At 73.6% G+C, this 57,148-nt stretch carries 50 protein-coding genes and 3 tRNA genes (2 of these 53 running past the window's edge); 43 read left to right on the top strand and 10 right to left on the bottom strand.

Translation table 11 applies throughout. The features are described 5' to 3' along the window. The 5 genes from CHF16_RS05970 to CHF16_RS05950 form a co-directional block, all read left to right on the top strand. On the top strand, positions 1-412 hold the 3' portion of the coding sequence (locus CHF16_RS05970; protein ID WP_179271404.1) for a serine/threonine-protein kinase. It extends 419 nt beyond the left edge of the window; the window shows 412 of its 831 coding nt (coding positions 420-831); its start codon lies beyond the left edge, outside the window; it ends in the stop codon at positions 410-412. A 73-nt stretch (positions 413-485) separates the two neighbouring features. Next, positions 486-2,444, top strand: coding sequence for a serine/threonine-protein kinase (locus CHF16_RS41805; protein WP_281259324.1), 1,959 nt, complete (start codon positions 486-488; stop codon positions 2,442-2,444). 61 nt (positions 2,445-2,505) lie between these two features. Beyond that, entirely contained in the window at positions 2,506-3,855 is a 1,350-nt protein-coding gene (locus tag CHF16_RS05960) for a protein kinase family protein (RefSeq protein ID WP_089324868.1), read from the top strand. 275 nt (positions 3,856-4,130) lie between these two features. Continuing rightward, the gene (locus CHF16_RS05955; RefSeq protein ID WP_089324867.1) at positions 4,131-4,910 is read left to right on the top strand and encodes an electron transfer flavoprotein subunit beta/FixA family protein; all 780 of its coding nucleotides are present in this window, start codon (positions 4,131-4,133) and stop codon (positions 4,908-4,910) included. A gap of 19 nt (positions 4,911-4,929) precedes the next feature. Continuing rightward, positions 4,930-5,880, top strand: a complete 951-nt coding sequence (locus CHF16_RS05950; RefSeq protein WP_089324866.1) for an electron transfer flavoprotein subunit alpha/FixB family protein — start codon at positions 4,930-4,932, stop codon at positions 5,878-5,880. 97 nt (positions 5,881-5,977) lie between these two features. Here the strand turns inward: CHF16_RS05950 and CHF16_RS40790 are convergent, their stop codons facing one another. The 3 genes from CHF16_RS40790 to CHF16_RS05930 all read right to left on the bottom strand — a co-directional run bounded on the left by CHF16_RS40790 (position 5,978) and on the right by CHF16_RS05930 (position 9,903). Further along, positions 5,978-7,801 carry a serine/threonine-protein kinase gene (locus tag CHF16_RS40790; protein WP_218826532.1) on the bottom strand — a complete coding sequence of 608 codons (1,824 nt, stop codon included), beginning with the start codon at positions 7,799-7,801 and terminating at the stop codon, positions 5,978-5,980. A 104-nt stretch (positions 7,802-7,905) separates the two neighbouring features. After that, the gene (locus tag CHF16_RS05935; protein ID WP_089324865.1) at positions 7,906-9,135 is read right to left on the bottom strand and encodes an MFS transporter; all 1,230 of its coding nucleotides are present in this window, start codon (positions 9,133-9,135) and stop codon (positions 7,906-7,908) included. Positions 9,136-9,369: 234 nt separating this feature from the next. Then, positions 9,370-9,903 (bottom strand): TetR/AcrR family transcriptional regulator, encoded by a 534-nt coding sequence (locus CHF16_RS05930; RefSeq protein ID WP_089324864.1) that lies wholly within the window; start codon positions 9,901-9,903, stop codon positions 9,370-9,372. A gap of 156 nt (positions 9,904-10,059) precedes the next feature. On the opposite strand from CHF16_RS05930, the gene CHF16_RS05925 reads away from it, so the two are divergent. Together CHF16_RS05925 and CHF16_RS05920 are read left to right on the top strand one after the other, a co-directional pair. Beyond that, positions 10,060-11,235: a cysteine desulfurase family protein gene (locus CHF16_RS05925; RefSeq protein WP_089324915.1), complete on the top strand. Its 1,176-nt coding sequence runs from the start codon at positions 10,060-10,062 to the stop codon at positions 11,233-11,235. Between the two features lie 54 nt (positions 11,236-11,289). After that, the gene (locus CHF16_RS05920; protein WP_245868239.1) at positions 11,290-12,126 is read left to right on the top strand and encodes a DUF1206 domain-containing protein; all 837 of its coding nucleotides are present in this window, start codon (positions 11,290-11,292) and stop codon (positions 12,124-12,126) included. Here CHF16_RS05920 and CHF16_RS05915 read toward each other — a convergent pair. Next, on the bottom strand, positions 12,114-13,196 hold the full coding sequence (locus tag CHF16_RS05915) for a DUF695 domain-containing protein (RefSeq protein ID WP_089324862.1): 1,083 nt from the start codon (positions 13,194-13,196) through the stop codon (positions 12,114-12,116). The two genes, CHF16_RS05920 and CHF16_RS05915, sit on opposite strands and share 13 nt — an antisense overlap. Positions 13,197-13,263: 67 nt before the next feature. On the opposite strand from CHF16_RS05915, the gene mnmA reads away from it, so the two are divergent. The 6 genes from mnmA to CHF16_RS05885 all read left to right on the top strand — a co-directional run bounded on the left by mnmA (position 13,264) and on the right by CHF16_RS05885 (position 21,607). Beyond that, positions 13,264-14,340: a tRNA 2-thiouridine(34) synthase MnmA gene (gene mnmA, locus CHF16_RS05910; RefSeq protein ID WP_089324861.1), complete on the top strand. Its 1,077-nt coding sequence runs from the start codon at positions 13,264-13,266 to the stop codon at positions 14,338-14,340. A 95-nt stretch (positions 14,341-14,435) separates the two neighbouring features. Then, positions 14,436-15,254, top strand: a complete 819-nt coding sequence (locus tag CHF16_RS05905; RefSeq protein WP_089324860.1) for an LLM class F420-dependent oxidoreductase — start codon at positions 14,436-14,438, stop codon at positions 15,252-15,254. A gap of 43 nt (positions 15,255-15,297) precedes the next feature. After that, positions 15,298-16,305, top strand: coding sequence for a methionine synthase (locus tag CHF16_RS05900; protein ID WP_089324859.1), 1,008 nt, complete (start codon positions 15,298-15,300; stop codon positions 16,303-16,305). Positions 16,306-16,409: 104 nt separating this feature from the next. Then, positions 16,410-18,578, top strand: coding sequence for an NAD-dependent DNA ligase LigA (gene ligA / locus CHF16_RS05895; RefSeq protein ID WP_089324858.1), 2,169 nt, complete (start codon positions 16,410-16,412; stop codon positions 18,576-18,578). 259 nt (positions 18,579-18,837) lie between these two features. Continuing rightward, positions 18,838-20,985: a putative bifunctional diguanylate cyclase/phosphodiesterase gene (locus tag CHF16_RS05890; RefSeq protein ID WP_089324857.1), complete on the top strand. Its 2,148-nt coding sequence runs from the start codon at positions 18,838-18,840 to the stop codon at positions 20,983-20,985. Positions 20,986-21,322: 337 nt separating this feature from the next. Further along, positions 21,323-21,607: a hypothetical protein gene (locus CHF16_RS05885; protein WP_143227889.1), complete on the top strand. Its 285-nt coding sequence runs from the start codon at positions 21,323-21,325 to the stop codon at positions 21,605-21,607. On the opposite strand, the gene CHF16_RS05880 is transcribed toward CHF16_RS05885, so the two are convergent. After that, the gene (locus CHF16_RS05880) at positions 21,608-21,859 is read right to left on the bottom strand and encodes a DUF6458 family protein (RefSeq protein ID WP_089324855.1); all 252 of its coding nucleotides are present in this window, start codon (positions 21,857-21,859) and stop codon (positions 21,608-21,610) included. A gap of 198 nt (positions 21,860-22,057) precedes the next feature. Here CHF16_RS05880 and gatC point away from each other — a divergent pair, with 198 nt between their 5' ends. Genes gatC through gatB form a run of 3 tightly spaced genes read left to right on the top strand, consistent with a single transcriptional unit; the run spans position 22,058 to position 25,360 of the window. After that, entirely contained in the window at positions 22,058-22,357 is a 300-nt protein-coding gene (gatC, locus tag CHF16_RS05875; RefSeq protein ID WP_089324854.1) for an Asp-tRNA(Asn)/Glu-tRNA(Gln) amidotransferase subunit GatC, read from the top strand. Positions 22,358-22,361: 4 nt separating this feature from the next. Continuing rightward, positions 22,362-23,861: an Asp-tRNA(Asn)/Glu-tRNA(Gln) amidotransferase subunit GatA gene (gene gatA, locus CHF16_RS05870; protein WP_089324853.1), complete on the top strand. Its 1,500-nt coding sequence runs from the start codon at positions 22,362-22,364 to the stop codon at positions 23,859-23,861. 14 nt (positions 23,862-23,875) lie between these two features. Next, complete coding sequence (gene gatB / locus CHF16_RS05865) at positions 23,876-25,360, top strand: Asp-tRNA(Asn)/Glu-tRNA(Gln) amidotransferase subunit GatB (protein WP_089324914.1); 1,485 nt, start codon at positions 23,876-23,878, stop codon at positions 25,358-25,360. 65 nt (positions 25,361-25,425) lie between these two features. Here gatB and CHF16_RS05860 read toward each other — a convergent pair whose 3' ends face one another. Beyond that, positions 25,426-26,526 (bottom strand): PQQ-dependent sugar dehydrogenase, encoded by a 1,101-nt coding sequence (locus tag CHF16_RS05860; RefSeq protein WP_089324852.1) that lies wholly within the window; start codon positions 26,524-26,526, stop codon positions 25,426-25,428. A 442-nt stretch (positions 26,527-26,968) separates the two neighbouring features. Between CHF16_RS05860 and CHF16_RS05855 the strand changes: the two genes are divergently transcribed. From CHF16_RS05855 to ilvC, 4 genes are all read left to right on the top strand, one after another. After that, positions 26,969-29,800, top strand: a complete 2,832-nt coding sequence (locus CHF16_RS05855) for a putative bifunctional diguanylate cyclase/phosphodiesterase (protein ID WP_089324851.1) — start codon at positions 26,969-26,971, stop codon at positions 29,798-29,800. A 151-nt stretch (positions 29,801-29,951) separates the two neighbouring features. Continuing rightward, positions 29,952-31,838: an acetolactate synthase large subunit gene (locus CHF16_RS05850; protein ID WP_281259323.1), complete on the top strand. Its 1,887-nt coding sequence runs from the start codon at positions 29,952-29,954 to the stop codon at positions 31,836-31,838. 5 nt (positions 31,839-31,843) lie between these two features. Next, positions 31,844-32,368, top strand: a complete 525-nt coding sequence (gene ilvN / locus CHF16_RS05845; RefSeq protein WP_089324849.1) for an acetolactate synthase small subunit — start codon at positions 31,844-31,846, stop codon at positions 32,366-32,368. Between the two features lie 74 nt (positions 32,369-32,442). Continuing rightward, positions 32,443-33,426 (top strand): ketol-acid reductoisomerase, encoded by a 984-nt coding sequence (gene ilvC / locus CHF16_RS05840; RefSeq protein WP_089324848.1) that lies wholly within the window; start codon positions 32,443-32,445, stop codon positions 33,424-33,426. Between the two features lie 99 nt (positions 33,427-33,525). Here the strand turns inward: ilvC and CHF16_RS05835 are convergent, their stop codons facing one another. Next, positions 33,526-34,317 carry a hypothetical protein gene (locus CHF16_RS05835; RefSeq protein WP_089324847.1) on the bottom strand — a complete coding sequence of 264 codons (792 nt, stop codon included), beginning with the start codon at positions 34,315-34,317 and terminating at the stop codon, positions 33,526-33,528. A 139-nt stretch (positions 34,318-34,456) separates the two neighbouring features. Between CHF16_RS05835 and CHF16_RS05830 the strand changes: the two genes are divergently transcribed. The 11 genes from CHF16_RS05830 (at position 34,457) to CHF16_RS05780 (ending at position 47,758) form a co-directional block, all read left to right on the top strand. Beyond that, entirely contained in the window at positions 34,457-35,065 is a 609-nt protein-coding gene (locus CHF16_RS05830) for a PadR family transcriptional regulator (protein WP_089324846.1), read from the top strand. Then, complete coding sequence (locus CHF16_RS05825; RefSeq protein ID WP_089324845.1) at positions 35,062-35,778, top strand: ABC transporter ATP-binding protein; 717 nt, start codon at positions 35,062-35,064, stop codon at positions 35,776-35,778. The genes CHF16_RS05830 and CHF16_RS05825 overlap by 4 nt, the downstream gene beginning before the upstream one ends. Next, on the top strand, positions 35,775-37,748 hold the full coding sequence (locus CHF16_RS05820; RefSeq protein ID WP_089324844.1) for an FtsX-like permease family protein: 1,974 nt from the start codon (positions 35,775-35,777) through the stop codon (positions 37,746-37,748). Before CHF16_RS05825 ends, CHF16_RS05820 begins: the two co-directional genes overlap by 4 nt. Positions 37,749-37,853: 105 nt before the next feature. After that, positions 37,854-39,392: a DUF2079 domain-containing protein gene (locus tag CHF16_RS05815; RefSeq protein ID WP_089324843.1), complete on the top strand. Its 1,539-nt coding sequence runs from the start codon at positions 37,854-37,856 to the stop codon at positions 39,390-39,392. Positions 39,393-39,723: 331 nt separating this feature from the next. Continuing rightward, the gene (locus tag CHF16_RS05810; RefSeq protein WP_245868238.1) at positions 39,724-40,362 is read left to right on the top strand and encodes a thymidylate synthase family protein; all 639 of its coding nucleotides are present in this window, start codon (positions 39,724-39,726) and stop codon (positions 40,360-40,362) included. 179 nt (positions 40,363-40,541) lie between these two features. Next, a complete protein-coding gene (gene serA / locus CHF16_RS05805) occupies positions 40,542-42,131 on the top strand; it encodes a phosphoglycerate dehydrogenase (RefSeq protein ID WP_089324842.1) in 1,590 nt (529 codons plus the stop codon). Positions 42,132-42,567: 436 nt separating this feature from the next. Continuing rightward, a complete protein-coding gene (locus CHF16_RS05800) occupies positions 42,568-43,233 on the top strand; it encodes a (2Fe-2S)-binding protein (protein WP_089324841.1) in 666 nt (221 codons plus the stop codon). A gap of 43 nt (positions 43,234-43,276) precedes the next feature. After that, the gene (locus CHF16_RS05795; protein ID WP_089324840.1) at positions 43,277-44,326 is read left to right on the top strand and encodes a 3-isopropylmalate dehydrogenase; all 1,050 of its coding nucleotides are present in this window, start codon (positions 43,277-43,279) and stop codon (positions 44,324-44,326) included. Between the two features lie 164 nt (positions 44,327-44,490). Continuing rightward, positions 44,491-45,594, top strand: a complete 1,104-nt coding sequence (locus tag CHF16_RS05790; protein ID WP_089324839.1) for a branched-chain amino acid aminotransferase — start codon at positions 44,491-44,493, stop codon at positions 45,592-45,594. Between the two features lie 243 nt (positions 45,595-45,837). Then, positions 45,838-47,415, top strand: a complete 1,578-nt coding sequence (cimA, locus tag CHF16_RS05785; RefSeq protein WP_089324838.1) for a citramalate synthase — start codon at positions 45,838-45,840, stop codon at positions 47,413-47,415. A gap of 61 nt (positions 47,416-47,476) precedes the next feature. Continuing rightward, positions 47,477-47,758 carry a GNAT family N-acetyltransferase gene (locus CHF16_RS05780; protein ID WP_089324837.1) on the top strand — a complete coding sequence of 94 codons (282 nt, stop codon included), beginning with the start codon at positions 47,477-47,479 and terminating at the stop codon, positions 47,756-47,758. Between the two features lie 10 nt (positions 47,759-47,768). On the opposite strand, the gene CHF16_RS05775 is transcribed toward CHF16_RS05780, so the two are convergent. Further along, positions 47,769-49,085: a cyclic nucleotide-binding domain-containing protein gene (locus CHF16_RS05775; RefSeq protein WP_143227888.1), complete on the bottom strand. Its 1,317-nt coding sequence runs from the start codon at positions 49,083-49,085 to the stop codon at positions 47,769-47,771. A 347-nt stretch (positions 49,086-49,432) separates the two neighbouring features. Here CHF16_RS05775 and CHF16_RS05770 point away from each other — a divergent pair, with 347 nt between their 5' ends. Next, positions 49,433-49,744, top strand: a complete 312-nt coding sequence (locus CHF16_RS05770; protein WP_143227887.1) for a hypothetical protein — start codon at positions 49,433-49,435, stop codon at positions 49,742-49,744. Positions 49,745-49,840: 96 nt separating this feature from the next. Here the strand turns inward: CHF16_RS05770 and CHF16_RS05765 are convergent, their stop codons facing one another. Then, positions 49,841-50,497 (bottom strand): GNAT family N-acetyltransferase, encoded by a 657-nt coding sequence (locus tag CHF16_RS05765; protein WP_089324834.1) that lies wholly within the window; start codon positions 50,495-50,497, stop codon positions 49,841-49,843. 133 nt (positions 50,498-50,630) lie between these two features. After that, positions 50,631-51,515 carry a GntR family transcriptional regulator gene (locus tag CHF16_RS05760; protein ID WP_089324833.1) on the bottom strand — a complete coding sequence of 295 codons (885 nt, stop codon included), beginning with the start codon at positions 51,513-51,515 and terminating at the stop codon, positions 50,631-50,633. 241 nt (positions 51,516-51,756) lie between these two features. Between CHF16_RS05760 and CHF16_RS05755 the strand changes: the two genes are divergently transcribed. The 11 genes from CHF16_RS05755 to CHF16_RS05705 all read left to right on the top strand — a co-directional run. Beyond that, positions 51,757-51,945, top strand: coding sequence for a hypothetical protein (locus CHF16_RS05755; RefSeq protein WP_089324832.1), 189 nt, complete (start codon positions 51,757-51,759; stop codon positions 51,943-51,945). A gap of 45 nt (positions 51,946-51,990) precedes the next feature. Next, the gene (locus CHF16_RS05750; RefSeq protein WP_143227886.1) at positions 51,991-52,383 is read left to right on the top strand and encodes a hypothetical protein; all 393 of its coding nucleotides are present in this window, start codon (positions 51,991-51,993) and stop codon (positions 52,381-52,383) included. A gap of 148 nt (positions 52,384-52,531) precedes the next feature. Beyond that, positions 52,532-52,936 (top strand): DUF6292 family protein, encoded by a 405-nt coding sequence (locus tag CHF16_RS05745; RefSeq protein WP_089324830.1) that lies wholly within the window; start codon positions 52,532-52,534, stop codon positions 52,934-52,936. A 185-nt stretch (positions 52,937-53,121) separates the two neighbouring features. After that, positions 53,122-53,493 (top strand): tetratricopeptide repeat protein, encoded by a 372-nt coding sequence (locus tag CHF16_RS05740; protein ID WP_143227885.1) that lies wholly within the window; start codon positions 53,122-53,124, stop codon positions 53,491-53,493. Between the two features lie 105 nt (positions 53,494-53,598). Next, on the top strand, positions 53,599-54,864 hold the full coding sequence (locus tag CHF16_RS05735) for a cellulose binding domain-containing protein (RefSeq protein WP_089324828.1): 1,266 nt from the start codon (positions 53,599-53,601) through the stop codon (positions 54,862-54,864). Between the two features lie 22 nt (positions 54,865-54,886). Beyond that, complete coding sequence (locus CHF16_RS05730) at positions 54,887-55,654, top strand: fumarylacetoacetate hydrolase family protein (protein ID WP_089324827.1); 768 nt, start codon at positions 54,887-54,889, stop codon at positions 55,652-55,654. A gap of 3 nt (positions 55,655-55,657) precedes the next feature. Next, positions 55,658-56,296, top strand: a complete 639-nt coding sequence (locus tag CHF16_RS05725; protein WP_089324826.1) for a DUF2461 domain-containing protein — start codon at positions 55,658-55,660, stop codon at positions 56,294-56,296. Positions 56,297-56,396: 100 nt separating this feature from the next. After that, positions 56,397-56,468, top strand: a tRNA-Gln gene (locus CHF16_RS05720). Positions 56,469-56,495: 27 nt separating this feature from the next. Beyond that, positions 56,496-56,568, top strand: a tRNA-Glu gene (locus CHF16_RS05715). 367 nt (positions 56,569-56,935) lie between these two features. After that, positions 56,936-57,008 (top strand) — tRNA-Glu (locus tag CHF16_RS05710). A gap of 85 nt (positions 57,009-57,093) precedes the next feature. Continuing rightward, positions 57,094-57,148 carry the 5' end (the start) of an NAD(P)-dependent alcohol dehydrogenase gene (locus tag CHF16_RS05705; RefSeq protein WP_245868237.1) on the top strand. The gene runs 980 nt beyond the window's last position, so the window shows 55 of its 1,035 coding nt (coding positions 1-55); it begins with the start codon at positions 57,094-57,096; the stop codon falls past the right edge of the window.

The following is a 57,148-nucleotide window of genomic DNA, read 5'->3' as shown; positions in this document are numbered from 1 at the left end:
GATCGCGCACGAGGCCGGGGCCGACCAGCTCACCCGGCGCGGGATGGTCGTGGGGACGCCCGCCTACCTGGCCCCGGAGCTGATCGAGGGGGAGCGCGCCACCACCGCGTCGGACGTCTTCTCCTGGGCGGCGACCGTCGCGTACGCGGCGACCGGCCGCCCGCCGTTCGGGCGCGGCTCGCTGCACGGGGTGTGCTTCCGCATCCTGCGCGGCCAGGCCGACCTCGACGGCGTCCCCGCCCCGCTGGCCGGGCTGCTGCGGGAGGCGCTGCGGCGCGACCCGGCCCGGCGCCCGTCCGCACGCCGGCTCGCCGGCGTGCTCGCCGGAGGGCCCGCGGGGGGCGGCCCCCGGCGCGGCGGGCCGGTCACCGCCCGCGACGGGGTGACCGCCCGCGACGGGGTCGCCGCGTGACGCGCCCGAGCCGAGTGACGTCCGGGGGAAGGATCCGCCCTCCCGCGGCGGCGAGGGTAGGGTTTCGGAAACGATGAGAGGAGCCGTCACGTCCGGGGACCGAATCGGCCACTACAGCGTCCTGCAGACCCTTGGGGAGGGGGGCATGGGCGTCGTCTACCTCGGCGCCGACCCCGAGGGGCGCAACGTGGCCATCAAGGTGCTGCGGCCCGCGGTCGCGGGCGACGCCACGGCGCGCCGCCGGCTGGCCCGCGAGGTCGACTCGATGCGCCGGGTGCACAGCCCGCACGTCGCGGAGATCCTCGACGCCGACGTGACCGCCGACCAGCCCTACATCGTGACCCAGTACGTCCCCGGCCGGACGCTCGAAGAGGTCGTCGAGGACGCCGGGCCGATCTACGGGCCGGGGCTGCAGCGGCTCGGCGTCGGGCTGGCGGCCGCGCTCTCGGCGATCCACGGCGCCGGGATCGTGCACCGCGACCTGAAGCCCGGCAACGTGATGCTCGTGGACGGCGAGCCCATCGTCATCGACTTCGGCATCGCGCAGGCCGCCGACGCGACCCGGCTCACCGCGACCGGCATGGTCATCGGCACCCCCGGCTACCTCGCCCCGGAGATCATCGAGGGCGAGGACGCGGGCCCGCCGTCGGACGTGCACGCCTGGGCCGGGACCGTCGCCTACGCCGCCACCGGCCGGCCCCCGTTCGGCTCCGGCACCTTCGAGTCGATCTTCTACAAGATCATGCAGGGCACGCCCGACCTGGACGGCGTGCCGGACGCGCTGCTGCCGGTGCTGCGGGCCGCGATGGCGCGGCACCCGGCCGAGCGCCCCACCGCGGTGAAGCTGGTGCAGCTCACCCGGCGGATCCACCTCGAAGCCACCATCACCGACCAGACCCGCGTCGACCGGCACTACCCGGCTCCGGTCCCGCCGCCGGACGGCACGTCCGTGGACGAGCCGGCGCCCGACCACTCCCGGATGTTCTCGATGCCGGTGACGGGGTCGCCGCCGGAGACCTCCCAGGACGTCCCGGCGCCGCCGCCGCCCGCGACGGCCCCCGGCGGGACCGCGCTGCCCGCGCCCGCTCCGGCGCCCGTCCCGGCGCAGCCCCGCGACTTCGTCGGCCAGCTGCCGCCCGCCGCACCGCCGCCGCCCCCGCCCGGCCCGCCGCCCCCGCAGTTCAAGGCGGGCGAGCAGTTCGGCGGGCGCGGCTACGCGCCGCCCGACCCGTACGGGCAGAGCGGCGCGTACCCGCCCTACGCGCCGCCGCCCGGCCAGCCTCCGCCCGGCCAGCCTCCGCCGGGCGCGCTGCAGCGCGGCGGGCCCTACGACGCGCAGACGCAGGACGCGCAGCGCCGCGTCGCCGACCAGGCCCGTGCCGACCGCGCCGACCACGCCGACCGCGCCGACCGCGACCGCCGCAAGCCCTACGGCTGGTACCGGGTGCTCAGCTTCATCGTCCTGGTGGCGCTGCTCGCGTTCGCCAACATCGCGCCGCTGCTCGCCCTCGCCGTCACCATCGGCGGCGTGTTCGTGCTGCGGGCGGCCGACAAGGCCGCCAAGGGCATGGAGGGCCGGCAGACCAGGCGCGGGCCGCGCTCGGGCGACGCCGTCGCCGCCGCGTTCCGGACGCCGCTGCACCTGCCGGGCGCGCTGATGTCCACGGTGCTGTGGACGTCGCTCAGCCTGGCGGCCGGGCTGATCATGCTCGGCGTGCTGATCTTCGCGCAGTCGGACATGACGGCGTCGAAGGCCATCGCGTACTCGTCCATGGCGGTGATCGGGCTGCTCTGCCTCGCGCCGGGCAGCGGCGCGCCCCGGCGGCAGCTCGCCCGGATCTGGGGGGCGCTGCTGCCGCGCGCCGAGGCCGCCCTCGCGGGCGTCCTCGTCCTCGGGATCTTCGCCGGGGTGCTGGCCGGGCTGTCGCAGCGGCAGCCGCCCGACACCACGCCGCTGGACGGCATGAGCCAGAGCCTGGAGGGCCTGCGGGCCGACGTGCGCGAACTCGTGTCCAGCATTCCCGGCATGTGACCGGCGGTTCGTCCCGACGGCATCCTGCGGAGCTTGACGCGTCGGTAGGGTGGCGACCCTTATGAGCGGTGAGACAAGGCGACTGGAATACATCGGCCCGTACCGGCTGCTGTCCGGGCCGGACGGCGCCGCCATGCCGGACGGTGCCGGGCCGAACGCCCTGGGCGCGGTGCACCGCGCCGCCGGGCCGGACGGCCGCGATGTCGCGATCCGGCTGCTCCCGCCCGGCACCGCCGTCGACGTCCAGCGGATGCGCGAGGTGCTCAGCCCCTACGTGGTGGACGTCCTGGACGGCGAGAGCGCCGGGCCGCGGCCGTACGTCGTGTCCCGGTTCGTCCCCGGGCGGCCGCTGGCGGAGAGGGTCGCGGAGCGCGGTCCCATGTCCGGGGACGCGCTGTGCCGCCTGGCCACCGGGCTGGCCAAGGCCCTCGCCGCCGTCCACGGGACGGGCCTCGCGCACGGCGCGCTCGACCCGGGAACGGTGCTCGTCGTGGACGACGCGCCGGTCGTCGTCGACTTCGCGCTGACCGCCGCCGCCGACCCGGCGGGCGACATCCGCGCGTGGGCCGCGACGGTGGCGTTCGCCGCGACCGGCCGCCGCGACGCCCCGCCCGGTGCGCTGCCGGCCGCGCTGCGCCCGCTGGTCGAGGCCGCCGCGCATCCCGATCCGGCGGCGCGCCCGGCGGCGCGGGACCTGGCGGAGGCGACCTCCCGGCTCGACCTGCCCGCCGTCCCTGCCGCCCGCCCGGCGCCCGACGAGGCACCCGTCCCGGCCGCGCCGCCGCGGGGCCGGGAGGCGGGAGCCGTGCCGGAGGAGGCGCGGCGCGGCACCTCCGGCTCGGGCGTCGCGGCGCCCGAACTGAAGGTGCCGCTGGGCTGGGCGCGGCTGCTCACCGCCATGGCCGTGGTGATCGCGGTCGCCGTCGTGGTCGTCGTCCCGGTCGCGGGGCTCGCGGCGTCGCTCGCCGCGGTGACGCTGCTGCGGCTCGCGGGCGCACCGGCGGGGACGCGGGCCAGGGGCTGGGCGGCGGCGTTCGGGCGGACGCTGCTGACCGTCCCGTACGCGGCGGCGGCCGCGGTCGCCGTTCCGGTCGCGCTGGTCGCGGCGGCGGCGGTCGGCGGGGAGATCGATTCGCTCACGGCCGCCGCGTTCGGCGCCGGCGCGGGGGCGGCGGTGCTGTGGACGGCGCCCGGCGTGCGCGGTCCGCGGCGGCAGTTGGAGCGGCTGTTCCTGCCCGTCGCGCGGCGGCCCCGGACCATCGCGGGCGCGGTGCTGGGCCTCGGCGTCCTTGCCCTGGTCGCGGGGGTCGCGGCGCTGACGCTGACGCCGAGCTTCGCCCCGCTCTACGGGGTGCAGCAGACCCTGGAGAGCTCGCTTGACCGCCTCCAGCACGCCGTCAACCGGTTCTGAGACGTGAAGTGCGTCACGTCCCGTTCGGAATGGGATTCGCCCCCTGAAACCCCCGTTCGCGTGGGTAAGGTCTCACGAACTGGGATTTGCCAGCAGGCTACTCGCTAGTAACATGGCGGGTGCACGGCCGAATCAGGGACCCGGCTCCGAAGCAGGTTCGGGTATTTGGCAGGCTGTGACTTCGAAAGCGCACGTCCGCGTCGACCCGCCATGGGCGGCGCCCCTCTGCCGCTCACCCAGCGGCCAACTGAGTGCAGGGAGGTCGGCCACCGGCCATGAACATCGTCGTCCTGGTGAAGCAGGTTCCCGATACGGAGAGCCCGCGCAAGCTGAAGTCCGATGACAGCACGCTCGACCGCGCGGCGGCGGACGGGGTCATCAACGAACTCGATGAGTACGCGATCGAAGAGGCGCTGCGCATCAAGGAGGCCCACGGCGGCGAGGTGACCGTCCTGACCATGGGTCCCGACAAGGCCACCGACTCGATCCGCAAGTCCCTGGCCATGGGCGCCGACAAGGCCGTGCACCTCGTGGACGACGGCCTCGCCGGCTCCGACGCGCTGCAGACCTCGTACGCCCTCCAGCAGGCCCTCGGCCGCACCGGGTTCGACCTGGTGATCCTCGGCTCGGAGTCCACCGACGCGCGCACCGGCGTCCTCGCCGCGATGCTCGCCGAGCGGCTCGGCGTCGCGCAGGTCTCGCTGGCCAACAAGGTCGAGATCGACGGGTCGTCCATCAAGGCGCAGCGGCAGACCGACTACGGCTTCGACCGCATCGAGGCGGCCCTGCCCGCGGTCGTCAGCGTCGTCGAGAAGATCAACGAGCCGCGCTACCCCTCGTTCAAGGGGATCATGGCGGCCAAGAAGAAGCCGGTCGAGACGCTCGGCCTGGGCGACGCCGGCATCGACGCGGCCCAGGTGGGCCTGGCGAACGCCGCCACCGAGGTCGTCGACTTCGCCGAGGCGCCGCCGCGCGCCAAGGGCGAGATCGTCACCGACGAGGGCGACGGCGGCGTGAAGATCGCCGAGTTCCTCGCGTCGAAGAAGTTCGTCTGACCGGGGAAGGGGATTACCAATGGCTGAGATTCTCGTCCTCGTCGACCATGTCGACGGTGAGGTCAAGAAGGTCGCGCTCGAACTGCTGACGCTGGCCAACCGGCTCGGCGAGGCCGCCGCGGTGTGGGTCGGCCCGGGCTATGAGAACGCCAAGGACAAGCTCGGCGAGTACGGCGCCGGCAAGGTCTACGTGGCCGCCGACGAGGAGCTGACCTCCTACGTCGTCGCCCCGAAGGCCGCGCTGCTGGCCCAGCTCGTCGCCGACAAGTCGCCGGCGGCCGTGCTGGTCGCCGCGACCGGCGAGGGCAAGGAGGTCGCGGGCCGCCTCGCGGTCAAGACCGGCTCCGGCGTGCTCACCGACGTGGTGGACGTCACCGACGGCTTCGTCGCCGAGCACTCCATCTTCGGCGGCGGCATCATCGCCCACGCCCGGGTGAAGACCGGCACGCCGATCATCGCCGTGCGGCCGAACTCCGTCGCCCCCGAGGCGTCCCCGGCCACCCCGGCCGAGGAGCAGGTGTCGGTGGCCCTGTCGGACGCCGACAAGGGCGCCAGGATCGTGGAGAAGGTCGTCCAGGAGAAGGGCGAGCGCCCGGACCTGACCGAGGCCGCGATCGTGGTCTCCGGCGGCCGCGGCGTCGGCGGCGCCGAGAACTTCAAGATCATCGAGGGGCTGGCCGACTCGCTCGGCGGCGCCGTCGGCGCGTCCCGCGCCGCGACGGACGCCGGCTGGTACCCGCACTCGTTCCAGGTCGGCCAGACCGGCAAGACCGTGTCGCCGCAGCTCTACATCGCGGTCGGCATCTCCGGCGCCATCCAGCACCGGGCCGGCATGCAGACCTCGAAGACCATCGTCGCCATCAACAAGGACCCCGAGGCGCCGATCTTCGAGCTCGTCGACTACGGCGTGGTGGGCGACCTGTTCCAGGTCGCCCCGCAGCTCACCGAGGAGATCACCAAGCGCAAGTGATCCGCCCGCGGACGGCCCCGGCGGCACCCGCCGCCGGGGCCGTCCGCGCATCCGGGAGCGGGTGTCCGGGGGCGCGCGTGTCCGGGGGCGCGCGTCGTCAGGAGCGGGCCGGCGACGGGTACGGGACGGCCTTCAGCAGCGAGGGCTTGAGCATGTCGCTCACCTCCGCGTAGGGGACGACCCCGTCCTGAAGCCCGCACGCGGACGGATAGCCCAGCAGCGCGCCGTAGAACGCCACCTTGATGCCCTTCGGAGTGAGGGCCATGGTGACATCGCCCGACTTGACGTAGGCGGACGGGTTGTCCTCGCCGTTCGAGATGTCGCCGGCGCAGTAGGAGCCGCCGCGCAGGTGCGGCTCGATCTTCGTGTCGAGCGGCTTCAGGCCCTGCGCGGACGGATCGCGCCACAGGCCGAGCGGCCCGTAGGCGGTGCCGGTCCGCAGGTCCACGGTGGCCGCCTGCGGCTGGTCCCAGCCCGATCCGCGGTCGCCGTTCAGCCCCACGCCGTACCAGACCGACAGCAGCCGGTCGTTGCGCATGAGCACCTGCGGCGTCACGACGTCGGTGTAGGCGCCGCGGCCGGTCTCCTGCAGGCCCGACCGGATCTTGGCCCAGCGCTGCTCCAGCGGCGCCCGCAGCGCCTGGTTGATCTTCCGGGTCAGGGCGGCGTCCCCGCCGGAGACCCGCACGAGCCGCCCCCGCGCCTGGAACGTCGCCCCGCTGCCGAGCGGCCGCGACGGCTCGGTGAAGGCCGCCAGCTGGACGGCGACCGGCTTCGGGTCGTCGTCCGCGACGGCGACGTAGACGGCCGCGCCGCCGCCCACCGCCACGGCGGCGGCCCCGCCCGCGACGGCCACCGCGCCCTTGGCGCCGAGCGCGCCGATCACCCCCTGGCCGGCGCCGCCGGCCCCGGCGCCCGCCGCGCCGCCCGCTCCGGCACCCGCCGCGCCTCCGGCTCCGGCCCCGGCGGCGCCTCCCGCCCCTACCGCGCCCGCGCCGCCCGCTGCTCCCGCGGCACCCGCCGCTCCCGCCGCGCCGCCCGATCCGAGGCCGAGCGCGGTGAGCGGGAAGAGCATCGACAGCGCGGCGGCGGTGCCCGCGAGCGTCCGGACGCCGTGCCCCTCCCAGTCCCGCCCGTAGGCGCTCGACGCGACCGCCTCCAGCTCGGCGACGAACGCCGCCGCGCCCATCGGGCGGTCCCACGGGTTCTTGGCGAGGCCCCGCTCGATGAGCGGGCGGAGGGGCTCGGGGACGTCCTCCACGGGGATCGGGGCGTTGAGGTGGCGGCCCATCAGGCCCACCTGGTCCTCGGCGGTGTAGGGCCGGCGCCCCGTCACGCACTCGAAGAAGACGCACGCCGCCGCGTACACGTCGGTCGCGGGGGAGGCGGGCTCGTCCCGCCACTGCTCGGGCGCCATGTAGACGGGCGTGCCGGACCGGCCGGCCGCGCCCGCGTCCACCGCGATGCCGAAGTCGATCAGCTTGCTCAGCCCGTCGCCGCGCACGATCACGTTGGCGGGCTTGTAGTCGCGGTGGACGATCCCGAGGTCGTGCGCGGCGGCGAGCCCCAGCAGCGAGCCCTTCAGCACCGCGAGGGCCGCCTCCGGCCGCAGCGGCCCCTGCTCGGCGAGCACCGCCTTGAGGGACGCCCCGTCCACCGCCTCCATCACGATGGCCGCGCCGTCCGGCCGCTCGACCAGGCCGAACAGCTGCGCGACGAACGGGTTGCGGAGCCGGCTCAGCAGCTCGGCCTCGCCGCGGAACCGCTCCCGGAACCCGGCGTCCCCGGCGAGGGACTCCCCGAGGTACTTGATCGCCGCGGGGCGTCCCGTCGCGTCGTGCCGCGCCAGCACCACCCGCCCCTGGGCGCCCTCCCCGAGGACGCGCAGCTCGCTGTACCCCGGAACCCGCCACCCCGTCATGCACTGCCCCCATCACCCGTAACGATCTCGATTGGGTTATATCGGATCGCGACGCCCGGCCACGAGGGCTTCTCCGGGAGGGGGCCGCCCGAGCCCGGCGCGGGTCAGGCCGCGATGGGCTCGGGTCGGGTGTCCCCGGGGTCGGCGGCACCGGTGAGGGGAGCCGGCTCGGGCGCCGCGGCGGCCGTCACGTCGATGCCGCCGCGGAGCGGGACGAACCGGGCGCCGGCGGCGATGAGGAGGGCGAGGACGACGACCGTGCCGACGCCGACCCGCAGCGAGGTGGCGTCGGAGAGGAAGCCGACCACGACCGGGCCGAGCAGCAGCCCGCCGTACCCCATCGCGCCGACCTGGGCGACGGCCGCGGCGGGGCGGTCCGGCGCCGCGGTCCCCGCCAGCGAGATCGTCGTGGGGACGACCGTGCAGACGACCAGCCCGGTGACGAAGAACCCGGCGATCGCGACGGCCGGGGTCGGCGCCAGCACGACGACGGTCATGCCGGCGGCGGTGCCGAGACCCGCGCCGATCAGCAGCCGGCGGGTGCCGGCGCGCATCCGGACGCGGTCGCCGACGAGCCGGCCGAGCAGCATCGCCAGCTCGAACACCGGGTACCCGGCGGCGGCGACGGCCTCCGTGGCGCCCAGCTCCTCGTGCAGCAGCAGGCCGCTCCAGTCGGCGATCGACCCCTCGGTCATGAACGCGATGAATCCGAGGACGCCGATCAGGTACACCGCGGCGGGCAGGCGGCGCGCCTTGCGCCCGGCCCCCGCCGCGGCGGGGGCCACCGGGTCGGGCAGGTAGGTGCGGCCGAGCGCGAGGCCCGCGGGCAGCGCCACCAGCGCGGCGGTCAGCACGGTCGTGGTGAAGCCGAGCCCGGCGGCGGCCGTGGCGACGCCGAGCAGCCCGCCGCTCATCGCGCCGACGCACCACCCGGCGTGCATGCCGCTCATGATGGACCGGCGGTACTCCCGCTCGACGACGCTGCCCTGCGCGTTCATCGCGATGTCGGTGATCCCGAACGTCATGCCGAACAGCGCGACCGCGGCGAGCAGCACCCCGTAGGCGGGCGCGAGCGCGACCGCCACGTAGGACAGCGCGGTCAGCGGCAGGGCCACGCGGAGCACCGTCCGGCTGCCCGCGCGCGCCATGACACCGCGGAGCGCCTGCATGGCGACGATGGCGCCGAGCCCCCAGACGAGGACGACTATGCCGATCTCGCCCTCGGTCGTCCCGAACTTGGCGGCCAGCGCGGGCATGCGCGCCACCCACACTCCGGTCAGCAGGCCGGCCAGCGCGAAGGTCAGGAACGATCCAATGCGGGCACGGAACAGCATGGTTCACCTCTTTCTCGGCTCGGCGGGGCGGGCGCCCCGGTGTCGGTGCCGCCGGCCCGGCGGCGTGGCGGACTCGGTGCCCGGACATGGAGCGTCCGGGCACCACGCAGGCGCGCCCCGCACCGGCGTGTGCCGTGCGGGGTCGCCGTGTGGCATGTGCGCGTCGCGGCAGGGGGCCGCTCGGCGGTTCGCGGGGTGGGGGCCGCGGGGGAGGTCAGGGGGCGGGTGCCCCCTTCATCGCTCCAGCAGGTCCAGCAGGCGCCGTTTCAGCGCTTCGAGCTGCGCGGCGTCGTACAGCTCGGGATCATGGCTCACCACTTCCCAGAGGCCCTCCGCCGCGAGCCGGACGATCGTCGCGGCGCCCGGGTCCGGATCCTCGGCGGGGTCGCGGCCGTGCCAGCGGCGCATCGCCTCGTTCAGCGGCTCGGCCTGCTCCGGGTCCGCCGCGGCGGCCGTGATGGCCGACCAGCGCCGGTAGGTGCGGGCCTCCCCGGTGACGATCTCGAACGTGGCCTCCACGTAGGCGCGGGTGTAGGCGCTCGGCGCGCCGGCCCCGTAGGAGGCGACGTAACTTGCGATCAGCTCGTCGAACTCCTCGATGACCCGCGCCACCATCGCCCGGACCAGCGCCTCCTTGGTGGGGAAGTGGTAGAGCAGCCCTCCCTTGCTGACGCCGGCGCGGTCGGCGACCGCGGTGAGCGTCAGCGCCTGGGTGCCCTGCTCGGAGAGCACGGCCTCGGCGGCGTCCAGAAGGGCTTCTTTCGTCATGGCGCTCCTACTGTACCGGCTGGACGGTACAGAGGGTGAACCGGCCCGCCCCCGCGGTTGTTCCCGCCCCCGCGCGCCCTCCCGCCCGCGACGCCCGCGCGCAAGGCACGGTCCCCGACGGGGAACAGGAGCGGCGCGGATAATGTTGACCGCGTGGTGACCTACCTCGACCATGCGGCGACGACCCCGATGCTGCCCGAGGCCGTCGAGGCGATGACGGCGGAGCTGCGCGAGCTGGGGAACCCGTCCTCCCTGCACGCGGTGGGACGGCGCGCCCGCCGCGTCGTCGAGGAGTCCCGCGAGATCATCGCCGAGGCGTTCGACGCCCGGCCGAGCGAGGTCGTGTTCACCTCGGGCGGCACCGAGGCCGACAACCTCGCGGTCAAGGGGCTGTTCTGGGCGCGCCGCGCCGCCGACCCCGCCCGCACCCGCGTGCTGGCGGGCGCCGTGGAGCACCACGCCGTCATGGACGCGGTGCAGTGGCTCGCCGACCACGAGGGCGCCAAGGTCGAGTGGCTCCCGGTGGACGGCCTCGGCCGCGTCCGCCCCGAGACGCTCCGCGAGGTGCTCGGGTCCGGCGACGACGTGGCGCTCACCACCGTGATGTGGGCCAACAACGAGGTCGGGACCGTCCAGCCGGTCGCCGAGCTCGCCGCCGCCGCCCGCGAGCGCGGCGTGCCCCTGCACACCGACGCCGTCCAGGCCGCCGGGCAGCTGCCGGTCGGCTTCGCGGCGAGCGGCGCGCAGGCCCTGACCATTACCGGACACAAGCTCGGCGGGCCGATCGGCGTCGGCGCGCTGCTGCTCGCCAAGCCCAAGGAGCCCGTCTTCCTGGATCCGGTGCCCCTGCTACACGGCGGCGGCCAGGAGCGCGACGTCCGGTCCGGGACGCTCGACACCCCCGCCATCGCCGGGTTCGCCGCCGCAGTCCAGGCCACCGTCGCGCGCCGGGAGGCCGAGGCGCGCCGCCTCACCGCGCTGCGCGACCGGCTGATCGCGGCCGTCCGCGCCGCCGTGCCGGACGCGGTCCTGAACGGCGATCCGGTGGACCGCCTCCCCGGCAACGCCCACTTCTCCTTCCCCGGCTGCGAGGGCGACGCCCTGCTCATGCTGCTGGACGCGCGCGGCATCGCCTGCTCCACCGGGTCCGCGTGCTCGGCCGGGGTCTCCCAGCCGAGCCACGTCCTGCTCGCGATGGACGCGAGCACCGAGCGCGCGCGCGGCTCGCTGCGCTTCACTCTGGGCCACACCTCGACCGAGGCCGACGTCAAGGCCCTCGCCGACGCCATCGGCCCGGTCGTGGAACGCGCGCGCCGCGCGGGCCTCAGCTGACCGCAGGGTGATCTGTCTGGTTTGACCGTCTTTTTAGCGGGGACTGCGTTGCCCGTGACGACGGACGTGAGTGACGGCATCAAGCAGGCGGCGGGACACCCCTGGTTCCACCATCTGTCCAGGGTGGGACTGGCCGCCCGCGGACTCCTCTACCTCCTCATCGGCTGGCTCGCCCTCCAGGTGGCGTTCGGCGGCGGCGGGAAGGAGGCCGACCGCAAGGGCGCGCTGGAGGCGGTCGCCGACAAACCGGGCGGCCCGGTCGTCCTCGGGCTGATGGCGGTCGGTTTCGCCGCGCTCGTCCTCTGGCAGGCCGCCGAGGTGCTGTTCGGGCGCCCCGTGGAGGACGGCGACAAGCCCACCAAGCGCCTGGGGTCGGCGGGGCGCGCCGTCATGTACACGCTCGGCTGCGGGGGGACCCTCGCGTTCCTGTTCGGCCACCACGGCACCTCGAGCGACCGGCAGTCGCAGACCATCACGGCGCGGGTCATGGGCGAGCCCGGCGGCCGCTGGCTCGTCCTGGCGGTCGCCGCCGGGTTCGTGGTCTGGGGCGTGGTCGCGGTCGTCGGCGCCGTCCGCCGCGGCTTCCTGGACGAGCTGGAGACCGGCCGGATGAGCCGCCTCGCGCGGCGGCTCGTCCAGCCGCTCGGGATCGTCGGGAACGCGGCCCGCGGACTGGTCGCCCTCGCCGCCGGCGCGTTCCTCGGCTACGCGGCCGCCACGTTCCAGCCGGACAAGGCCCGCGGCCTCGACGGCACGCTCCGCGAGTTCGCCGACACCCCCGCCGGCGCCTGGGGCCTCGCGGCCGTCGCCGCCGGGGTGCTCACCTTCGGCCTCTACTCCTTCTGCGAGGCCCGCTGGCGCAAGGTCGACGCCACCCGTCAGGGCTGGTAGGGCGCGAGGGCCTTCCAGCCGGGGTCGGCGGTGGAGGCGACCTTGGCCTTGCCCTCCGGCCAGCCCGCGGCGAGCTGGTCGAGCTCGGAGATGACGCTCGAGTCGGGGTCGGCGTACAGGTGGAAGACCCGCAGGCCGTCACCGGTCTCCCGGACGGCGAGGACCGCGCGGTCGCCGAGCTTGGCCAGCTTCTTCTCGAAGGAGCGCAGCGCGCCCGACGACGGCTCGACCGGCAGCCGGTCGGGGTTGCTGTTGGCGTACGGGACGGTGATCGCCACGTGCAGGTCGCAGAGCGGGTAGTCCTGCCGGTGCAGCGGGAACCGGGCGCCGAGCCGGGCGGGGTGCCCGCGCGGGGTGCGGCCCTCGCCGGTCAGCCAGGCGGGCTCGGCGAACGGCTCGGAGACCTGCTCGACGACGGCGGGCAGCATCGCCGGCACCAGCGCGTCGATCGGCGCCTCCGTCGCGATCGCGACCTCGCCGATCCAGCGGGCCACGTCGTCCTCGCCGAGCGCCCAGTACAGGACGTTCATCGCCACCTGGAGCTGCTGCTCCTCGGCGACGAACAGGAAGTCGGGATGGTAGGCGGTGATGTGCACGCGGGCGCGGTCGGTGTCGGCGCGCATGCCCAGCCGGACGTACTCCAGGTCGAACTCGTGGTCGCCGAGGACGAGGTCCTGCGACAGCATCTCCGGGTCGGCCTGCCGCGCCGGGTGGAAGCTCCAGCCGGCGGCCGCGGCGCCGGAGGGCGCCGACCGGGCCCAGCGCTCGGTGATGCCGCGCAGCTCCGGGTCGCCGCCGCCGGTCACGGTCAGCGACGGGTTCCGGTCGTCGGCGCCGCCGATCTCCCACTGCAGCCCGGTATGGATCTTGTGGACGCGGCGGGACAGCTCCTCGATCGTGTCGGCCGACAGCCCCTCGCCGGGCACGGCGGCCTCGGCCGCGTCGGGTTCGGGCCCGGCGGCCAGCGACGCCTCGATGGTCGGGCGGGCCTGCGCCCACCACTCCCAGAACTCGCTGATCGCGGGCGGTACGACGGTGGACGCCTCGCGCGGACGGCGGAAGATTCCCATAGCGGCCCCAATCGTACGCGGAAATGCGGACGGCGGACCGGGCCACGCCGCGTACCCTCGAAGGACTATGACTCTGCGCGTTCTCGCCGCCATGTCGGGCGGCGTCGACTCCGCCGTGGCCGCCGCCCGCGCCGCCGAGGCCGGGCACGACGTCACCGGCGTCCACATGGCCCTGTCCAGCAACCCGCAGTCCTACCGGACGGGCGCGCGCGGCTGCTGCACCCTGGAGGACTCCCGCGACGCCCGCCGCGCCGCCGACGCCATCGGCATCCCCTTCTACGTCTGGGACCTCGCCGAGCGGTTCCACCGGGACGTCGTCGAGGACTTCGTCAGCGAGTACGCCGCCGGCCGCACCCCGAACCCGTGCCTGCGCTGCAACGAGAAGATCAAGTTCGCCGCGCTGCTGGACCGCGCCATGGCCCTCGGGTTCGACGCCGTCTGCACCGGCCACTACGCCCGCCTGGAGGACGGCGTCCTGCGCCGCGGCGTCGACCCGGCCAAGGACCAGTCGTACGTGCTGGCCGTCTGCACGCCCGAGCAGCTCGCGCACGCGATGTTCCCGCTCGGCGACACCGCCAAGGCCGACATCCGGCGCGAGGCGGAGCGGCGCGGCCTCCAGGTCGCCGACAAGCCCGACAGCCACGACATCTGCTTCATCGCCGACGGCGACACCCGCGGCTTCCTCGCCGAGCGGCTCGGCGCCCCCCGGGGCCCGATCGTCGACACCGACGGCAACGAGGTCGGCGAGCACGACGGCGCGTACGCCTACACGATCGGGCAGCGCAAGGGCCTGCGCCTCGGCACCCCGGCGCCGGACGGCCGGCCCCGCTACGTCCTCGACATCTCGCCGGTCACGAACACGGTGACCGTCGGGACGCGCGAGGAGCTGGACGTCCACGAGATCACCGGCGAGCGCCCCGTGTGGCTGGGCGACGCCCCGGACGGCCCCTTCGGCTGCCAGGTCCAGCTCCGCGCCCACGGCGAGGTCTACGACTGCACCGCCGAGCAGTGCGGCGACGAGCTGCGCATCACCCTCGCCGCACCGGCGCGCGGCGTGGCGCCCGGCCAGGCCGCCGTCCTCTACACCGGCGACCGGGTCCTCGCGTCCGCCACGATCGCCGAGACCGGCCGCGTCCCCGCCTGATCTCGCGCCCGGCCCGGCCGTTTCGCGGCGCCCGGTGTTCCCGTGCAGGTGGCGGACCCTTTATCGTCACCTGGACCAATCATGGGAGGCGTGCCGTGAAGTTCGGTGTTTCGACGTTCGTGACCGATGACGGGATCGGGCCGGCGGCGCTCGGGCGGGCGCTGGAGGAGCGCGGGCTCGGGTCGCTGTACCTGGCCGAGCACACGCACATCCCGGTGAAGCGGGAGTCGCCGTGGCCGGGCGGGGCGGAGCTGCCCCGGCACTACTACCGGACGCTCGACCCGTTCGTGGCGCTGACCGCCGCGGCGGCGGCGACCGAGCGGCTGCGCGTCGGGACGGGCATCGCGCTGGTCGTCCAGCGCGACCCGATCGTGCTGGCCAAGGAGGTCGCGTCCCTCGACCTGGTCTCCGGCGGGCGGGCGGTGCTCGGCGTCGGCGCGGGCTGGAACCGGGAGGAGATGCGCAACCACGGCACCGACCCGCGGACGCGGATGCGGCTGCTCCGCGAGCGCGTCCTCGCGGTCAAGGAGTTGTGGACGAAGGACCAGGCCGAGTTCCACGGCGAGTTCGTCGACTTCGACCCGGTGTTCTCCTACCCCAAGCCCGTCCAGGACCCGCACCCGCCCGTGATGATCGGCGGGTCGGGCCCGACGACGTTCGACCGGGTGGTCGAGTTCGGCGACGGCTGGATGCCGATCTACGGGCGGGGCACGGACGCGCTGGCGGCGCAGATCGCCGAGCTGCGGGAGCGGGCCGGCCGCGCGGTGCCGGTCACCCTGTTCGGCGTGCCCCCGAAGCGGGAGGCCGTCGCCGAGCTGGAGGCGGCGGGCGTCGACGAGGTGCTGTTCAACCTGCGGACCGAGCCCGAGGAGCCGACCCTCCGCTTCCTCGACCGCCTGGCGGAGCTGGTCTGACCACCGCGCCGGTTCCGGCCGCCGCGCCGATAGGGTTCGGGACGTGACGACGAGCTACCCGTGGCAGGCGGGGACGGCGACCGGGGTGGGGTCGTATCCGGGGGAGGATCCGGCGGAGGCGCTGCGGGTCGTCCTCGGCGAGCTGCCCGAGCTGCCGCACCTGCCGGAGCTGCCCGCGCGCGGTCCCGGCGCCGACCTCACCGGCCGCACCGCCGGGCTGCTGATCGACATGCCGGTGCGGGTCGAGCCGTCCGGCTGGCGGTTCGCCGACCGGCCGGGCCGCGACACGCTGCGCGCCCGCGACCACCTGGCCCGCGACCTCGACGTGCTGGAGGAGGTCGCGGGCGGGCACGACGGGCCGTTCAAGATCCAGGTGTGCGGGCCGTGGACGCTGGCGTCCACGATCGAGCTGCGGCACGGCGACCGGGCGCTGAAGGACCCGGGGGCCGTCCGCGACCTGACCGCCTCGCTCGCCGAGGGCGTGGCCGCGCACGTCGCCGACGTCCGGCGCCGGCTGCCCGCGGCGGAGATCGTCCTGCAGCTGGACGAGCCGGGCCTGCCCGCCGCGCTCGCCGGGACGGTCCCGACGGCCAGCGGGTTCTCCCGGCTGCGCGCCGTCGAGGAGTCCGTCGCCGAGGACGCCCTCCGCACGGTGATCGACGCGGCCGGCGCCCACCCGGTGGTGCACTGCTGCGCCCGGGACGTCCCGTACGGGCTGCTGCGCGGCGCGGGGGCGAAGGCGATCTCGGTCGACCTGCGGCTCGTGCCGAAGCGCGACGACGACGCGGTGGGGGAGACGATCGACGCGGGGATCGGGCTGCTGCTCGGCGCTGTGCCCGGCACCGACGCCGCGCTGCCGTCGCTCCGGGCGACCGCGGAGCCGGTGCGCGACCTGTGGCGGCGGCTCGGCTTCCCGCCCGCGCGGCTCGCCCGCCAGGTCGTGATCACCCCCGCGTGCGGCATGGCGGGCGCGTCGCCCCGCTACGTCCGCGAGGCCCTCAAGCGCTGCCGCGACACCGCGCGGATGCTGTACGAGGCCGCTGACGCGTAGGTCCGCGGGGGTGTCCCAAGGGCGGGGCGCCGGGGCGGCAAGAAGGCGGATGGCCAGGGTGCGTCCCGGGTCATAATGTCGGACGCGTTGGCGACAATGGGGGCATGACCATGAGCGATGGCGTTCCCGCGGAGGCACGGCAGCGGCACCTGGAGCTGAGCCGGGAGCTCGAGGAGGCCAACTACAGGTACTACGTCCTCGACCAGCCGACGCTCACCGACGCCGAGTACGACGCGCGCATGCGGGAGATCGGCGCGCTGGAGGAGCGGTACCCCGAACTGGTCACCCCCGACTCGCCGACGCAGCGGGTCGGGGCGCCGATCGTCACCGACTTCGCGACCGTCGAGCACCTGGAGCGGATGCAGAGCCTCGACAACGCGATGACCGACGACGAGCTGGCCGCCTGGGACGAGCGGGTCGTCAAGGAGGTCGGCGCCGTCGCCGGCTACCTGTGCGAGCTGAAGATCGACGGCCTGGCGATCGCGCTGGTCTACGAGGACGGGCGGCTGACGCGCGGGGTCACCCGCGGCGACGGGCGCACCGGCGAGGACGTCACCAACAACGTCCGCACGATCGCCGACATCCCCCACCGGCTCGCCGGCGAGGGCTGGCCGGAGGTGCTGGAGGTCCGCGGCGAGGTCTTCCTGCCGGTCGCCGGGTTCGAGCAGGTCAACGCGGCGCAGGTGGAGGCGGGCAAGGAGCCGTTCGCCAACCCGCGCAACGCGGCGGCGGGGTCGCTGCGGCAGAAGGACCCGCGGGTCACCGCGCAGCGGCCGCTCGGCATGCTCGTCCACGGGTTCGGGGCCTGGAAGGGCGGGACGCAGCCGGAGAGCCAGTCCGGGGCGTACGAGCTGATGCGCGGCTGGGGGCTGCCGGTCAGCGACCGGTACAAGGTCGTCGACGGGCTCGACGCCGTCCGCGAGTACATCGCCGAGTACGGCGAGAAACGGCACGACCCCGCGTACGAGATCGACGGCGTCGTGGTGAAGGTCGACCAGTTCTCGCTGCAGCGCCGGCTCGGGTCGACGAGCCGGGCGCCGCGCTGGGCGATCGCGTGGAAGTACCCGCCGGAGGAGGTCAACACCCGGCTGCTCGACATCAAGGTCGGCGTCGGGCGCACCGGGCGCATCACCCCGTACGGCGTGATGGAACCGGTGAAGGTCGCGGGCTCGACCGTCGACCGGGCCACGCTGCACAACGCGGGCGAGGTCAAGCGCAAGGGCGTGCTGATCGGCGACACCGTGGTGCTGCGCAAGGCCGGCGACGTCATCCCCGAGATCGTCGCGCCGGTGACCGCGCTGCGGGACGGCTCGGAGCGCGAGTTCGAGATGCCGGCGCACTGCCCCGAGTGCGGTACCGAGCTGGCGTACGAGAAGGAGGGCGACGCCGACATCCGCTGCCCCAACGCGCAGTACTGCCCGGGGCAGCTGCGCGAGCGGGTGTACTTCGTGGCGAGCCGCAACGCGCTCGACATCGAGGCGCTCGGCTACGTCGCGGCGACCGCGCTGACGCAGCCGCTGGAGCCGGCCGAGCCGCCGGTGAAGAACGAGGGCGACCTGTTCCACCTGACGGTCGATCAGCTGCTGCCGATCAAGAGCCTGGTGCTCGACAGCAAGACCGGTACGCCCAAGACCGACCCGAAGACCGGCGAGCCGAAGGTGGTGTCGTTCTTCGCCACCAAGGACGGCGAGCCGAAGAAGACGGTGGAGATCCTCTTCGAGGAGCTGGAGAAGGCCAAGCGGCAGCCGCTCTGGCGGGTGCTGGTGGCGCTGTCGATCCGGCATGTGGGGCCGTCGGCCGCGCGCGACCTCGCCCGCGAGATGCGCTCGATGGACGCGATCGCGTCCGCGACCGAGGAGGAGCTGGCGGCGGTCGACGGCGTCGGGCCGACGATCGCGGCCTCGATCAAGCGGTGGTTCGAGGTCGACTGGCACCGCGAGATCGTCGACAAGTGGCGGGCGGCGGGCGTCCGGATGGAGGACGAGGGCGCCGCCGGACCGCGCCCGCTGGAGGGCGTCAGCGTGGTGATCACCGGTTCGCTGACGGAGTACAGCCGGGACTCGGCGACCGAGGCGGTGCAGCGGCTCGGCGGGAAGGTGTCCGGCTCGGTCTCCAAGAAAACCGGCTTCGTGGTCGTCGGCGACAATCCAGGTTCGAAATACGACAAAGCCGTCAAGCTGGGCGTGCCGGTCCTAGCGGAGGACGGCTTCCGCGTGTTGCTCGCCGATGGGCCAGATGCGGCCAAAAACGTAACTTTGCGCGCCGACGAGTAACGCGGTGTGGTCGCGGCGGTCCGACCAGGGTCGCGTTACTCAGGGGTACACTACGATCACCCAACGGTGAGCGGCGGGTGTGATACGGCATAACGGAACGTACGCAATCGGTTTCGCGAAGTTGACCAAAGGCCGTACGCTCCCACTCATCACGACCTACACCTGAATCTCCGGACGTAACACCCGGGAGGCGCCGCCCCCGGGAGCGGGGACGCCCGGTGCCGGGGGCCGGCCCCCCGAACCTCCCCCCGAGGATGTGATGAAGGACCCGAACAACACGCGGAACACGGCACCGCGCCGCGGCTCCCCGTTGTGGATCTACTTCGTCGTGGTCATCCTGCTCGGCGTCGCGGCCGGCGGGGCCGCGTTCTCCGGGCTGAGCGCGGCCGACCTGGACGCGCTCGTCGGCACGCCCGTCTTCTGGATCCTCGGCTGCTTCATCATCTTCGGCGAGATGCGCCCGATCATCACGCCGGGCTCCACCGAGAACAACGGCGCCACCACCTCCACCACGTTCTCGTTCGCCGCGCTGCTGTACGCCGGGCTGCCCGTCGCCGCCGCGCTCCAGGCCGTCGCCGTCATCACCTGCGGCATCTTCCGCGGCCGCGCCCCGCACCGGATCGCCTTCAACACCGCCCAGTACACCCTCAGCCTCGCCGCCGCGCAGCTCGTCCTCACCCTGTCGGGGAACCTCGCGACCCCGTCGGACCTGTGGGTCCCGCGAGGCTCCGACCTGCCCGCGATCGCCCTCGCCGGCGCCGTGTACTTCGTCTGCAACGACACCCTCGTCGGCTCCGCCGTCGCCCTGCACGAGCGGGTCTCGCTGCTGAAGGCGCTCCGCTTCGACCTCGGCTACCAGATCCTGGTGCACCTGGCGCTGCTCGGCCTGGCCCCGCTGATGGTCATCGCGATGGACCGGTCCGCGCTGTTCGTCCCGCTGATCGTGCTGCCGTTCATCGCCGTCTACATGAACGCCTCCGTCTCCGTCCGGCGCGAGCACCAGGCCCTGCACGACGGCCTGACCGGGCTGCCCAACCGCAAGCTGCTGATCGTCCGCACCGAGGAGGCGCTCGCCGAGGCGCGCGGCGCCCGGCAGCGCGGCGCCGAGGGGCACGCCGCCCGGAGGCGGGGCACCGAACCGCGTCGGCCCGGCCGGCTCGGGGCCCGCCGCCGCAGGCCCGCCGACCAGCCCGAGCACCGCGCCGGGCTGTTCCTGCTCGACCTCGACCGGTTCAAGGAGGTCAACGACACCCTCGGGCACCCCACCGGCGACCGGCTGCTCCAGCTCGTCGCGCACCGGCTCACCCACAGCGTCCGCCCCGGCGACCTCGTCGCGCGGCTCGGCGGCGACGAGTTCGCGGTGCTGCTGCCGACCGTCCGGGACGAGGCCGCCGCCCGCGAGGTCGCCGCCCGGCTGCGCGCCGCCCTCAGCGAACCCGTCCGGCTGGACGGCATGTCGTTCGACCTGGAGGCGAGCGTCGGCATCGCGCTGTTCCCCGACCACGCGCCCGACTTCGAGCTGCTCCTCCAGCGCGCCGACGTCGCGATGTACAACGCCAAGGAGGCCCGCACCGGCGTCGAGACCTACTCGCCCGGCAAGGACCGCAACTCCCCTGCGCGGCTCAGCATGCTCGGCGACCTGCGCCGCGCCATCGACCGCGCGGAACTGGAGCTGTTCTACCAGCCCAAGGTCTCGCTGCGGGACGGCCAGCTCGTCGGCATGGAGGCGCTGCTGCGCTGGCGCCACCCCGACCAGGGGATCCTCGAACCCGAGGCGTTCCTGTCCATCGCCGAGCAGACGTACCTGATGCGCTCCATCACCCACCACGTCGTGACCGCCGCGCTCGCGCAGACCGCCGCCTGGTGGCGCGAGGACCTCGCCGTCCAGGTCGCGGTGAACGTCTCCGGCCGCGACCTGCTCGACACCGGCCTCGCCGAGACGATCGAGGAGGGGCTGCTCGCCCGCGGCCTGCCCGCCGCCGCGCTCCAGCTGGAGATCACCGAGCGGATCCTGATGAACGAGCCCGCCTACGCCTCCGAGACCGTCGGCGCCCTCGCCGCCCTCGGCATCCCGCTCAGCCTGGACGACTTCGGCACCGGCTACTCCTCCCTCGTCCGGCTCAAGCGGCTCCCCGTCGAGGAGATCAAGATCGACGCGTCGTTCGTGCACCGCCTCGCCGACTCCGCCGACGACGCCGTCATCGTCCGCTCCATCGTCGACCTCGTCCGCACCCTCGGCCTCCGCTCCGTCGCCGAGGGCGTCGAGGACCGCGGCACCGCCGACACCCTCCGCGAAATGGGCTGCGACGCCGCCCAGGGCTGGCACTTCGGCCGCCCGATGGACGCGGCCGCGGCCACCGACTGGCTCCGCCGCCACGCCCGCAAGGCCCCCGAACCGGCGGCGTGACCTTTTGGGGGGCGACCCCCCATTCCCCCCGTTGCGAGCCGGTCGATCCTCACGCTGTGTTGGCCCAGGGGGGCGACCCCCTGGAACCCCCGTTGCGAGCCGGTCGATCCTCACGCCACGGTTTCGGTTGTTGTGACCGTGCGGGTTGGTGGCGTGTCGCTGCGGTCGCCCGGCTCGGCGGGTCGTGCGGCCTCCGGGCGCTGGGCGCCCTCCGGCCGCCCGACCCGTGGTTGGGGGCTGGGGTTGTTGGTCTGGGAGCCAGGGGCCCGGTACCGGCTTGGTGTTGTTTCTGACAGATTGTCTTACGGTCGGTTCGGGCGGCGGCTACGCTCCCGGCATGAACAACGCCGCGCGTGGAGTGATCCTCGGCCTCGGGTTACTGGGCATGGGGATCATGTTCTTCGGGATCATGGACTACGCGACCGCGGAGGACTTCAAGGCGTCGGATCTCGCCGGCACGATCGGGTGCGGCTTCGCCATGCTGTCGTGCGCGGTCATCGCCGCGGCCGCGCTGGCGGGCATGCGGCCGGGGCCGCCGAAGCCGGTGTCCCTTCCCTACCAGCAGCAGGGGGCCTACCAGCAGAGCGGCGCCGTGCCGCCGCAGTACCCGCCGCACCGCTGATCAGTAGGGGCGGTGGGGCGGGTAGTCGTCCTGGTAGTAGTGCTCCTCGCGGACGGCCGCCGGGGGCGGCCGGCGGTCGACCGCGCGGCGGGCGGACACGATCCGGACGATGCCGATGACGAGGCCGATCAGGCCGCCGACCATCAGGATCACGCCGACCAGCCGGATGTCGATGCCGCTGAGGTCGTAGTCGACCGCGTAAGCGAGGATCGCGCCGATGATGATGAGGGCGATGCTGCCGCCGATGGTCACGGCGGTCTCCTTCCGTCGTCCCGGGGGTGGACGACCAGAGCGTTCCCATTCAGGCGAAGCTAAACAAACAGCCATCACGGGGCAGGCGCCTCCGGCGCGGAGGTGGCGGCCCGCCGGGGCCGTATATCGGTCGGGTGGAGCGGGTGCGGCCCATAGGATGGCGGGCGAACCCACTTCATCGCAGGAACGGTTTCCATCATGTCCGCCATCACCCGTGACGAGGTATCCCACCTCGCCCGGCTGTCCCGGCTGGCGCTCGGCGACGATGAGCTCGACCGTCTCGCCGCCCAGCTCGACCAGATCATCTCCGCGGTCGCGCGGGTGCAGGAGGTCGCGGCGCAGGACATCCCGCCCACCTCGCACGCGCTCCCGCTCACCAACGTCTACCGGGAGGACGAGGTACGCCCGTGCCTCACCCCCGAGCAGGCGCTGTCCGGCGCGCCGGCGGCCGAGGAGCAGCGCTTCCGCGTCCCGCGGATCCTGGACGAGGAGGCGTGAGCGGATGAGCGAACTGGTCAGGAAGGGCGCGGCGGAGCTCGGCGAGCTGATCGCCGCGGGCGAGGCGTCGGCCGTCGAGGTGGCCGAGGCGCACCTCGACCGCATCGCCTCCGTGGACGGGCAGATCAACGCGTTCCTGCACGTCGACCGCGAGACGACGCTGGCGCAGGCGCGGCGGGTGGACGAGCGGCGCGCGGCGGGGGAGGAGCTCGGCCCGCTGGCCGGCGTCCCGATCGCGCACAAGGACGTCTTCACCACCGAGGACATGCCCACCACCGCGGGGTCCAAGATCCTCGAGGGCTGGAGGCCGCCCTACGACGCGACCGTGACGGCGCGGCTGCGGCGGGCCGGCCTGGTGATCCTCGGCAAGACGAACATGGACGAGTTCGCGATGGGCTCGTCCACCGAGAACAGCGCCTACGGCGTGTCCCGCAACCCGTGGGACCTCGACCGCGTCCCGGGCGGCTCGTCCGGCGGGTCCTCGGCGGCGGTCGCCGCGTACGAGGCGCCGCTGTCGACCGGCACCGACACCGGCGGCTCCATCCGGCAGCCCGCCGCCGTCACCGGCATCGTGGGCATGAAGCCGACCTACGGCGGCTCCTCCCGGTACGGCGTGATCGCGTTCGCGTCCTCGCTCGACACGCCGGGCCCGTTCGCCCGGAACGTGCTCGACGCGGCGCTGCTGCACGAGGCGTTCAGCGGCCACGACCCGATGGACTCGACCTCGGTGAGCCGGCCCGTCCCGCCGGTCGTGGAGGCCGCGCGCCGGGCCGACGTCAACGGGTTGCGGGTCGGCGTCGTCCGGGAGTTCGCCGGCGACGGCTACCAGCCCGGCGTGACCGCCCGGTTCAACGAGGCGGTCGAGCTGCTGGAGTCGCTCGGCGCGAAGGTCGTCGAGGTGTCCTGCCCGCACTTCGAGTACGCGCTGTCCGCCTACTACCTCATCGCGCCGTCGGAGTGCTCGTCCAACCTGGCGCGCTTCGACGCCATGCGGTACGGCCTGCGCGTCGGCGACGACGGCACCCGCAGCGCCGAGGAGGTGATGGCGCTGACCCGCGCCGAGGGCTTCGGGGCCGAGGTCAAGCGGCGCATCATGCTCGGCACCTACGCGCTGTCGTCCGGCTACTACGACGCCTACTACGGCAAGGCGCAGCAGGTCCGCACGCTGGTCAAGCGCGACTTCGAGGCGGCGTTCGAGCAGGTGGACGTGCTGGTCTCGCCGACCACGCCGACCACGGCGTTCCCCGTCGGGGAGCGCGCCGACGACCCGATCGCGATGTACCGGGCCGACCTGTGCACCATCCCGGCGAACCTCACCGGCAACGCCGCGATCTCGGTGCCGTGCGGCCTGGCGGACGGCCTGCCCGTCGGCCTGCAGATCATGGCACCCGTCCTCGGCGACGACCGCGTCTACCGCGTCGGCGCCGCCGTCGAGCGGGCCCTGGAAGAGCGCTGGGGCGGCCCGCTGCTGGCGCAGGCCCCGGAACTGGTGGAGGCGAAGTGACCACCCCGACGCTGATGGACTACGACGAGGCGCTGGCGAAGTACGAGCCGGTCCTCGGGATCGAGACGCACATCGAGCTCGGCACCGCGTCGAAGATGTTCTGCGGGTGCCCGACGGAGTTCGGGGCGGAGCCGAACACGCAGGTGTGCCCGGTGTGCCTCGGCCTGCCGGGGGCGCTGCCGGTGACGAACCGCGCGGCGATCGAGGGCATCATCAAGATCGGCCTGGCGCTGAACTGCGAGATCGTGGAGTGGTGCCGGTTCGCCCGGAAGAACTACTTCTATCCGGACATGCCGAAGAACTTCCAGATCTCGCAGTACGACGAGCCGCTGTGCGTGGACGGCCACCTGGACGTCGAGGTCGACGGCGAGACGTACCGGATCGAGATCGAGCGCGTCCACATGGAGGAGGACACCGGCAAGTCGCTGCACGTCGGCGGCACGACCGGGCGCATCCACGGCGCCGAGTACTCGCTGGTCGACTACAACCGGGCCGGCATCCCGCTGGTGGAGATCGTCACCAAGCCGATCGTCGCGACCGGCGACCGGGCGCCGCTGGTGGCGCGGGCGTTCGCCACCGAGCTGCGCGAGCTGGTCCGGTCGCTCGGCGTGTCCGACGTCCGCATGGAGCAGGGCTCGATGCGCTGCGACGTGAACGTCTCGCTGATGCCGCGCGGCGCGTCGGAGTGGGGCACCCGCACCGAGACCAAGAACGTCAACTCGCTGCGGTCGGTGGAGCGGGCCGTCCGGTCGGAGATCGAGCGGCAGGCCGCGGTGCTGGACGGCGGCGGCCGCATCGTCCAGGAGACCCGCCACTTCCACGAGGACACCGGCCGCACCACCAGCGGGCGCAGCAAGGAGGAGGCGCAGGACTACCGCTACTTCCCCGAGCCCGACCTGGTGCCGATGGCGCCGTCCCGGGACTGGGTGGCGGAGCTGCGCGCGTCGCTGCCGGAGCTCCCGGCGGCGCGGCGGCGGCGCATCCAGGCCGAGTGGAACCTGTCGGACCTGGAGCTGCGCGATGTCGTCAACGCCGGCGCGGTCGACCTCATCGAGGCGACGGTCGCGCAGGGCACCGACGCGGGCGCGGCCCGCAAGTGGTGGATGAACGAGCTGTCGCGGCGCGCCACCGAGCAGGGCGTCGAGCTGGCCGACCTGCCGATCACGCCGGAGCAGGTCGCCCGGGTGCAGGCGATGATCACGGCCGGGGAGCTGAACGACAAGCTGGCCCGGAAGGTCTTCGAGGGCGTCCTCGCCGGCGAGGGCACCCCGGACGAGGTCGTCGCGAAGCGCGGCCTGAAGGTCGTCAGCGACGAGGGGGAGCTGTCCGCGGTCATCGACGAGGTGATCGCCGGCAACGCGGACGTGGCCGACAAGATCCGCGCCGGCAAGGTCGCCGCCGCCGGCGCCCTCGTCGGCGCCGTGATGAAGGCGACCCGCGGCCAGGCCGACGCCGGCCGCGCCCGCGAGCTCATCCTGGAGAAGCTCGGCGCGTCCTGACGCGAGCGGCCCGCCGTCCCGTGCCCGGGCGCGGGGCGGCGGCCGGTCAGTACGCGGGGACGCCGTCAGTTCGCGGGGACGCTGAGGACGCGGTCGTCGTCGGAGGCGGGGTCGCCGCGGCCGTCGCGGTTGCTGGTCGTCACCCAGAGGGTGCCGTCGGGCGCCTCGGCGACGGCGCGCAGGCGGCCGAAGCGGTCTTGGAAGTGCGCGACCGGACGGCCCGCCCTGCCGTCGTCCAGCGGGACCTGCCAGAGGCGTTCGCCGCGCAGCGCGGCCGCCCACAGGGATCCGCCCGCGTAGGCGAGCCCGGACGGCGACGCCTCGTCGGTCGTCCAGGTCAGCAGCGGTTTGGTGAAGCCGGCGCCGCCCTCGTCGCCCTCCGCCTGGGGCCAGCCGTAGTTCTTGCCCTTCTGGATCAGGTTGATCTCGTCGAAGCGGTTCTGCCCGAACTCGGTGGCGTAGAGGCGGCCCCGGTCGTCCCAGGCGAGACCCTGGACGTTGCGGTGCCCGTACGTCCAGACGCGGTTGCCGAACGGGTTGCCGGGCGCGGGCTTCCCGTCGGGCGTCACGCGGAGGATCTTCCCGGCGAGGGAGTTCCTGTCCTGGGCGAGGGGGCCGTCGCCGGTCTCGCCGGTGGTGACGTAGAGCATCTTGTCGGGGCCGAACGCGAGCCGCCCGCCGTTGTGGTTGGAGCCCTTCGGGATGCCGGTGATGATCGGCTCGGGTGTACCGAGGCGCCCGTCATAGGTGGCGCGGGCGACACGGTTGTCCGTCGCGGCCGTGTAGTACAGGTACACCAGGTGGTCGGACGCGTACGTCGGCGACACGGCCACGCCCAGTAGCCCGCCCTCGCCCGACGCCTCCACACCGGGCACCGTGCCCGCGGCCGTCTTCCGCCCGGACGGCGAGACCCGCACCACGCGGCCGGAGTCCCGCTCGGTCACCAGGGCGTCGCCGCCGGGCAGGAACGCCACCGCCCACGGCACCTCCAGATCGGCGGCGACGGTGCGCGGCTCGCCGCGCGCTCCGGCCGTCCCGGACGGCGAAGCGGACGAAACCGGCGGTGATGTGCGCGCGCCGCCGTCGCCGTCCCCGCCGGACGAAGAGGACGAGCAGCCCGCGAGGAGCACCGCGGCCGAGACCAGGACGATCGTGTGCACTCGCATGAACGCCTCCCGTAGGTAGCCGTAGGTAGTACGCGTCCGGCGGCCGGGTCGTTCCCCGTCACCGAGCGTCATGCGAGGGCAAGCCTCCGATTCGGTGACGATCCATTTCGGACCTCCCAAACGGATGCCCGACGAGGCCGTTCGTCGCCGGGAGGACGCCCAGCCTCAATCGCTCCGTGACCTACCGAACGTACAGTGAGCGACACGGTGATCCCGTAGTGCAGCAACGTCGCTGATCTCCGGCAGGTGCTCCGGCAGGCATGCTCCCCCCAGGCCGGCCGGTCGCCACCGGCCCGCGCGGACCCCTGCGCGGGACACGATCCGCGACCTTCCGGCCGCCGTACGAGCGGCGGGGGTCGTGGACCCACTCTTCCCCGGCGTGCGGCGCCCACCGTCCGCGGGGGCCGACACGCCCCACCGGGGGCAGGAAGGGACCGGCGCGATGAGCGGCGACTACGCCAGGCGGATGCCGCCGCGCGCGCTGCCGGTCGCCATGGCCGCCGTCGTCGGCGTGCTGTACGCCACCGGTTCGCTGCTGGGCTGGGGCGGCCGGGCGTTCATCGCGTGGGCCGAGGCCGGCGCCGCGGGCGCCGCCGCCGTCTCGCTGCTGCTGTCGTCCCGCCGCCCGGACGGCGTCCCGGCGGAGCCGGGCGCACCGGGCGGGCTCTGGCGCGCGTCGTGGCGCTGGTTCGGGATCGCCGCCGCGTCCTGGTTCGTCGGCGCGTTCGGCGGCGCCCTGGCGGACGGCGCCGGGCGCAGCGCGCTGTCGCTGTCGGTGCCCGACCTGTTCTACCTGTTCGCGCTGGTGGCGCTGGTCACGGGCCTCGTCGCGCCGATCCGGCTGCCGCGCGACGCCGGCACCTGGCTGCGCTACGCGGCCGACACCTACGTCTGCGCGTCCGCGCTGTTCGTGCTCGGCTGGGTGGCCCTGTTCGGCGCGCTGTACCACCGGTCGGGGGAGGCGCCGCAGGAGTTCCTGCTGGAACTGCTGTACCCGCTGATCGACATCGTGTTCGTCTGCGGCGCGCTGCCGTTCGTCCTCGGCGCGGCCCGCGGGCACCGGCGGCTCGCCTGGATGGGGTACGGCGCGCTCGCCGCCATCGCCGCCGCCGACGTCGTGAGCACGTTCGTCCGGCTGGACGGCGGCGGGCCGGCCGACGACCCGTCCGACATCCTCCGCCTCGCCGGGCTGCTGCTCCTGCTGCTGGTGCCGTGGACCGGCCCGGCCGCCGGACCGGACCTGCCGGTCGACGACATCCCCGCGGACGTCGAGGTGGACGGCGAGGAGCGCGGCCGCATGATCGGCCCCGGCATCGCGCCCGCCGCGATCGCCGCCGCCGCGGCGCTGTTCATCGGCGGCCACTCGCTCACCGGCCAGAACGGCCTGGAGCCCGGCGTGTCGATCGCCGCGGGCTCGGCCGCGCTGGTGCTGATCGCCCGGCTCGCCGCGCTGCTGCACGAGAACGAGGCGCTGCGCCGCGCCGTGGACACCGGCGAGGAGCACTTCCGGGCGCTGTCGGAGAGCATCAACGACGCGGTCCTCATCTGCGACCTGGACGCGACCGTCCAGTACGCCAGCGCGGGCGCGCTGCGGACGTACCACTACACCTCCGAGGAGCTGCTCGGCCGCCCGCTGAGCGAGATCGTCCACCCGGAGGACCTGCCGCGCGTCCAGGCGGTGTTCATCGAGTTCCTGGGGGAGCGGCCCGCCGACGCCGGGTCCGGCGAGGCGCTGCGCGTGTCGTGCCGGGTGCGCGCCGCCGACGGCACCTGGCTGCCGACCGAGTCGACGGTCTCGCGCTACAGCGGCTCGGCCGGGACGCCCGCCCGGCTGCTGGTGACGACGCGCGACCTGAGCGAGCAGGCGGCCCTCCAGCGGCAGGTCGCGCACCTGACGTTCCACGACGGCCTCACGGGCCTGCCGAACCGCGCCTACTTCGAGGAGCGGACGCGGGAGGTGCTGTCGCGGCAGCCGTCCGGCGGGAAGGCGGCGGTCGTCTTCGTCGACCTCGACGGGTTCACCGCGGTGAACGACTCGGAGGGGCACGCGGCCGGCGACCAGGTTCTCGCGCAGGCGGCGCGGCGGCTGCGCGCGAACGTCCTGTCCGACGACACGGTGGCGCGGTGGGGCGGCGACGAGTTCGCCGTGCTCGTGCAGCTCCCGCCGGACGCCGGGGAGACCCGCGCCACGGTCGAGCTCGCCGGGCGGCTCCTGCGCGTCCTGTCGGCCGACCCCTACCAGGTCGGCGACAAGCACATCGTGCTCACCGCGAGCCTCGGCATCGCCTTCGCCGGGGACGAGGAGGAGCCCGGCACCGGGACCGGCGCCGCCGACGCGGGCCGCAGGGTCCGCCGCTCCGCCGCCGACCTGCTGCGCAACGGCGATCTCGCGATGGCCCGCGCGAAGGAGGCGGGCGGCGGGCGCGTCGAGGTGTACGCGCCGCACATGCACGCCGACGTCGTCCGGCGGCTGGAGCTCGGCAGCGACCTGCAGACGGCGCTCGCCGAGGAGCAGTTCGCGGTGGAGTTCCAGCCGGTGGTGGACCTCGCCACGTCCCGGGTGACCGGGGTCGAGGCGCTGCTGCGCTGGTGGCGGGGGAGCGAGGCGGTGCCGCCGGAGGAGTTCATCGGCCCGGCGGAGGAGTCCGGCCTGATGGTCCCGCTCGGCGAGTGGGTGCTGCGGGAGGCGTGCCGCGAGGTCGCCCGCTGGCGCCGCGACTCCTGGGACGTCGGCCTGTCGGTAAACTTCACCGCCCGGCAGATCGCCGCGCCCCGGTTCACCGCGACGGTCGCGGCGGTGCTGGAGGAGACCGGGCTGGCGCCGAGCGCGCTCACCCTGGAGGTCCGCGAGGAGGTCCTCGTCGAGGACGCCGGGCAGAACGTGGCGCGGCTGTCGGAGCTGCGCGACCTCGGCGTCCGGCTGGCGATCGACGACTTCGGCACCGGATACGCCTCGCTGGCCTACCTCGGCCAGCTCCCGGTGGACATCATCAAGATCGACCCGTCGTTCGTGGCGGGCCTCGGCGCGGACGAGACGCTGACGCTGCTCACCCGCACGATCGTCCGGCTCGGCAGCGACCTCGGGCTGACCGTGGTGGCGGAGGGCATCGAGCGGCCCGAGCAGCTGGAGCTGCTGCGGGAGATGGGCTGCCCGCGCGGCCAGGGCTTCCTCGTGGCGCGCCCGATGGCCGCCGGGCGGGCCGAGTCGCTGGTGCGGACGAACCTCGGCGGGCGCGACCGCCCCGGCGACGTCGCGCTGCCCCTGCCCGGCTGACCCCCGGCGCGGCTCGCCCCCGCCGCGCGGACGGTGTGACGGGCGACACGGCTATCTCAGATAGTGGGATAAAATGTCCACGGATTTGACCGGGGGGCGGACATCGGCGAAAGTGGGCTCGTGCAGAGCACCTCCATCATCCTCGTAGTACTTGGCCGGCGCGCGGGCTGACCAAGCTTCTCGTCCTGCGCGCCTCCCCTCGACCGCTTCACGGCGGCGGGGGTTTTTTGTTGCCCGGCGAGCCAAGACTCACTCCCCAAGGAACCGCAGAATCATGACCACCGAACAGATGACGGGAGCCCAGGCGCTGGTCCGCGCCCTGGAGAACGTCGGCGTCGACACCGTGTTCGGCATCCCGGGCGGCGCGATCCTCCCGGCTTACGACCCGCTGTTCGACTCCAAGAAGCTCCGCCACGTGCTCGTCCGGCACGAGCAGGGCGCCGGGCACGCGGCCCAGGGCTACGCGATGGTGACCGGCAAGGTGGGCGTCTGCATGGCCACCAGCGGGCCCGGCGCGACCAACCTCGTCACCGCGATCTCCGACGCCTACATGGACTCGGTGCCGATGGTGGCGATCACCGGCCAGGTCGCGTCGTCCCTCATCGGGACCGACGGCTTCCAGGAGGCCGACATCGCCGGCATCACGATGCCGATCACCAAGCACAACTTCCTGGTGACCAAGGCGTCGGACATCGCCCGGACGATCGCCGAGGCGTTCCACATCGCGGGCACCGGCCGGCCGGGACCGGTCCTGGTCGACATCGCCAAGGACGCGCTGCAGGCCACCGTCGGCTTCGAGTGGCCGGTCGCGCTCCAGCTCCCCGGGTACCGGCCCGTCACCCGGCCGCACTCCAAGCAGGTCCGGGAGGCGGCACGGCTCATCGTGAACGCCGAGCGCCCGGTGCTGTACGTCGGCGGCGGCGTGCTGAAGGCCGGCGCGTCCGCCGAGCTGAAGGTGCTCGCCGAGCTGACCGGCGCGCCCGTCGTCACCACGCTGATGGCCAAGGGCGCGCTGCCCGACAGCCACCCGCTGCACATGGGCATGCCCGGCATGCACGGCGCGGTCGGCGCGGTCGGCGCCCTCCAGCGGGCCGACCTGCTGGTCACCCTCGGCGCCCGCTTCGACGACCGGGTCACCGGCAAGCTGGACGGGTTCGCGCCGCACGCCAAGGTCGTGCACGCCGACATCGACCCGGCGGAGATCTCCAAGAACCGGCACGCCGACGTCCCGATCGTCGGGGACGCCCGCGAGGTCATCGCCGACCTGATCGTCGCCGTGCAGAACGAGCACGAGCAGGGCCGCAAGGGCGACTACACCGACTGGTGGCGGCAGCTGGACGCGTGGCGGGAGACCTACCCGCTGGGCTACGACACGCCGGCCGACGGCTCGCTGTCCCCGCAGTACGTCATCGAGCGGATCGGGGCGATCGCCGGGCCGGACGCCTACTACGTCGCGGGCGTCGGCCAGCACCAGATGTGGGCCGCGCAGTTCATCAAGTACGAGCGGCCGGGCGCGTTCCTGAACTCCGGCGGCGCCGGGACGATGGGCTACGCCGTCCCGGCGGCGATGGGCGCCAAGGCGGGCGCGCCGGACGCGACGGTGTGGGCCATCGACGGCGACGGCTGCTTCCAGATGACCAACCAGGAGCTCGCGACCTGCGCGATCGAGGGCATCCCGGTGAAGGTCGCGATCATCAACAACGGCAACCTCGGCATGGTCCGGCAGTGGCAGACGCTCTTCTACAACGAGCGCTACTCCAACACCGGCCTCAAGCCGCAGGCCGAGCACGCCGAGAAGCGGATCCCCGACTTCGTCAAGCTGGCCGAGGCGTACGGTTGTGTCGGCCTGCGCTGCGACCGGGCCGAGGACGTCGACGAGGTCATCGCCAAGGCCATGGAGATCAACGACGCGCCCGTCGTGATCGACTTCGTCGTGCACGAGGACGCCATGGTCTGGCCGATGGTCGCGGCCGGCACCACCAACGACGACATCAAGATCGCGCGGGACATGGCGCCCGAGTGGGAGAACGGAGACTGACCCCGATGAGCCTGCACACCCTCTCGGTGCTGGTGGAGAACAAGCCCGGCATCCTGGCCAGGGTCGCGGCGCTGTTCTCCCGGCGCGGATTCAACATCGAGTCGCTCGCGGTCGGCGTCACCGAGCACCCGGACATCTCCCGGATGACGATCGTGGTCAACGTCGCCGACCTGCCGCTCGAGCAGGTCACCAAGCAGCTCAACAAGCTGATCAACGTGCTGAAGATCGTCGAACTGGACCCGGGGGCGTCGGTCCAGCGCGAGCTGGTGCTGGTCAAGGTGCGGGCGGACGCGGAGACGCGCTCGCAGGTGCTGGAGACCGTCAACCTGTTCCGTGCCAAGGTGGTGGACGTCGCGCCGGACGCGGTCACGATCGAGGCGACCGGCAACCGCGACAAGCTGGACGCGTTCATCCGGGTCCTGGAGCCGTTCGGCATCAAGGAGCTGGTGCAGTCGGGCATGGTGGCCATCGGCCGCGGCGCCCGGTCCATCACCGACCGCTCGCTCCGGGCGATCGAGCGCAGCGCGTAGCCCGCGCGGGGCCCCGCCCCGCGCGCCGGCAGACCAACACAGATACAACGAAAGGCGACAGCACTGTGGCTGAGATGTTCTACGACGACGCCGCCGACCTGAGCGTGATCCAGGGCCGGCACGTGGCGATCATCGGCTACGGCAGCCAGGGGCACGCGCACGCGCTCTCCCTGCGCGACTCCGGCGTGGACGTCCGGGTCGGGCTCCGCGAGGGGTCGGCCAGCCGGGAGAAGGCGGAGGCCGAGGGCCTGCGCGTCGTCACCCCGGCGGAGGCGGCCGAGGAGGCCGACCTCATCATGCTGCTGGCCCCGGACCACCACCACCGGGAGATCTTCGAGAAGGACATCAAGCCGGCCCTCGTCGAGGGCGACGCGCTGTTCTTCGGGCACGGCTTCAGCATCCGCTACGACCTCGTCCAGCCGCCGGAGGGCGTGGACGTGGCGATGGTCGCGCCGAAGGGCCCGGGGCACCTTGTCCGCCGCCAGTTCGTCGCCGGGCGAGGCGTGCCGGTGATCGTGGCGGTAGAGAAGGACCCGTCGGGCAACGCCTGGCCGCTGGCCCTGTCCTACGCCAAGGCGATCGGCGGCCTGCGCGCGGGCGGCATCAAGACCACCTTCACCGAGGAGACCGAGACCGACCTGTTCGGCGAGCAGTCCGTGCTGTGCGGCGGCGTCTCCGAGCTGATCAAGACCGGGTTCGAGGTGCTGACCGAGGCCGGCTACCAGCCGGAGGTCGCCTACTTCGAGGTCCTGCACGAGATGAAGCTGATCGTGGACCTCATGTACGAGGGCGGCATCTCCAAGATGTACTGGTCGGTGTCCGACAACGCCGAGTACGGCGGCTACAGCCGCGGCCCGCGCGTGATCACGCCGGAGACCAAGGCCGCGATGAAGAAGATCCTCGGCGAGATCCAGTCCGGGCAGTACGCCAAGGAGCTGGTGGACGAGTTCGAGGGCGGCCAGAAGCAGTTCCAGCAGTACCGCGAGGAGCTGGCCGAGCACCCGATCGAGAAGACGGGCGCCGAGCTGCGCCCGATGATGAGCTGGCTCAACGACTGAGCGGTGCGCCGGAGGCGCGGGGGCGGACCGCCTCCGCGCCTCCGCCGTCTCAGCGCCTCCGCCGTCTCCGGGCGCCGGCCGGGGCTCGGAGCCGGGGGCTCAGAGGCCGAACCGGCGGAGCAGCCGGGCCCGCAGCGAGGTGCCGCCGCCGTCGCCGCCGCTGACGTAGAGCGCCAGGTGGCCGCCCCTGGTGAAGTAGACCGCGACGTCCTTCGCGCCCGCCGCCCGGCGCTGCGGGCCGGTCCGCACGCCCTCGGCGCGGACGGAGCCGAAGCGCGCCTCGCGGGTGACGCCGAGCGCGGTCGCCGCGACGTGCACGTCCCAGCGGCCGGGCGCGACGGCGGCGGGGTCGGCGACGGCCTCGAACCCGCGGGCGCCGTCCGGGCGGGGCTCGGCGGGGAAGCCGTGCTCGACGCCGGACGTCCGCTCGCGCAGGATGAGGTCGACCGCGGTGTGGTTGGTCTCGACGCGCTGGAGCGCCGCGACGCCGCGGACGCGGACCTTGCGGCCCTGCCAGGCGACCTGGTCGAGCCGGTGCTCGACGCCGACCTCGGTGGTGATGTCGGCGTCCTGCCGGGGGACGCCGCGCAGGTAGGGGTACATCGCGTAGATCCGGCCGCCGACCACCACGGCGCCCGCCGGGCTGCCCTCCACCTCGTCCCGGATCAGCCGCTCCAGCTCCTCGCGCAGGCCGTGCTGGATGCAGAACGCGCGGAGCCGCGCCGACGCGGGCATCGCCGCGCGGGCGGCCTCGCTCAGCCCCTCCTCGCCGATGACGTGGCGGGTGCCCTCCACGAGCCGCTCCCGCTGGACGCGGTCGAGGCTCAGATAGCGCTGGTCGTACAGGCGCAGCACGTCGCGCAGGACGCTGATGGTGCAGTCCGAGGTCACGGGTCTCTCCTGATCGGCCGGGGACATCGGTCACGTTAAGGGTCCGCGCGGTCGCTCACAGTGAAATCGCGGTGGTGTGTCCTCCGGGATGCATACTCGGTATTGCCTTAGGGATACGCGGTATGCATACTTGGTAGGCATGTCGATCCGTCACGGCCTGCTGGCACTGCTGTCCCAGGGGCCCCGCTACGGCTACCAGCTGCGCGCCGAATTCGAGTCCTCCACCGGCGGCACCTGGCCGCTCAACATCGGCCAGGTCTACTCCACCCTCTCCCGCCTCGAACGCGACGAACTCGTCACGCGCGTCGGCGCCGACGACGAGGGGCGGTTCGTCTACCGGATCACCCCGGCGGGCGAGGCCGACGTCCGGCGGTGGTTCGCCACCCCGCTGGTGCGAGCCGACCGCCCCCGCGACGAACTGGCGATCAAGCTGGCGATGGCCGTCACCACGCCCGGCGTGGACGTCGCCGCCGTCGTCCAGGCGCAGCGCACCGCCACGCTGCGCGCCCTCCAGGACCTCACCCGGCTGAAGGCCGACGCGCCGGCCGTCCCCACCGACCAGGGCGACCGCGCGTGGCGGCTGGTGCTGGAGTCCATGATCTTCCAGGCGGAGGCCGAGGTGCGCTGGCTGGACCACTGCGAGTCCTACGTCGCCCGCGCCGAGCCGTCCGCCGCGCCCGCCCCCGCCGCCCCGGCCGCCGAGCCCGCCGAGGCGCCGGAGCGGTCCGGGAAGGGGGCGCGGCGATGACCGCCCTCTCGCTGCGGGACGTCTCCCGCGACCACGGCCGCGGCGCGGCCCTCGTGCACGCCCTCGCCGGGGTGACGCTGGACGTCGCCGAGGGCGAGTTCGTCGCGGTGATGGGCCCGTCCGGCTCCGGCAAGTCGACCCTGCTGACGCTCGCCGGCGGGCTCGACACCCCGACGTCCGGCCAGGTCCTGGTGGACGGCGCCGACATCGGCGCGCTCGGCCGCGCCGCCCGCTCGGCGCTGCGCCGCCGCGCCGTCGGCTACGTCTTCCAGGACCTCAACCTCATCCCCAGCCTGACCGCCGCCGAGAACGCGATGCTGCCGCGCGAGCTGGACGGAGTCCGCGCCCGCAAGGCCCGCCGCGAGGCGCTGCGCGCGCTGGAGGAGGTGGGCGTCGCCGACCTCGCCGACCGGTACCCCGACGAGATGTCCGGCGGCCAGCAGCAGCGCGTCGCGATAGCGCGGGCGCTGGTCGGCGAGCGGCGGCTCGTCCTCGCCGACGAGCCGACCGGCGCGCTCGACAGCCGCACCGGCGAGGACGTCATGCGGGTGCTGCGCGGCCGCTGCGACGCGGGCGCGTCCTGCCTGATGGTCACGCACGAGTCGCGGCACGCCGCCTGGGCCGACCGGGTCGTGTTCCTGCGCGACGGCCGGCTCGTCGACTCCACCCCCGGCCGCACCGGCCCCGAGACCCTGCTGCAGGAGACGACATGACCGGCTACCGATTCGCCTTCCGGCTCGCCCGGCAGGACGCGCTGCGGTCGAAGGGCCGCACCGCGCTGGTGCTCTGCATGGTCGGGCTGCCCGTCGCCGTCGTCAGCGCCGTGGCGGTGCTCCGGGCGACGACCGCGGCCGGGGAGGGCGCGGGCGGCCCCGGCGGCGGCTCGGCCGCCGAGAGCGGCGTGCTGGCGCTGATCGTCGCCATGGCGGTGCTGGAGGTCGTGCTGCTGGCCGGCCCGGCGTTCGCGGTGGACGTCCGGCGCCGCCGCCGCGACCTCGCCCTCATCGCGTCGGCGGGCGGCGCGGGCCGGCACCTGCGCGCCGTCGTGCTGGCGAGCGGCGTCCTCCTCGGCGGGTCCGCGGCGGTGGGCGGAGCCGTGCTCGGCGTCGCCGCGGCGGCCGCCGTCAAGTGGATCGCCGAGGCCAGGGGAGAGGACCCGCTCGGCCCGTTCACCGTGCCGTGGCCGGTGCTCGCCGCGACCGTGCTGCTGGGCGCGGGCAGCGGGCTGCTGGCCGCGCTCGTCCCGGCCGCGCAGGCCGCCCGGATGGACGTCGTCGCGGCCCTCGCCGAGCGCCGCGAGGCGCCCGCCCCGGGCCGCCGCGGCTGGCCGGTCGCGGGCGCGGTGCTGGTCGTCGCGGGCGCGGCGCTGTGCCTGGAGGGCGTGCGGAGGTGGCGCGAGTTCGGCGCCGCGATCGGCGCGGCCGCGATCATCATCGGGCTCGTGCTCGCCTGCCCGTGGCTCGTCGGCGCGGCCGGGCGGGTCGCGCACGTGCTGCCGCTGCCGCTGCGCCTCGCCGTCCGGGACGGCGCCCGCAACCGGGCCCGCACCGCGCCCGCGGTCGCCGCGATCACGGCGGCGGTGGCCGGGATCACCGCGCTGGCCATCGGGGGCGCCAGCGACCTGCGGCAGGAGCGCGTGGAGTACCAGGCGCAGGTGCCCATGGGCTCGGCGGTCATCCGGCCGCCGCTGGACCGGGCGGACGAGGTCGGGGCCGCCGTCCGGCGCGACCTGCCCGGCGTGCCCGTCCTGACGCTGAAGGCCCTTCCGGGGCCGGAGGGGGTCTGCACGACCGGTGACTGGTCGCGGTGCCCCGCCGTGACCTTCGCCGCCGAGCACGACGAGAACGCCGCCTTCGACCTCATGGACAACGTGGTCGGCGGCGCCCGCGAGGCCCGGCTCGTCCTCGGCCGCGACGACCCCGCCGTGACGTCCGCGCTGGCGGCGGGCAAGATCGTGCTGTTCCGCGCCAAGCCCCCGGCCGGGGGGACGACCACGGCCAAGGTGTCCTACTGGGCCGACGACGAGGAGCACACGCTCCGGACGATCGCCGACCTGCCGGCCGTCGCCGCGCCCGGCGACCCCCACGTGCGGGCCATCGTCCCGCCCGCGGCCGCGGCGAAGATCGGGCTGCCCGTCCGGACGGAGGCGTTCGCCGTCGACCGCGCCGACCACCGCGTCACCCGGGCCGAGCAGGCCCGCCTCGACAGGACGCTCGACTCCTTCACCCGGGACGACGGGTCCGTCTACGTCGAGCGCGGCTTCACCGGGTCGTTCGGCAAGGTCGCGCTGGTGCTGGCCGCGGCGGCGGGCGTGCTCGCGCTCGGCGGGGCGCTGATCGCCACCGGCCTGGCCTCCGCCGACGCCAGGCCCGACCTCGCGACGCTCGGCGCGGTGGGCGCCCGGCCGCGCACCCGGAGGCTGCTGGCCATGGGGCGGGCCGCGTTCATCGCCGCGCTCGGCTGCTGGCTCGGCATCGCCGGCGGGCTCGTCCCCGGCATCGCGGTGGCGTACCCGCTCACCGGCGAGGTCGAGACGACCGGCGCGGCGGCGCACGGGGTGATCCTCGACATCCCGTGGACGCTGCTCCTCGCCGTCGGCGCCGGCATCCCGCTGATCGTCGCGCTCGTCGCCGGGGCGACGTCCTCCGCGCGGCTTCCGGCGACCCGCCGCATCGCGGCGTAGCGGCCCCGCCCTCCGGGAAAGGCGCGGTCATGGACCCGCGCCGGCCGGGGCAAACGCGCGGGCCGGAACCCGGCCGCGCGCCGGACCGGTGATAGCGTCCGGCGCGTGGCCGAGGTCGTCGTCGCGCAGGAACCCGTCGGGAAGGTTCCGGCCGGCACCGGGGGAGGCGCCCGGCGCCGCCCCCGGCTGCCGCTCGCCGCGCTGGCCGCGGCGAGCGCGCTGCTGTACGCGGCCTACGCGCTGATGCGGCTGCGCGCCTTCCGGACCGGCAGCTACGACCTGGTGATCTTCGACCAGGCGGTCCGCTCCTACAGCCGGTTCGACCTGCCGGTCGCGATGGTGAAGGGCGTCCACAACGGCTTCGGGCCGGACTTCTCCGTCCTCGGCGACCACTTCTCGCCGATCCTCGCGCTGCTCGCGCCGCTCTACTGGATCCACGACGGTCCCGAGACGCTGCTCGTCGCGCAGGCCGTCCTGCTCGCGCTCGCGATCTGGCCGATCTGGCGGTACACCGAGCGCAGGCTCGGCGCCGGCGCCGCGTACTGCGCCTCGGCCGCCTACGCGCTGTCCTGGCCGATCGCCGAGGCGCTCGCGTTCGACTTCCACGAGGTCGCGTTCGTCCCGCTGCTGTCGGCGCTGCTGGTCGAGCGGTACGACGCCGGGCGGCGCGGCCACGCGGCGGTCGCGGCGGCCGCGCTGCTGCTCGTCAAGGAGGACATGGGGCTCCTGCTGACGGGCTTCGGCCTCTACCTGCTGACCCGGCCCGACGAGCCGGACGGTGAGCGGCGGCGGCTGCGCGACCTGCTGCCCCGCGGCGACCGGCGGGCCGGTCTCGCCTACGCCGTCGTCGGGGTGTGCGCCACGTGGCTCAGTTCCCAGGTGCTCATCTCGGCTTTCGGCGGTGACAACGGCTACTACTGGGCGTACGGGGCGCTCGGCCACGACGTGCCGCACGCCGCCGCCCACGCCCTCACCCATCCGTGGGAGGTCGCCGCCGTGCTGGTCGACCCGCCGCAGAAGGTGCTGACGATGGCGCTGGTCGTCCTGCCGCTGCTCCTGCTGCCGCTGGCGTCCCCGCTGACCCTCACCGCCGTGCCGCTGCTCGCCGAGCGGATGCTCGCGAGCAGCTTCCCCAACTGGTGGGAGCCGCACTACCACTACAACGCCTTCGTCATCGCCGTGCTCGTCCTCGCGGCGGCGGACGGAGCGGCGCGGCTGCGCGGCCTGCCGGGGAGGGCGCGGCGCGTCCCGCCCGTCCTGCCGATGGCGGGCGTGCTGGCCGCGACGCTCGTCTGCGTGCCGTTCTTCGCCTACCGGCACCTGGCCGACCCGGCGCTGTGGCGGCAGAACGAGCGCGCCCGCGCCGCCGCGGCGGCGGCCGCCGTGGTCCCCGACGGCGCGCTCGTCGAGGCGGCCAACGGCGTCGGGCCCGCGCTGACGTCCCGCGCCCGCGTCCTGCTGTGGGACGAGCACTCGCGCGGCGCGCCCTGGGTGGTGGCCTACGTCGGGCGGCTGGAGTTCCCGTTCCCGTCGGTCGCCGAGCAGCGGCGGCGGGTCGCCGGGCTGGAGGACGCGGGCTACCGGACGGTGTTCCGGCGGTCCGGCTACATCGTGCTGCACCGCGACGCCCCCGGTCCGCGGTGACGCGACCGGTCGGCGGGATTGTCCAGTGACTCGTGGACGACATCGCGGTCAGAATTCCAGTGAAGGCACCGTCAGGACAAATATCCCTATCGTTTCTGGGTACTTTGCCTGATACTTGAAGAAAGCCGTGACGGCCGCGGTCGCCGCGCGGAGAACCTGCGCGAACACCCGTGTGACCGCCGCCGGAACGGTCCTGGCGCGGAGCGGATGAACGGTGTGAGGTCGATCGAGGGCGGCGGACCGCCGCGGACCGGAGGCGGCGCGCAATTGCGCGACGGCGCGGCGATCGTACGGCTAGTCAATTTCCTGAATAACGGCGCGGAGTCATGACATGCCGGCGCATGGGGACAACGACGTCCGGCGCTGGGAGACCTGCGGCCGCGCGTGGATCGGCGTGCTGCGGCACGTCTGGTCCGCCGGCGAGGCCGGGCTGGAGGACGGCGGGCCCATCATCGAGGGGCCCCCGCTGCTGTTCGAGGTCGCCTCGCTGAGCTGGGAGGACCCGATCCTCCACGAGCACGGCGACCGGGCGCGGCTGGTCCGGCGCGCCCAGGAGCGCACCCGCCGCGTCGTCCGCGGGCGGTACTGGCCCCGGCTGCACGACCTGGACGGCCACGACCAGATCCGGTGGGTGGTCGACCTGCTGCGGGCCAGGCCGTGGACGACCAGCGCGTGGATCTCGCTGACGATCCCGGGCGAGCCGGCCGACGGGCTGCCTGCGCTCACCGCGCTGTCGTTCCGGATCCGCGGCTACCGGCTGACCATGACCGCGATGTTCCGGTCGCAGAACGTCCACCGCGCCTACCTGATGTACATCCCGCTGCGCGAGGTGCAGCTCGGCGTCGCCGAGGAGCTCGGGCTGCCCGCCGGGCCGCTGCGGGTGTTCGTGGACGTGCCGCACGTGCACGTCGCCGACGCCGAGCGGGTGGCGTCCGTGCTCGCCGCCGTACCGGAACCGAACGCCGCCTGACAGAACGGGGCGAACCCGCAGTTACCGGCCAGTCTTTCCCTGCCGCGAACCGCCGCCGCCCCCTGGTTATAGACTCGGCTGCCGGGGGCGAGGTCCACGACGAGGTGACTCGCGACTTCACCTGCACTCATCTGCACGCACACCACACGAACATCCACTTTTCGAAGGACTGTTTCCTCTTGAGCAAGCCCGTCGTCCTCGTCGCAGAAGAACTCTCCCCGGCCGGCATCGCCGTGCTGGAGGCCGACTTCGAGGTCCGGAGCGTGGACGGCAGCGACCGCGAGCAGCTGCTCCCGGCCGTCGCCGACGTCGACGCCCTGATCGTCCGGAGCGCCACCAAGGTCACCGCCGAGGTGTTCCAGCACGCCAGGAAGCTCCGCGTCGTCGCCCGCGCCGGCGTCGGCCTCGACAACGTCGACGTGGAGGCCGCCACCAAGGCCGGCGTCATGGTCGTCAACGCGCCCACGTCCAACATCGTCACCGCCGCCGAGCACGCGATCGCGCTGCTGCTCGCCACCGCGCGCAACGTCCCGCAGGGCCACGCCGCGCTCAAGCAGGGCGAGTGGAAGCGCTCGAAGTACACCGGCGTCGAGCTGCAGGGCAAGACCGTCGGCGTGCTCGGCCTCGGCCGGATCGGCGTCCTGGTCGCCCAGCGCCTGGCCGCCTTCGACATGAACGTGATCGCCTTCGACCCGTACGTGCAGGCCGCCCGCGCCGCCCAGCTCGGCGTCAGGCTGGTCACGCTCGACGAACTGCTGCGCGAGAGCGACTTCATCACCGTCCACCTGCCGAAGACGCCCGAGACCCTCGGCCTGGTGGGCGACGCCGAGCTGCACAAGGTCAAGCCGAACGTGCGGATCGTCAACGCCGCGCGCGGCGGGATCGTCGACGAGCAGGCCCTCGACCTCGCGCTCAAGGACGGCCGCGTCGCCGGCGCCGGGCTCGACGTGTTCAGCAGCGAGCCCTGCACCGACAGCCCGCTGTTCCACCACGACAACGTCGTGGTCACCCCGCACCTCGGCGCCAGCACCCACGAGGCGCAGGAGAAGGCGGGCACGCAGGTCGCCCGCTCGGTGAAGCTCGCGCTGTCCGGCGAGTTCGTGCCGGACGCCGTCAACGTGCAGGGCGGCGCGGTCGCCGAGGACGTCAAGCCCGGCCTGCCGCTCGCCGAGAAGCTCGGCCGCATCTTCACCGCGCTCGCCGGCGGCGTCCCGGTCCGGCTCGACGTCGTCGTCCGCGGCGAGATCGCCGAGCACGACGTGAAGGTCCTGGAGCTCGCCGCGCTCAAGGGCGTCTTCGTGGACGTCATCGAGGAGGCCGTGACCTTCGTCAACGCGCCGCTGCTGGCCCGCGACCGCGGCGTCGAGGTCACCCTCACCACCTCCGAGGACAGCCCCGACTGGCGCAACGTCGTGCAGGTGCGCGGCACGATGGCCGACGGCGCCGTCGTCTCGGTCTCCGGCACGCTCACCGGCCCCAAGCACGCCGAGCGCATCATCGAGATCAACGGCTACAACATGGAGCTCGTCCCGACCGAGCACATGGCGTTCTTCTCCTACGTCGACCGCCCCGGCATCGTCGGCGCCGTCGGCAAGCTGCTCGGCGACGAGCAGGTCAACATCGCCGGCATGCAGGTCGGCCGGGACGCCAAGGGTGGCAAGGCGCTGATCGCCCTCACCGTCGACTCCGCCATCGCGCCGCAGCTCGTGGACGCCATCACCCGCGAGGTCGGCGCCGACATGGGCCGCCGCGTCGACCTGGAGGGCTGACCGCCCGCCGCTCGTCTCACATATTGAGAACCTCCGCCACGGATCGGGACAACCCGCCGTGGCGGAGGTATTCTCGCAGGTAGTCATGCGGCGCTTCGTAGTAATCCTTCGCTGGCCGCAGCGGGGCCTGATCATCGGCTGGCCGGCACCCGCTGCGGAGGCCCTGCCTGGCCGTGAGCCCGATGCCCCCGCCGGACCGTGCGAACCCACGCTCCCGGCGACGGCCCCTCCCGCCACAGCACAGCGAACTTGGAGCATTTGCCATGGACGACACCTGGAACACCACGGCCGAGGAAGCCGAAGAAGAGGCCGCCCGAGCCCTGCAGACCGCCCTGGACCGCCGGGCCGAGTAGTCCGGCGGGCCGGAGAGCGACAGCGGCCGGGGCGCTGGTGACACCGCCCCGGCCGTTTCCCTGCCTGCTGCGAGACTGGGCGGGTGGACGTTGCCAGGACTGATGAGGTCGCCGGAGTCCTGCGCGATGCCGGTCGGCTCGGGCCCTACTTCGAGCTTCGCGCGGGCGGGACGGACGGCGGCACCTGGCGGCCGTTCGGGACTGACGGCCCGCGCCTCGGTGACCTGACCCTCGATCATGCCGAGCGGCTCGGCACGGGGGAGCGGCGGGTCGCCGCCTCCCTGCTCTTCCAGGGGCTCGCGGCGCGCGTGTGGTCGCCGGTTCTCGCGGCGGCGGCGGTCGGCGTCGTGCCCGACATGGCGGAGTTGCAGTGGTCATGGGCGCCCGGCGAGCCGATCAGGCTCGGTGTTCCGGAGCCGCGCGGTTGGCGGGTCGACGGCCCTGCCGAGGCCGCCTCGGTGATCCACCCCATGGTCGTGGACGGCCTTCTCCGGCCGCTGCGGGCCTCGATGGCCGAGATCGTCCGGATGGCGGGCGGGCTCGTGTGGGGGAACGCGGCGTCGGCGCTGGCGGGCACGATGCGGGTGCCGGGGTCCCCGGTGCGGGCCGCGCTGGTGCGCGAGCTCCTCGCACGGGAGCCCCTCGCGGGCACCCTGGACGACCGGTTCGTCCGCAGGAGCTGCTGCCTGTACTACCGGGTGCCCGGCGGCGGGATGTGCGGCGATTGCGGGCTCTTGACCGGATCGTGAGACGGAAGCCCAGGCATTGAGACGTTTGCAGTAGAGTGCGCGCATGGCTTCGCGCAGCATTCGTCTGGCCGTCATCCCCGGCGACGGGATCGGCCCCGAGGTGGTCGCCGAGGGGCTGAAGGTCCTCGGCGCCGTGCCCGGCGACCTTACGTTCGAGCAGACCTCCTACGACCTGGGCGCCGCACGCTGGCACCGGACGGGGGAGACGCTGCCCGACTCGGTGCTGGCCGAGCTGCGCGAGCAGGACGTCATCCTGCTCGGCGCGGTCGGCGACCCGAGCGTGCCCAGCGGGACGCTGGAGCGCGGCCTGCTGCTGCGCACCCGCTTCGAGCTCGACCACTACGTCAACCTGCGGCCGGTGAAGCTGTTCCCCGGCGTCGCGACGCCGCTCGCCGGCGTGTCGCCCGCCGACATCGACATGGTCGTCGTCCGGGAGGGCACCGAGGGCCCCTACACCGGCGTCGGCGGGGTGCTGCGCAAGGGCACGCCGCACGAGGTCGCCACGCAGGAGAGCGTGAACACCGCGTACGGGGTCGAGCGGGTCATCCGGTACGCGTTCGAGGTCGCGGCGTCCCGTCCGCGCAAGAAGCTCACGCTCGTCCACAAGGACAACGTGCTCACCTTCGCGGGCGACCTGTACCAGCGCGTCCTCAAGCGGGTCGGCGAGGAGTACCCGCAGGTCTCCACGGACTACGTGCACGTCGACGCGGCGACGATGTTCTTCGTGAGCCAGCCGCAGCGGTTCGACGTGGTGGTCACCGACAACCTGTTCGGCGACATCATCACCGACATCGGCGCCGCGATCGCGGGCGGGATCGGGCTCGCGGCGTCCGGCAACGTCAACCCCGACCGGACGGCGCCGTCGATGTTCGAGCCGGTGCACGGCAGCGCCCCCGACATCGCCGGGCAGGGCAAGGCCGACCCGACCGCCACGATCCTGTCCGTCGCCATGCTGCTCGACCACATCGGGGAGGGCGAGGCCGCCCGCCTGGTCGAGCAGGCCGTCTCCGACGACCTGGCCGAGCGCGCCGCGCTGGGCGCCCGGTCCACGTCCCAGATCGGCGACGCGATCGCCAAGCGAGTATCCGGGTAGGGCACGCCCCCGTCCGGACGGACCGGGTGTGCTCTCGCGGCGCACCCGGTCTTCGGCATGCGCCGCGCGTGGAGGAGCAGGTCTAGACGAAGTACGACAATAGGGATGAGAGACGCCACAGCGGCGATGGGGCCGCCCGGCGATCCGCGAGAGGACGAACCGCGATGAGCGACACCCTGGAGTTCGAGATCACGCGCACCGAGCGGCCCGCGAGCGCCGCCGAGCGGGCCGCGGTCCTGGCCGATCCCGGCTTCGGCCGGCACTTCACCGACCACATGGTCACGATCAGGTACTCGGCCGAGCGCGGCTGGCACGACGCGAGACTCCAGCCCTACGGGCCGATCCCGATGGACCCGGCCTCGCAGGTCTTCCACTACGCCCAGGAGCTCTTCGAGGGTCTCAAGGCCTACAAGCAGCCGGACGGGTCCATCGTCACCTTCCGGCCGTACATGAACGCGGCGCGGATGAACCGCTCCGCCAAGCGGATGGCGATGCCGGAGATCCCCGAGCAGCTGTTCGTCGACGCGATCGAGCTGCTCGTCCGCACCGACCGGGACTGGGTCCCCGACACCGAGGGCCACAGCCTCTACCTGCGGCCGTTCATGTTCGCCACGACCCGCGCGCTCGGCGTCAACAGCCCGGCGAGCGAGTTCCTGTTCATGGTCATCGCGTCGCCGTCCGGGCTGTACTACCCGCGCGGCATCAAGCCCGTCTCGGTGTGGCTGTCGCAGGACTACACCCGCGCCGCCCCCGGCGGGACGGGCGAGGCCAAGTTCGGCGGCAACTACGCGGCGTCGTTCGCCGGGCAGGCCGAGGCCGTCGCGCAGGGCTGCGACCAGGTCGTCTGGCTCGACGCGGTGGAGCACCGCTGGGTCGAGGAGGTCGGCTCGATGAACCTCATGTTCGTCTACGGCTCCGGATCGCACGCCCGCCTGCTCACCCCCGCGCTCACCGGCACGCTGCTCGCCGGGGTCACCCGCGACTCGATGCTCAAGCTGGCGCCCGACCTCGGCATCCCGGCCGCGGAGGGCAAGATCAGCATCGACGAGTGGCAGCAGGGCTGCGCGTCGGGCGAGATCACCGAGGTGTTCGGCTGCGGCACCGCCGCGATCATCAGCCCGGTCGGCCGGGTCAAGGGCCGGGACCGGGAGTGGACGATCGGGGACGGCGAGCCCGGCGAGATCTCGATGCGGCTCCGCCAGGAACTGGTCGGCATCCAGTACGGCACCCGCCCCGACCCCTACGGCTGGGTCCACAAGATCGTTTAGTCGTCCGACCTGCGGTTCCACCGGCCCCGGCAGGCCACTGCCGGGGCATGGCCGTCTCACCATCCGAGACGGATGTCCCAAGCATTCGACGCCTGTGGCAGACTGGAGCGCATCATGCGCAACAGCCTCGTCATTATCGGCTGGCGCGCCGGCAGCTAACGGGACACCGCCGGCGCGCAGACCTCTCACGTCCGTGAGGGGTCTTTTTTGTGCCCTGGCGCCACCCTCTGGGGGTTCTCACCTATGCAAGGCGACGCTTTCCACGTCTACGACACCACCCTGCGCGACGGGTCCCAGCAGGAGGGGCTCAACCTCTCCGTGCCCGACAAGCTCGCCATCGCGCGGCACCTCGACGACCTGGGCGTGGGCTTCATCGAGGGCGGCTGGCCCGGCGCCAACCCCAAGGACACCGAGTTCTTCAGGCGCGCTCGAACAGAGCTCGACCTGAGGCACGCGCGGCTCACCGCGTTCGGCGCGACCCGCCGGGCCGGGGCGAAGGCGGCCGACGACCCCCAGGTCGCCGCCCTGCGCGAATCCGGCGCGTCCGTCGTGACCCTGGTCGCCAAGAGCCACGACAGGCACGTCGAGCTGGCCCTCCGCACGACCCTGGAGGAGAACCTCGCGATGATCCGCGACACGGTCTCCCACCTGCGCGCGGAGGGCCAACGAGTCTTCCTGGACGCCGAGCACTTCTTCGACGGCTACAAGGCCAACCGCGCCTACGCGCTGGAGGCGGTCCGCACCGCCGCCGAGGCGGGCGCGGACGTCGTCGCGCTCTGCGACACCAACGGCGGCATGCTGCCGGACGAGCTGGCCGAGGTCGTCCACGAGGTCGTCGGGTACGGCGTCCGCGTCGGCATCCACTGCCACGACGACTCCGGCTGCGCGGTGGCGAACACGCTCGCCGCGGTGAAGGCCGGCGCCACCCACGTGCAGGGCTGCGCCAACGGGTACGGCGAGCGCAGCGGCAACGCCAACCTGTTCACCGTCGTCGGCAACCTGCAGCTCAAGCGGGGCATGCGGCTCGTGTCGGACGCGCAGCTCTCCGAGATGACCCGCATCGCGCACGCCGTCTCCGAGGTCACCAACGTCGCGCCGAGCTCGCAGCAGCCCTACGTGGGCGTGTCGGCGTTCGCGCACAAGGCCGGCCTGCACGCGTCCGCGGTCAAGGTCGACCCCGACCTGTACCAGCACATCGACCCGGCCGCCGTCGGCAACGACATGCGGATGCTGGTGTCGAGCATGGCGGGGCGCGCGTCCGTGGAGCTGAAGGGCCGCGAGCTGGGCTACGACCTGTCCGGTGAGAAGGCCAAGGACGTCGTCGCCAAGGTCAAGGAGCTGGAGTCCACCGGCTACACCTTCGAGGCCGCGGACGCCTCGTTCGAGCTGCTGCTGCGCGAGGAGCTGACCGGCGTCCGGCAGCGGCACTTCGAGGTCGAGTCGTGGCGGTCGATCGTGGAGCGGCGGCCCGACGGGTCCATGGTCAGCGAGGCCACCGTCAAGCTGCACGCCAAGGGCGAGCGGATCATCGCGACCGGCGAGGGCAACGGCCCCGTCAACGCCCTCGACAACGCGCTGCGCCTCGCCCTCGGCCGGCTGTACCCGGAGCTGGCGCGGCTGGAGCTGGTCGACTACAAGGTCCGCATCCTGGAGGGCGCGCACGGCACCGACGCCCGGACCCGGGTGCTGATCGAGTCCGGCGACGGCGAGCGCGAGTGGGGCACGGTCGGCGTCGAGGACAACGTGATCGCCGCGTCCTGGCAGGCCCTGGAGGAGGCCGTCAGCTACTGCCTGCTCCGCGCCGGATACGACGCGGGCTGAGGCGGCCGCGCCGGGGCGACCCGGCCGGGAATGCCGCGGGGCCCCGGGGCATTATCGGGGCATGAGCACCGAAGTTACGGACAACCCCGGGCAGAGCCGCTACGAGATCACGGTGGACGGAGAGCTCGCCGGGTTCGTGGAGTACGAGCGAGGGGAGGGCTCCGTCGTCTTCATCCACACCGAGGTCGACCCCGCCTTCGAGGGCAAGGGCATCGGGGGAGCGCTCGCCCGGGGCGCCCTGGACGACGTGCGGGCCAAGGGCCAGTCGGTCGTCCCGCTGTGCCCCTTCATCAAGAAGTGGATCGGCAAGCACCCCGACTACCAGGACCTCGTGGCCTCCTGACCCCTGACCCTCAGACCGCGCGGAGCCTGGACCCGCCGCCCTCCAGCATCAGCCACGCCGACAGCGACGCCTCCTTCAGCCGGACCCTGACCCGCGAGTAGCGGTTCGGGTCGACGAGGCCGGGAGCGGGTGCGATCACCGTGTCGTACACGAAGTCGGAGGTGACGAACGCCAGGTCGGCGCCGGTCTCGGCGACGCGGCGCTTGACCGCCGGGGCGTCCACCATCCGCCGCGTCGTGATGATGGCCGTCCCGGCGACGCCCTTCGGGCCCCGCTGCACCGGGCCGACGTGCAGCGCGGCGCGCAGCTGCAGCCGGGTGGCCTCGGCGGCGCGCCGGTTGTGCCGCCGCAGCTCCGCCGCCAGGTGCGCGAGCATCGGGTCGACGACCGCGTCGGTCGGCGTGGTCGGCGGGACGACGACGAGCGCGCCGTCGCCGCGGTCCTCCTGGTAGATCCGGCCGAGGTCGAGGCCGGACGCGGTGAACGCCTCGCCCATCAGGTCGTACATGGCCGACAGCACGTACTCGCGGTCGGCGTCGGTGCGGACGGGCGAGCTGAACCGCGTGATGTCGGTGATGAGGATCGAGCAGTTGCCCCGCACGTCGTGGAAGGCGTGCTTCTCGACCTGCCGCCGGTAGACCTGCTGCTCCAGGACGGCCCGCACGCGCGGGTTGAGGTCCAGGAAGGCGCCGAACTCGCGTGCGCCGACGCGCAGCGCCTGGACGTCGCTCTCCGCCGTCACGGTCGCGGACCGGTCCCGCACCACCAGCGCCGCCCGCTCGCCGACCACCTCCCCGGCGCCCCGGAACGCGATGATCCGCTGCTCGGCGCCCTCGTGGACCCACACCCGCGTCCAGCCGGAGAGGATCACGATGACCTCGCCCGCGACCCCGCCCTCCCGGCACAGGACCTCCTCGGCGCGGTAGAGGTGCCTGCGCGCGCGTGCGGTCAGATCATGCCGCTCGGCGGGGGTCAGCGCGTCCCAGAACGGCGCCGTGGCGGTGGGCGCGGCCGGGCCGGGGACCGCGAGCAGGCGGGGCTCCGCCGCGGCGGCCACCACCGGCGGTCCGGGCGTCTCCTGCAGCGTGCCGGCCTTCAGGTACTGGACGAGGGCGTTGGCCACGGCCACCGCCGGGAACGTGAGGAACGTCAGGAACCCGCCGACGGCGGCGGTCGCCGAGCCGCCCACCGCGTATCCGAGCACCACGGCCGCGAGCGTCACCGCGGTCATGGCCTTCACGTTCGTCGTGCCCGCGTGCGTGCTCGCCGTGCCCGCGTGCGGGGCCGTGCGCCTCCGCGACCGCGCCCTCCAGCGGTTCAGTTCCACGGAGTCTTCCTTCCCCCGGGAAGGCCGGGCATAGTGCCGCCCCCGGCCCCTCGGCGTCCGTTCCGTCCCCACGTCTCCCATCACAGAGACTAGGGCGAGATACATACGAAAGCCATATGAAGACTGCTTGAAAGTCGGTAACTGTTATGTGGCTCGATGGCAAGACAGAGATAACGCAGGTTTCTCACCCGGAGGGCCGGGGAAGCCTTGTCCTGCATGCTGTACGTTGGGCATGGATTTGCTGACGGAGGGCTGTATGGTCGCCTGACCGGCGGGGCATTCCGGTCCCGGCGCCGGAAGGCGCGCGGGCGGCCCGGGCTCCGCGCCCCGGATAGGAGTGAGCGCTCATGACGACATCCCGAGCAGCCTCCGAGACCTCGGGCGGGTCCATGGACGCCGACGATCCCGGCCGCGCCGCGGCCGCCGGGAACCCCGGCGCGGAGGCGGTCCCGCAGAGCGAGCGCGTCACGGTCAACCTGACGGGCAAGGCCGTCCAGGCCCTCCAGCGGCTCCAGGAGCAGACCGGCTACAACAAGACCGACTGCATCAACCGCGCGCTGATCATCGCCGGCGAGATCGAGGGCATGTCCCGCAAGCCCGGCGCCTTCTACTGGCGCGAGACCCCCGACAGCGACCTCATGCTCGTCCGCTTCGTCTGACGTCCCGTCCGGCACGCCGGTCGGTCGGCCGCCCGCGCGTTCCGGCGGGCGCGGCCCGGCCGTCTCAGGGCATGACCGTCTCAGGGAATGGCCGTCTCAGGGAATGTGGACGTCCTGCCCGGTGAGCGGCGGGTTCGCGAGGTGCGCGGGCTGCTCCCCGATGCGCCATGGGCGGTCCGGCCGGGACGCGGCGAGAGGTCTCTGGAAGAGGGCGCCCGAGGGCGTGCCGTCGCTGGTCGTGCGGGTCGCGACATGGACGAAGCCCAGGCCGCGGTAGTAGTCGTGGAGCGCGTGGTTGTCGGTCCAGACGTCGACCCTGATCAGTTCGGCGTTCCGCTGCAGGGACGCGCCCTTGAGCCCGGCCCAGTCGATCAGTTCGGCGCCGAGGCCCGTGCCCGCGTACGCGCGGTGGACGACGAGCCGGTGCAGGTAGACGGCCTCGGTCTCGCGCTCCTCGGCGGTCCAGAGCTCCTCCTGGCCGAGCGTCCTGATGGAGACGGTCCCGATCGGGGCGGCCGCGTCGAACAGCAGCCAGGTCTCCCCGTTGACCAGGGCCTCGTGGACCCGCTTCATCCGCCCTTCGGGGCTCGGCCAGGGCCGCTCCCACTGCCGGGTGTCCTTCCCCCGCAGCCAGTCGGCCGCGTGGTCGATCAGGCCGAGGACGACGCGGAGCTCGTCCGGCCGTGCCGGGCGGATGCGGTACCTGGGTTCAGCGGCCCGACTGCGCTGGCGGGCCCCGGTGTCTGTGTCCACGTGCTCCTGACTCCGAGAAGGACCGAGCCCCCGCCTCCCGGCCGTGCGGTGGGAGCGCAGGGGCTCCCACCCGGTCGGGAAGGGGGGCGTATGGGCACTGTGCGACGGCCGCCGCGGACGGGCGGCCGCCGGGCTATCCGCCGCCGGCGGCCTCCGCCGGGGAGTCGGTCCCCGGCTCGTCGGTGGAGGCCAGGCCGGGCGTCTTGAGGACGTCGAGGGGGACGTCGCCGTCGTTGTAGTGCAGGCGCGTGCGGTCCGCGGGCCAGACCGTCACGGTGACCCGGAACGCCTTGCCGTCGGAGGAGTAGGCGGTCCGGACGGTCTCGAACACGACGCTCGCCGCGGAGTCGCCGAGGCGGAAGAACCGCTTCTCGTTCTCGTCCGGGACGCGGGCCTTGATCTCGTCGTGGAAGCCGACCTCGCGGTACCCGAGGGCCTCGCCCAGGTACGCCACGGCGCCCTCGGGGATGTCGCGCGGGTACAGCAGCCGGGACGCGCCGTTGGTGGCGAACTCCAGCGGATAGAAGGACGTCTGCAGCACCCACGGCTTGTCGTCCAGGAAGATCTCCTGGTGCCGGGAGATGAACTCCGAGCCGGACTTCGTCTGCAGGTACCGGGCGATGACCTTCGTGCCCTCCTGGACCTCCACCTTGACCTGCGACACCGAGGCGTTGCGGCCGACGGGGATGGCGGCGTCGCGGTTGTACCAGTCGTCCGACACGGCGCCGGGCGCGAGCCCGAGTTCGACGGCGCGGAGCGTGACGTGGACGATGTCGGGCCGCGGCACGACGAACGTCCCCTTGCCCTGCTCGGAGACGACGTACCCCTGCTGCCGGAGCCAGGCGAGCGCGTCCCGGACGGTGTTGCGGGACGCGCGGTAGTGCAGCTCCAGCTCCTTCTCGGGCGGGAGCGGACGCCGCCCGGACGAGCCGTCCTCGGACGCCAGATCGCCGGACTCGATGCGCCGGCGCAGGTCGTCGGCGATGTCACGCCAGCGGAGAGGCGTCGTGCGGGCCATCGGATCCGCTCCCTTCCGGCCGGTTGCCGGTCCGGTCGTGCCGGTTCCCGGATGAGTGGGACGTGCACCGAACCGGACTTCTCCTCAAGTACTTCCCATCCCAGGTGTTTGCAATCCCAAGAAAGGGTACACCTTACCTGAGAGACTTGTTGGTACAAGTTAATCACAGAAGAACAGCGACAACGGTATCAGCAGGACGTCCCAGACGTAAGGGATATCGCGAACCCGGAGGAGGTTCACCATGACCGCGCTGGTCGCGCTGTGGATCCTGGTCCCCGCGGCGCTCTTCCTGACCCTGGTCCTCTACACCGTCGGCATCGGCCTCCGCACGCGCCACGCCGACCTGCGCGGCGAGGCCGCCACGGCGGCCGCCGGCGGGCGCGCGCCGCGGCTGGTCACCGTCCGCGGCCTGGACGGGCCGCGCACATGATCTCCGGTCGCCGCGGGGCGGGCCGCTGACCTAAGGAGCGTCGAGGTGGAAGACAGCCGGATGGACACGGCGCCGAGCGCGCCTGAGCAGCCGAGCGCGCCGGTGCGGCCGGTGGCGCCGGGGTGGCCCGCCGGGCCCGGCCCGGCGGGGGAGCGCGTCCTGGTGGACGAGGCGGCCATGCCGGAGCAGCCGGGTCCGGGGGCGGTCCCGGTCCTGAGCCTGACGCCGGTCGTCGAGCCGCCCGCCGGCCGGGAACCGTGGGAGGGCGCCCTGCGCCTCGCCCTCACCGGAGTCGCGGTCATGGCGGTCACGGCCGAGCTGGGGCGGCGGGCGGGCGCGCCGGTGCGGCTGACCGCGATCTGCTCGGCCGGGGCGGGCGCGATGGCCGTCGGGCCGTGGCTCGTCCCGCAGCTCGTCCCCCGGCTCGCCTCGGCCTGACCGCCCGGAGACGCGGGGTACTGAAGGGAGGAATGTGGTGAACGGGGCTGTTTGGCCTGCCTTCAGCCAAATTCCTCCCATGGAAACGGGACATATGGGATCAACTTCCCTCATACTTCGTAATAAGAGCGAAGAGAGGGATGACCCAGTGATCGACCGAATTCGGCCCCTGCCTCACTCGGACCCCTTCGTCGACGCCACCCGCGGCTACATCACCCGGGTCGGCGATGAGCTGCAGGCGAGCGGCGTGGCGCTCGGCGACGTCTGGCTGGACCCGTCCAGCCCCCGTGACGCGACCTTCGTCCTCGGGCTTCAGGCCGTCGTGTGGAACGAGTCCCAGGGCTTCGTGCTCGGTGAGTTCGTCTCCGGGGAGCCCGGCGTGCGGACGGTGCTGCGCGACCCCGTGCGGCTCGGGGGCGGCGTGCTGCCCGACCCGCGCTCCGTCGCGCGGGCGCTGGAACGCGGCGGGGAGGGCGCCCCGGTCGCGCTCCGCTCCTACGCTGCCGGGCACGACGGCTTCGAGGACGCGCTGCTCCGCTACACCGCGGGCTGACCTGCCCGCTCGTTCGCACGAACGAGGATGTTTCCGCCGGTATCGGTGTGGCTGCGCAGAAAGTTCATCAAACTCGGCCAAACCGGTGGCGGTTTTTGTCAACGGCGTCCACTATGGGTACCGCACGGCACGCGTGGCGTTCCCGCGTGCCCGCGCCCAGTGAACCGACCAGCCGGAGTGATCGCATGCCCGCTCGACCCTGGACCCCCGAGGACCTTGGGCGTCCCACGGACGGGACATGGGCCGATGTCGCCTTCGGCCTGGGGGAGATGTACGAGCGCGAGGGCGACCTCGAGCAGGCCGCCGGCTGGTACCGGCGGGCCGCCGAGTCCGGCCGGGCCGACGCCGCGCTGCGCCTCGGCGCCGTGCTCGGGCGGATGGCCGACGCCGGGACCGCCGGCGACGAGGCCGGGGAGCTGATCGCCGAGGCCGCCCGCTGGCTCAGCGGCGCCCTCGACACCACCACCCCGGACGCCATCGAGCTCATCACCGACATGCTCAACCGGCAACTGCGCCAGGCCGCGCGCCGCGGGCTGGAGCCCGCCCCCGCGGGCTGACGCACCCCGTCCGCCCCTCGCACGCACCCCGTACACCGCCCGGTTCGCCGTGAACCGAACCGCTCCGCCCGTCGTCGGACTCCATGAGATCGACGACAGCGGAGGGTGGACGAGTTGAGCGGCGAGGAGCCCGGGTACGTGCCCCCGGACCACAAGACGACCGCCGAGTTCCGTATCCGCGGCCTCGCCGCCGCGGGGGACGCGGGGGCGGGCGGCGACGCCACCCTCGTCGACGGCCCCGCCGACGGCCCCGCCGGCTCGACGGTCCAGGACGTCCTGGCCGACGAGCCGGCCGGTGCTCCGGGTGTCACCCTCGACGACCTTCCGGCCGACGACGTTCTTGACGACGACCTTCCGGCGGACGATCCGGAGGACGACCCCGAGGACGATCCGGAAGACGACCCCGAAGCGACTTCGCTGGATTTCGCCGCTGAGGATCCGGGCGTGACGTCCCGGGACGCGCCGGAGAAGGCGTCCGCGACGGTCGCGGACATCCGGCTCGAAGAGCACGCCCCGCCCCGGGAAGAGCCGGATCGGCCCGCGCCTCCGCCCCCGCCTCCACCTGCGCCGGTCGTGGGCATGGGGGAGGCCCCCTGGACGGAGCAGTTCGGCGCCGAGCAGGAGACGGCCGCCCCGGGCGCGGGCGATCCGGCGGCCGCCGCCTTCGCGATGCCGTCGCCCGACCTCGCCGGGACCGGCCCCCGGCCCGCCGAGACCGCCCCGGCGGCACCGGCCACGGAAGCGCCGCCGGCGCGGTCCAAACTCCTGGTCGTCCTGGTCGCCGCGGTCGGTGCCGTGGTGCTGCTGGCCGCCGCAGGGCTCGTCGCGCTCTGGCTCGCGGGAGGCGGCTCGGAGGAACCGCAGGCCGGGGACGCGTCCCCGAAGGCGGCGTCTCCCGCGGCGTCCGCTCCGGCGACCGGCGGCCCCGCCCCGGCTCCGTCGCCCGGTGAGCCCTCCCCGGGCGGGACGCCGCCCGCGGCACCGCCCGGCGGCGGTCAGCCTCCCGCGGGGCAGCCCGGCGGGCCGCCGCCGGTGACCACCGCCCCGATCGGCCCGCTCGTGCGCGGCGACGGCATCACCTACCAGCTCGTCCAGCAGGACGAGGGGTACTTCGAGGGCAGGATGGTCATCACCAACCGCACCGACCGCCCGATGAAGACCTGGAAGCTCACGTTCCGCGCCCCCGGCGCGGACGTGAAGAACATCTGGGGCGCGGCGCTCGTGCACGGCGGGACCGAGGTGGAGATCCGGAACCTGGACGGCGCCCGCGCGATCCCGCCCGGCGGCACCTGGGAGATCCAGTACGGCGCGGCGGGACGGGCGTCCACCCCGAAGGACTGCGAGCTCAACGGCGGGGCATGCGGCTTCTGACCGGCGTACTAGGCTCTCGAACATGCGTATCGCCAGGTTCTCCACCGACGACGGCATGTCCTTCGGTGTGGTGGAGGAGAACACCGTCGCCGCCATCGCGGCCCACCCGTTCGGTGAGCCGACGTTCACCGGGCAGCGTTTTCCGCTCGCCGACGTCCGGCTGCTCGCGCCGATCCTGCCCAGCAAGATCATCGCGATCGGGAAGAACTACGCCGACCACGTCCGCGAGATGGGCGGGGGCGAGCCGCCCGCGGAACCGGTGATCTTCTCCAAGCCGTCCACCGCGGTGATCGGCTCAGGCGAGGCGATCATGTACCCGGAGAAGCTGTCCGAGCGCGTCGACCACGAGGGCGAGCTCGCCGTCGTCATCGGCCGCCTGTGCCGCGAGGTGCCCGCGTCCCGCGCCGCCGAGGTCATCCTCGGCTACACCTGCGCCAACGACGTCACCGCACGCGACCTCCAGCAGAAGGACGGGCAGTGGACGCGGGCCAAGGGCTTCGACACGTTCTGCCCGATGGGCCCCTGGATCGAGACCGAGGCCGACCCCGCCGACCTGGCCATCACCACGTCCGTCAACGGAGAGGTCCGCCAGGACGCCCGGACCTCGCAGCTGCTGCACGGCATCCCGGCCCTCATCGAGTACGTCACCCAGGTCATGACGCTGCTGCCCGGCGACGTCATCCTCACCGGCACCCCCGCCGGCGTCGGCCCGATGCAGATCGGCGACGAGGTGACCGTCACGATCGAGGGCATCGGAAGCCTCACCAACCGCGTCGTCTCCCGCGACTGAGCCATGGCGTTCGGCGGCTTCACCGACGAGGCGTTCACCTTCTACGAGGGCCTGCAGGGCGACAACAGCAAGCCCTACTGGACGTCCCACAGGGAGATCTACGAGCGCCACGTGCGCGGACCGATGGCCGAGCTGTGCGCCGAACTCGAAGACGAGTTCGGCGCGATCAAGCTCTTCCGGCCCTACCGGGACGTCCGCTTCAGCAAGGACAAGTCGCCGTACAAGACGCACCAGGGCGGCCACACCGCCCAGGGGTTCTACATCCAGGTCGACGCCGACGGCCTGATGGTCGCGGGCGGCATGTACGCGCCCACCCCTGAACAGCTCCGCCGGTACCGCGAAGCGGTCGCGTCCGAAACCTCCGGCCGCGAGCTCCAGGCCATCGTGGACGACCTCCGCGGCGCCGGCATGGAGATCGCGGGCGACCGGCTCAAGACCCGCCCCCGCGGTTTCCCGCCCGACCATCCGCGCCTCGACCTGCTGCGGCACCGCTCCCTCTACGCCGGCACCGGCTGGCCCGCCGACCCCTGGACGGCGGACCCCGGCGAGGTCCGCACCCGGGTGCGGACCGCCTGGCGGCGCCTGCGCCCCCTCGTGGACTGGGGGCGGGAGCACATCGGGCCACCCGACTTCACCCGCTGAGACCCGCCCGGCCAATCGTTTTGGCGGTTGTCCCAAGACCCTGTATTCTCATCGAGGCGCGAGCGACCGGCCGGAAACGGAACGGGAGCCCGTACCTCACTGGGGTATGGTGTAATCGGCAGCACGAGTGATTCTGGTTCACTTAGTCTAGGTTCGAGTCCTGGTACCCCAGCTGCGTCCGTCCAAGAGGCGGACACACGCCCCCGTCGTCTAGTGGCCTAGGACGCCGCCCTCTCAAGGCGGTAACGGCGGTTCGAATCCGCTCGGGGGTACTGGCCTACGGCTGCTCATCGCCCTTCGGGCGATTTCGCCGACCTCTGGTGTCTTCCCAGGGGGGCGACCCCCTGGAACCCCCGGTGTTCGGGCTTCGCCCTCACGGTGGCCGGGGCGTACTCGAGAGACCTTTTTCTGCGACGTCCAAGGACGTTTTCCCTGACCAGGGCATAAGCCTTCTCGGTATCGCTCTTCTGTGCGGGCCGATGTGAAGCGTCGGCCTGTTCCTTCGCGGTCGTTGGTGATCGTTGTGGCCGTGTGTGATTTATGCGGGGGTGTGGGGCGGGAAATCTGGTCGAGGTGGGGTGGCGCGTCCGGTAGGCTGGTCTCGGCCCGGGCGGGAGATCGCGCCGGGGCAGACGTCCGGCCCCCGTCGTCTAGTGGCCTAGGACGCCGCCCTCTCAAGGCGGTAACGGCGGTTCGAATCCGCTCGGGGGTACACGTGGAACCGCAGGGGAACCTGCGGTTTTTTCATGCCCCGGTGCGGGCGATCATCAGGGGCGCGCCTGGGTAGGGGCGAGTCCATGAGCAGCACTATGCGGGCCGTGCGGGTCGTCGGGTACGGCGAGGACCTGCGGA

The sequence above is a fragment of the Actinomadura meyerae genome (assembly GCF_900188445.1).
Lineage (GTDB): Bacteria > Actinomycetota > Actinomycetes > Streptosporangiales > Streptosporangiaceae > Spirillospora > Spirillospora meyerae.
This window is presented reverse-complemented; position numbering and strand designations above follow the sequence as displayed.

Excerpts from the sequence above, each read along its gene's own strand:
- CHF16_RS05790 (WP_089324839.1), top strand. The coding sequence starts at position 44,491 with ATGAGCGACACCCTGGAGTTCGAGATCACGCGCACCGAGCGGCCCGCG.
- CHF16_RS05890 (WP_089324857.1), top strand. The coding sequence starts at position 18,838 with ATGAAGGACCCGAACAACACGCGGAACACGGCACCGCGCCGCGGCTCC.
- gatC (WP_089324854.1), top strand. The coding sequence starts at position 22,058 with ATGTCCGCCATCACCCGTGACGAGGTATCCCACCTCGCCCGGCTGTCC.
- CHF16_RS05830 (WP_089324846.1), top strand. The coding sequence starts at position 34,457 with ATGTCGATCCGTCACGGCCTGCTGGCACTGCTGTCCCAGGGGCCCCGC.
- gatA (WP_089324853.1), top strand. The coding sequence starts at position 22,362 with ATGAGCGAACTGGTCAGGAAGGGCGCGGCGGAGCTCGGCGAGCTGATC.
- CHF16_RS05885 (WP_143227889.1), top strand. The coding sequence starts at position 21,323 with ATGAACAACGCCGCGCGTGGAGTGATCCTCGGCCTCGGGTTACTGGGC.
- CHF16_RS05930 (WP_089324864.1), bottom strand. The coding sequence starts at position 9,903 with ATGACGAAAGAAGCCCTTCTGGACGCCGCCGAGGCCGTGCTCTCCGAG.
- CHF16_RS05955 (WP_089324867.1), top strand. The coding sequence starts at position 4,131 with ATGAACATCGTCGTCCTGGTGAAGCAGGTTCCCGATACGGAGAGCCCG.
- CHF16_RS05755 (WP_089324832.1), top strand. The coding sequence starts at position 51,757 with ATGACCGCGCTGGTCGCGCTGTGGATCCTGGTCCCCGCGGCGCTCTTC.
- gatB (WP_089324914.1), top strand. The coding sequence starts at position 23,876 with ATGGACTACGACGAGGCGCTGGCGAAGTACGAGCCGGTCCTCGGGATC.
- mnmA (WP_089324861.1), top strand. The coding sequence starts at position 13,264 with ATGACTCTGCGCGTTCTCGCCGCCATGTCGGGCGGCGTCGACTCCGCC.
- ligA (WP_089324858.1), top strand. The coding sequence starts at position 16,410 with ATGACCATGAGCGATGGCGTTCCCGCGGAGGCACGGCAGCGGCACCTG.
- CHF16_RS05935 (WP_089324865.1), bottom strand. The coding sequence starts at position 9,135 with ATGCTGTTCCGTGCCCGCATTGGATCGTTCCTGACCTTCGCGCTGGCC.
- ilvN (WP_089324849.1), top strand. The coding sequence starts at position 31,844 with ATGAGCCTGCACACCCTCTCGGTGCTGGTGGAGAACAAGCCCGGCATC.
- CHF16_RS05730 (WP_089324827.1), top strand. The coding sequence starts at position 54,887 with ATGCGTATCGCCAGGTTCTCCACCGACGACGGCATGTCCTTCGGTGTG.
- CHF16_RS05855 (WP_089324851.1), top strand. The coding sequence starts at position 26,969 with ATGAGCGGCGACTACGCCAGGCGGATGCCGCCGCGCGCGCTGCCGGTC.
- CHF16_RS05860 (WP_089324852.1), bottom strand. The coding sequence starts at position 26,526 with ATGCGAGTGCACACGATCGTCCTGGTCTCGGCCGCGGTGCTCCTCGCG.
- CHF16_RS40790 (WP_218826532.1), bottom strand. The coding sequence starts at position 7,801 with ATGACGGGGTGGCGGGTTCCGGGGTACAGCGAGCTGCGCGTCCTCGGG.
- CHF16_RS05820 (WP_089324844.1), top strand. The coding sequence starts at position 35,775 with ATGACCGGCTACCGATTCGCCTTCCGGCTCGCCCGGCAGGACGCGCTG.
- CHF16_RS05770 (WP_143227887.1), top strand. The coding sequence starts at position 49,433 with ATGACGACATCCCGAGCAGCCTCCGAGACCTCGGGCGGGTCCATGGAC.
- CHF16_RS05795 (WP_089324840.1), top strand. The coding sequence starts at position 43,277 with ATGGCTTCGCGCAGCATTCGTCTGGCCGTCATCCCCGGCGACGGGATC.
- cimA (WP_089324838.1), top strand. The coding sequence starts at position 45,838 with ATGCAAGGCGACGCTTTCCACGTCTACGACACCACCCTGCGCGACGGG.
- CHF16_RS41805 (WP_281259324.1), top strand. The coding sequence starts at position 486 with ATGAGAGGAGCCGTCACGTCCGGGGACCGAATCGGCCACTACAGCGTC.
- CHF16_RS05825 (WP_089324845.1), top strand. The coding sequence starts at position 35,062 with ATGACCGCCCTCTCGCTGCGGGACGTCTCCCGCGACCACGGCCGCGGC.
- CHF16_RS05810 (WP_245868238.1), top strand. The coding sequence starts at position 39,724 with ATGCCGGCGCATGGGGACAACGACGTCCGGCGCTGGGAGACCTGCGGC.
- CHF16_RS05740 (WP_143227885.1), top strand. The coding sequence starts at position 53,122 with ATGCCCGCTCGACCCTGGACCCCCGAGGACCTTGGGCGTCCCACGGAC.
- CHF16_RS05950 (WP_089324866.1), top strand. The coding sequence starts at position 4,930 with ATGGCTGAGATTCTCGTCCTCGTCGACCATGTCGACGGTGAGGTCAAG.
- CHF16_RS05915 (WP_089324862.1), bottom strand. The coding sequence starts at position 13,196 with ATGGGAATCTTCCGCCGTCCGCGCGAGGCGTCCACCGTCGTACCGCCC.
- ilvC (WP_089324848.1), top strand. The coding sequence starts at position 32,443 with ATGTTCTACGACGACGCCGCCGACCTGAGCGTGATCCAGGGCCGGCAC.
- CHF16_RS05780 (WP_089324837.1), top strand. The coding sequence starts at position 47,477 with ATGAGCACCGAAGTTACGGACAACCCCGGGCAGAGCCGCTACGAGATC.
- CHF16_RS05760 (WP_089324833.1), bottom strand. The coding sequence starts at position 51,515 with ATGGCCCGCACGACGCCTCTCCGCTGGCGTGACATCGCCGACGACCTG.
- CHF16_RS05960 (WP_089324868.1), top strand. The coding sequence starts at position 2,506 with ATGAGCGGTGAGACAAGGCGACTGGAATACATCGGCCCGTACCGGCTG.
- CHF16_RS05725 (WP_089324826.1), top strand. The coding sequence starts at position 55,658 with ATGGCGTTCGGCGGCTTCACCGACGAGGCGTTCACCTTCTACGAGGGC.